Raw genomic sequence first — 53992 nt, 5'->3', positions numbered from 1 at the left:
CCTCAAGAGGATGGCGCAGGACGATGCGCGGGCGGAATGGGCGTGGTCTATCCTGCGCCGCTGGCTGATCGCCCTTGGCGCGGTGGCGGCCTTTGTCGTCGCCCTGAAAAACGACCTCCTCGAGCTCTATAAATGGATTTCCGCGCTCTTGTCGCGGTGATCACCTGGGCCTCGATCCGCGCCGCCTGGCTCGGGACGGGGCTGCGGGCGCCGCTCTGCGCAATCGCGTGGGAGCCGCGCGCCCTGCCCGGCTGGCGGGCCTGGGTCTGGTGCGCGGATCGCGCCCTCGCCTGGTTTGAAACCGACCATTGCCGGCGCTCGGCCGGCCGACATTTCCCACAGGAGTGACACATGGCAAATCTGCCCTGGAAGGGCGCGGCTCGGCCGCGCTCTGCACATGTCATGCGCGCGGCCGCCACGGCCCTGCGCTGCGAGGAGGCCGCGATCCGCGCGGTTTTCGAGGCCGAGGCGGCCGGCGCGGGCTTTCTGTCCGATGGTACGCTCAAGCGGCGGTTTGAACCGCATCACATGCCCGGCAGCGCGATGGGCTGGCGCGAGGCGTTCAAGATCAAGCCGGGCCGCCGCGAGGCGCTTTTCCTCGAGGCTTTCGACCGCGATCCCGAGGCCGCCCTGCGCGCGACCTCCTGGGGCCTGCCGCAGATCATGGGGTTCAACCACGCGGACGCGGGTTTTGGATCGGCGCGGGAAATGGTCAAGGCGATGGCGCAAGGCGAGGATTTCCAGATCAGCGCCTTTACCGCCCTTGTGATCGCCTGGGGCCTCGATAGCGCGATCCGCGCGCATGACTGGCACGAGTTTGAACGGCGCTACAACGGCGGCGGCCAGGGCGGCGCCTATGCCCGCAAGATGGAAAAGCTCTATCGCAAGCATTCCGGCCGGGCCTCGGCCGAGGTGCTGCGTCTCGGCAGCTCGGGCGCCAATGTCACCCGCTTGCAGGCGGCGCTCGGGATCGTGGCCGATGGCGATTTCGGCCCGGCCACCAAGGCCGCGGTCGAGGCTTTCCAAACCAAAGCGGACTTGCCGGCCGATGGCATCGTGGGTGCGCGCACCTGGGCCGCGCTCGAGGCCGCCGGGACCAAGCCCGCCAAGGTTCAGGCAACGCCCGGCGATGCGCTTCTCGACCGGGCCGAGGACGCGCTGCGCAAGGGCGGCCTCGGGGCCGGCGCGGGCTTCACCGGGCGCGATCTCCTCGACAGGGTGCCGCAGGGCGCCATAGAGGCCTTGACCTATGGCGCGGTGGCCCTCGCCCTCCTCTACGCGCTCACGCTCATCCTGCGGCGCCTGCGGAGGGCTGCGCGATGATCCGGGCCGGTGCCGCGCTTCTCGCGCTTGCCCTCCTCGCCGGCTGCGGTGCCCTGGGCAAGCTGCCCGGCCTCGGCGGCCCGAACGTGACCGCCAATGTCCAAGCCGGCGCAGAGCCGCGGCAGGCGGTGATCGCCGGGGGCGACACGCGCCTGACCGTCACCCGGCCGCAGGCGCGCGATATCGAGCTGATCGAGCGGGATCAGGGGGTGCGTACCGAGCGGGTGGAACGGCTCGAGATCAGGCACGATGCGCCGCTTTGGGTCTGGCTCCTGGTGGTGGTGCTCTGCGGTCTGGCGGCCGTGCAGGCGGGCATGTCGCTGGACGATTACCTCGACCGGCGCCGGGCGCGCCGGCGCCCTGGGGGCTGACGGTGCCGGGGCGGTGCTTTTTTCGGTCTATCGCGTGCCGGTAGCGTCCTGGGCAGGCGATAGAACAAGAGGAGGACGCAATGGCGAGCGTCAATCAAGTAACAATCGTGGGCAATCTCGGCCGCGATCCCGAAATGCGCACATTTCAGGACGGCGGGAAGGTGGCAAACCTGACCGTGGCAACCTCTGAAACCTGGAAGGACCGCAACACCGGGGAAAGGCGCGAGCGCAGCGAATGGCACCGCGTTGCGATCTTCGGCAACCTGGCCGAGATCGCGGATCGCTACCTGCGCAAGGGCTCAAAGGTGTTCCTGCAAGGCAAGCTGCAAACCCGCAAGTGGCAGGACCAGAGCGGACAGGACCGTTACACCACCGAGGTGGTGCTGCAAGGCTATGATGCCAAGATGGTGATGCTGGGCGATCCGCGCGGCCAGGATGGCGGATCGCGCGGCGGTTACGATCAAGGCGGCGCCGGCGGCAGCTCGGGCGCGAGCACGGGCCAGGGCGCGCCGGGCCGCGATATCGATGATGAAATCCCGTTCTGAGGTGGGCGCAATGGCGGATATTGATCTCCTGCCCGAGGCGCCCCGCGTGATCGGGATTTCCGGCAAGATTGGCGCCGGAAAGAGCGAGGTGGCGGGCACGCTCTCGGCCTGGGGGTTTGCCCGCCTCGAATTTGCCGGCCCGTTCAAGGCCGCCCTGATGGCTATTCTCCTCGCGGACGGCCACCCGCGCGGCGCGGCTCATGACCTGGTGTATGGCGCCCGAAAAAACGAGCCATGCGATACGTTTTGCGGCCAGACGATGCGCCACGCGCGCCAGTCTCTCGGGACCGGCTGGGGCCGGGATCAGATCGGCGCGGATTGCTGGGCGGGCATTGTCGAGCGCCGGATCGCGCGCGAGCTGGCCGCGGGCCGGCGGGTGGTGGTCGAGGACGTGCGATATCCAAACGAGGCCGCGGTGATCCGGGGCGCGCACCCTTCGGCCGAGATTTGGCAGATCACCGGCCGCGCCTCGGCCGCCGGCGTGGCGGCCGCGCATTGTTCCGAGGCGTTCGATCTGCCCGATCCCGATCTGATCCTGCACAATTCTGGCACGCTCGATGCGCTCGAGGCCCAGGTGCTCGAGTATATCCTCGGCTGATCTTCACACGATAAGCGTCAATGGTGGTCGGACGCTTACATCTGGCCGCCCTCGCGTGATGCGGGGGCGGCCTTTTTCGTGTTTCAAGGCCCTGAAAATCCGGTGCTTTCCGGCCGCTGGCATTGGGCGGATTTTGGGCGGGTTTTGGGCGCATGGGCCGATTTTGCGCATACATCCGACGCAATCAGCATCAATAAGCCTCAACGCGCGCAAATCAGCACCAATGCACAACGCGCCCAAAACCTGCCGATCGGGCCTATTAATCGTTTATTATCAAGGATTTATTGGCGACCCCGGCAGGATTCGAACCTGCAACCTGCCCCTTAGGAGGGGGCTGCTCTATCCAGTTGAGCCACGGGGCCGTCCGCGCCTCCTTACCCTGCCGCGCGGGGCTTGTCATCCCGGATGGTTGCAGAGCATACCGCTCTTGCGCAGCGCCCTGATTGCGGTAACGTATCCCCATCTCACGAAAAGGATTTGCCCTTGGCCGCCGACGACTCCCGCCCGCTTACCCTTCGCGATGTCTCAGAGGCGTCCGGCGTCTCGGAAATGACCGTCAGCCGCGTGTTGCGCAACCGCGGCGACGTCAGCCAGGCGACCCGGGAAAAGGTGCTCGAGGCGGCCAAGACGCTGGGCTATGTCCCCAACAAGATCGCAGGCGCCCTGGCCAGCCAGCGGGTGAACCTGGTGGCGGTCATCATCCCCAGCTTGCGCAACATGGTCTTCCCCGAGGTGCTCTCGGGCATTTCCAGCGTCCTGGAAGAGACCGAGCTGCAGCCCGTCGTCGGTGTCACCGACTACCTGCCCGAAAAGGAAGAGCGTGTTCTCTACGAAATGCTCTCGTGGCGGCCCTCCGGCGTGATCGTCGCGGGCCTCGAACATACAGAGGCCGCGCGCGCCATGCTCAAGGCCAGCGGCATCCCGGTGGTCGAGATCATGGACACCGACGGCAAGCCGATCGATTGTGCCGTGGGCATCAGCCACCGTCGCGCCGGGCGCGAAATGGCCCGCGCGATCCTGAAACAGGGCTATCGCAACATCGGTTTCATGGGCACCAAGATGCCGCTGGATCACCGCGCGCGAAAACGTTTCGAGGGTTTCACCGAGGCGCTGGCCAAGGAAGGCGTCGAGGTCATCGACCAGGAGTTCTATTCCGGCGGGTCGGCCCTGGCCAAGGGCCGTGAGATGACCAAGGCCATGCTGGAACGTGAGCCGGAGCTTGATTTCCTCTATTACTCCAACGACATGATCGCGGCGGGCGGGCTCTTGCACCTGTTGGACGCTGGGATCGAGATCCCCGGCCAGATCGGGCTTGCCGGGTTCAACGGGGTCGAGCTGCTGGACGGTCTGCCGCGCAAGCTGGCAACGATGGATGCCTGCCGGGCGGAAATCGGGCGCAAGGCGGCGCAGATCATCGCGGGCCGCGTCGACAACCCCGAGGCCGAGTTCGAGCCAATCATCGAACTGGCGCCCAAGCTGGATTACGGCGACACGCTGAAACGGCGCTGACCCCGTCCCGGACCCGATCCGGGACCCCGCGCCCTAGCCCGATGCGCCCGCCCGTTCCACGATGGCGATGGCCTCGGCCACAGCATCCGCGATGGCCATTTTCGACGTGTCCAGCGTCACCGCATCCTCGGCCGGTTTCAGCGGCGCATCGGCCCGGTTCATGTCGCGCGCATCGCGCGCCAGCACATCCGCCAGCACCTCGTCCTGCGTGACCTCGTGACCAGAGGCGACCAGCTCGCGCCAGCGCCGCTCGGCTCGCACCTCGGCGCCGGCGATGACGAACAGCTTGGCCTCCGCCTCGGGGCAGATCACCGTGCCGATGTCGCGCCCGTCCAGAACCGCGCCGCCCGACCGCCGGGCAAAGGCGCGCTGCACGTCGACCAGCGCCGCGCGCACCTCGGGCAAGGCCGCAACCTTCGAGGCCGCCTGCGCCACGTCCGGCCCGCGCAGCGCCTGCGCGTCCAGCCCGGTCACGTCCAGCCCCTGCGCCGCCTCCAGCGGCGGCACGCCCAGCAGCATCTGCCGCCCGACCGCCCGGTACAGCAACCCGGTGTCCAGATGCGCAAATCCGAAATGCGCCGCCAACTGGCGCGCGATGGTGCCCTTGCCGCTGGCGGCGGGGCCGTCGATGGCGATGGTAAAGCTCACGCGATCACCTGTGTCGTCATTGCGGGGTCGGCGCCTTCAGCGCAGGGAACCCCCACGCCGATGTCATTGTAATCCCCCTTGTCGGCGCAAAAGATATGCCCCGACAGGTGCAGCCCGGTCGGCCCGTCGACGGTTCCGGCAAAGATCGACAGATGCGTGCCCGGCCCGTCCCAGAACAGGTTGCTGCCGCAGGTCCCGCAAAAGCCAGGCCGCGCTGTCTGGGATGAACGGTACCAGGTGACCTCACCCGTCACCGAAACCGTCTCTCGCGGAGCCGATGTGGCCGCCACGTGATGCCCCGAGGTCTTGCGGCACTGGCTGCAATGGCAGGCGATCACCGGGCGCAGCGCGCCGCTCACGCGGTAGGTCACCGCCTTGCAGAGGCATCCCCCCGTCACTCCAGCCGCAGCCTGCATCGCACACTCCCTCTCGATCCCTCCCGAGGCCTAGCAAGAGCGCGCCCCGGGGGAAAGCCCCAGCCGCTCCGGCTCAGTCGCGGGTGATCTCCGCCCCGAGGGTGCCCATCAGGGTCTCGAAGATCGGGAAGGACGTGGCAATCGGCCCGCCGTCGTCCACGCGCATCGGCCTGGTCGAGGCAAAGCCCATGACGAGGAAGGACATGGCAATACGGTGGTCCAGGTGGCTTTCGACCGTCACGCCGCCCGCAACATTGCCATGCCCGCGGCCCTCGACCGTCCACCAGTCCTCGCCCTCCTCGACGTGGACACCCGCGGCGCGCAGCCCCGTCGCCATCGCGTCGATCCGGTCGCTTTCCTTGACCCGCAACTCCTTGACGCCCGGCATATGCGTGCGCCCCTGGGCAAAGCTCGCCACCACGGACAGCACCGGGTACTCGTCGATCATGCTGGCAGCACGTTCGGCAGGCACCTCGATCCCCTTGAGGTCAGGAGAGAAGCGCGCCCGCAGATCGGCCACCGGTTCGCCGCCTTCTTCGCGCATATTCTCGAAGGTCAGGTCGGCGCCCATCTCCTGCAAGGTAAAGAACAGCCCCGCCCGCGTCGGGTTCAGCCCGATGTTCGGCACCAGAACGTCCGACCCTTCGGTGATGATCGCCGCGCAGACCGGGAAGGCCGCAGAGGACGGATCGCGCGGCACGACGATAGTCTGCGGCTTCAGCTCGGGGCGGCCCTGCAGGGTGATGACCCGGCCCTCCTCCGTCACCTCGGTCGAGATCGGGGCGCCAAAGCCTGCCAGCATCCGTTCCGAATGGTCGCGCGTCGCCTCGCGCTCGATCACCACGGTATCGCCTGGCGCGTTCAGCCCGGCCAGCAGCACCGCGGATTTCACCTGCGCCGAGGGCACCGGCACCTCGTAGCGCACCGGCAGCGGTTCGGCGGCGCCGACGATGGTCATCGGCAGCCGCCCGCCCGACCGTCCGTAGGCCCGTGTCCCGAACAGCGCCAGCGGATCGGTCACCCGCGCCATCGGGCGCTTGTTCAGGCTGGCGTCACCGGTGAATGTCGCCACGATGGGCGAGGTCGCCATCGCCCCCATGATCAGCCGCACCCCCGTGCCCGAGTTGCCGCAATCGATGACGTTCTCCGGCTCGCCAAAACCGCCGACACCGACACCATGCACATGCCAGGTGTCGCCGATCTTCTCGACTTGAGCGCCAAAGGCCTGCATGGCTTTGGCGGTGTCCAGAACGTCCTGCCCTTCCAGCAGTCCGGTCACCTTGGTCTCGCCCACCGCCATCGCGCCCAGGATCAGCGAGCGGTGAGAAATCGACTTGTCACCGGGCACATGCGCCTCGCCCACCAGGGGGCCGGAGGCACGCGAAGTCATCGGGATCGGGGCGCCGTGGGCGGACATGGGGGCTCTCCTGCAAAATCGTCGCCGCCTGATAGCAAGCGGCACTGGCAAGGTCCATCGCGCTCGTGCAGCGCCGCGCCCCCTGCCCGCTCACCGCCTGTGGAAGGTTAGGTAGTGCGGCACGCGCCCCTCGCGCAGGGCCTTCTGCTCGTAGCGGGTCGAATACCAGTCGTCCCAGGGCTTCCGCCAGTCCTCTGGCCCTTCGGCGGCCCATGTGAACCCGGCCTTCGGCACCTCGACCAGTGTCTGCCGGACATAGTCGGGAATGTCGGTGGCCACGCGGAACTCTGCCCCCGGTTTCAGCACCCGGTGCAGCGGCTCCAGGTGCTCCTGCGTCACAAAGCGCCGCCGGTGGTGTTTCTTCTTCGGCCAGGGGTCCGGATACAGCAGAAAGGCCTTCGAGATCGACTCGTCCGGCAGCACGTCGAACAGGTTGCGCGCATCGCCGGGGTAGACCCGAAGGTTCCCGGCCCCCGCCTCCCGGATCTTGCCCAGGAGCATCGCCACGCCGTTTATGAAGGGCTCGGCCCCGATGATGCCCACGCCCGGATTCCCGACCGCCTGGTGCACCATGTGCTCGCCCCCGCCAAAGCCGATTTCCAGCCAGACCGGCGCGCCATCAAACAGCGCCTCCAGGTCCAGGGGCACCCGGTCCGGGTTCACCTCCCAGTCGACCGCACCGGGCGACAGCCGGTCCAGGTCCTCCTGCAGGTACTCTTCCTGTTTCGGCCGCAGGGTCTTGCCCTTCACGCGGCCGTAGAAATTGCGCCAGGGGGCGCCGGGGTGCTTGTTCGACGTGGTCATGGCCCGGGCGCTTAGCCTCCGGGAACGGATCGTGCAAGGCTCCTGCGGCCTCACGGGCGCTCAAGGGGCGATCAGGATGCTGCCCAGCACCTCCAGCCCGTCGCCATTGCGGCGCACAACCAGCACCTCGCCCGACCGCGTGCCGCGTCCTGTCAACGCGCTGATGTTGACCTGGTGCGTGACGACGATGGGCCGGCCACCCCGCGTCTCAAGCAGGTCCAGCGCCGCGACGGTCCGCGGGCCGCGCTGATCGAAATCGCGAAAGAAGGAATTGAACGCGGGTGCCGGCGTCACCTCGCCCAGATCCATCAGGGCGGCGGTCTCAAGGCAGCGGCACCACTGGCTGCTCAGCACCGCGTCAAAGCGCATCCCGCGGTCGCGAAAGGCGGCCCCGATGGCCCGCGCCTGCGCCTTGCCCCGCGCGTCGAGGGTGCGCTGCGTGGCGCAGTCATCCAGCACGAACCCCGAAGGATCCCCCGTGCCCGGCGCCAGCGCGTGGCGCATCAGGGCAAAGGCACCGGGCCGCTCCAGCGCATCCCAGTCATTGGCCAACAGAACCCCCGGCCACAACAGGCCGAGGGCAAGGATCAGGAACCGCATCACAGCCGGTCGTCGAGGAACCGCAGCAACCCCTCCCAGGCGCCCTGGTCGGCGGTCAGGTCGTAATCGTTCGACCCGTGGACGGTAAAGCTGTGCCGCGCGCCGCCAAAGACCTGCGCCCCATGTTCGACACCCGCGCCCTGCAACTGGTCCAGCAGCGCGGCCAGGTCGGCCATGCCGGACACCGGGTCGGCACTGCCATGAAACAGCATCACCGGCGCCGTGGTCGCGCTGTAATCCTGCCCGTCGGGCGTGCCCAGTCCGCCGTGAAAGCTGACGAAGCCTTCAAGCTCCGCCCCGGCCCGCGCTGCCTCCAGCACCGCCGCGCCGCCAAAGCAGTAACCCATGATGACGATGTCATCCGTCGCCCCGGCGATATTGGCCGCCTCCATGATCGAGCCCATCAGCCGCGCGCGGAATTCCTCGCGGTCGCCATACAGCGCCCCGGACAGCGCCCGGTTCTCGTCCACGGTCTTGGGGTCCTCGTCGGCGCCGTAGACGTCGATGGCAAAGGCGGTATAACCCAGAGCCGCCAGCATCTCGGCGCGGCGCTCCTCGTAGGCGGTCATCCCGTCCCAGTCGTGCACGATCAGGACCGTCCCCGTGGGCGTGATCGCGGTGTTGGTGGCGACATAGCCCTCGTAGGTGCGGTCGCCGACGGTGTATTGGTGATAGCCGGCCTGGATCTCGGCCTGGGCTGCGCCCGCCAGCATCACGGCGGCAGCGAAAACGGTGCGGATCATCACGGAACCTCCCTGTTCACATTCCACACCGCAAAGATAGCGGCCCCCAGCAAAAGGAAAGGCGCCCCCGCGACGGGAGCGCCTGTGGTTCTTCTTGGCCGAAATACCCCGGGGGGAGACGACCGCAGGGAGGCGGGGGCACAGCCCCCTCTCAGACCTCTTTCTTCAGCGCCTCGGCCAGGTCCGTCCGCTCCCAGGAAAAGCCGCCGTCCGCCTCGGGGGCGCGGCCGAAATGGCCATAGGCAGCTGTGCGGGAATAGATCGGCTTGTTCAAGTCCAGGTGGGTGCGGATGCCGCGCGGGGTCAGGTCGATCACCTTGGGGATCGCCGCCTCGATGGCGCGCGCCTCGATCTGGCCGGTCTGGTGCGTGTCGACGTAGATCGACAGCGGCTTGGCCACGCCGATGGCATAGGACAGCTGCACGGTGCAGCGTTCCGCCATGCCCGCGGCCACCACGTTCTTGGCCAGGTAACGCGCGACATAGGCCGCCGAGCGGTCCACCTTGGTCGGGTCCTTGCCGGAAAACGCGCCGCCGCCATGCGGTGCCGCGCCGCCGTAGGTGTCGACGATGATCTTGCGGCCCGTCAGGCCCGCGTCGCCGTCCGGCCCGCCGATGACGAACTTGCCGGTCGGGTTCACCCACCATTCGGTGTCATCGGAAATCCAGCCCTCGGGCAGGGTCTCGCGGATGTAGGGTTCCACCAGCGCGCGGACGTCTGCGCTGGTCATGGTCTCGTCCAGGTGCTGCGTCGACAGCACGATCGAGGTCACGCCCACCGGCTTGCCGCCCTCGTAGCGGACCGACAGCTGCGACTTGGCATCCGGGCCCAGCCTGGGCTCGGTGCCGTCCTTGCGCACCTCGGCGAGGCGGCGCAGGATCGCGTGGCTGAACTGGATCGGCGCCGGCATCAAAGCGTCGGTCTCGTCCGTGGCATAGCCGAACATGATGCCTTGGTCGCCGGCGCCCTCGTCGCCCTGCTGGCCGGTCACGCCCTGCGCGATATGGGCGGACTGTTCGTGCAGCAGGTTGGTGATCTCCACGGTCTCGTGGTGGAACTTGTCCTGCTCATAGCCGATGTCCTTGATGCAGGCACGGGCGATGTCGGGAATGCTGGCCATGTATTCGGCCAGCTTGTCCTGGTCGGTCAGGCCCACCTCGCCCCCGATGACCACGCGGTTGGTGGTGGCGAAGGTCTCGCAGGCGACGCGCGCGAGCGGGTCTTCGGCCAGGAATGCGTCCAGGATCGCGTCGGAAATCCGGTCGCAGACCTTGTCCGGGTGCCCCTCCGAGACGGACTCGGAGGTGAAAGTGTAGTTCTGTCGGGACATGATGGGGTGCTCCATTGATGACGCCGTCACGCCAGGAAGCCGTTGTGACGGGTTTTTGCTGTCCAAATGCGGGTACGCGGCGCAGCGCGCGGGGTCAATCGCTTTCTGGCGTCCTGCGACGGCGGGACCCCGCCCAAAGCGCCGCAATTGCCACGAACATGAGCAGTCCCGCGGGCAGATCCCCGGTGCGGCTGTAAGGCGTGTGACGCATCGGCGGCGGCAGCGGCGCATCGGCGAACCCGGCCTCGCCCAGCGGAATAGTGGCCAGGACCCGCCCGGCCCCGTCGATCACCGCCGAGACGCCGGTATTGGCCGCCCGCAGCATCGGCAGTCCCTGTTCGATGGCCCGGATTCGGGCCTGGGCCAGGTGTTGATACGGCCCCGACCAGGTGCCGAACCAGGCGTCATTGGTGATCTGGATCAGCATATCGGGCCGCAAGGGCGCGCCGTTCACATCCTGCGGAAAGACCGCCTCGTAGCAGATCAGCGGCAGCGCGCTGCCCAGCGGCCCCATGTCGATCACCTGCGGCCCCGGCCCGGGCGTGTATCCGCCCTCGGCCCGCGCCGCCAGCCCGGCGATGTTCCACCGCGCAAAGAGCGCGGCGGCCGGCATGTATTCCCCGAAGGGCACGAGGTGATGCTTGTCGTAAAGCGCCTGCACCCCGCCACCGGGCGCCAGCACGATCAGCGAGTTGTAATAGCCCGCCTGGTCTGCACGCTGGACCCCCAGCAGGACCGGCGTACCCCCCGCCGCCTCGGTGATCCGGTCCAGCGTCGGCCCCGCGCGGTGCAGCAGGTTGGGCACGCTGGTTTCCGGCCAGACGATCAGCGCGGGCGCCGCCCCGCCCTCGGCGGGCGCAGCGCGGGTGAACTCCAGCTTGCGCTGCATGAAGACGGGGATCTTTTGCGGGTCCCACTTCTCGTGCTGGGGGGCATTGGGCTGGACCAGCCGCACCACCGGACGCGCTGCAAGGTCCTGCGCGGCAGGGGTCAGGAGAACGCCGCCACCGAACAGCACCGCCAGCAGGGCAAGGCCCGCCAGACCTGCCCGCGCCCCGCCGGGGCGCAGCGCCAGCGCACACAGCGCCGCCGCCGCCAGCGTCAACAACGTCAGCCCATGTGGCCCGACCACGGAAACCCACTGGATCACCGGCACCGGCAGCCAGAAATAGGGCACCAGCGCCCAGGGAAAGCCGGTAAAGACATAGGCGCGCGCCAGTTCCGCCAGGCTCCACGCCAGGACCAGCCCGAGCACCGGGTAGCGCCCCTGCGAAGACAGCCGGAACGCCAGCCCCCAGAACAGCGCCAGACCGCCCGCAAGGCCGATCAGCGCAAAGGGCGCCATCCAGCCCGTCACCGCGGCATCGACGAAAAAGGGCTCGACGATCCAGCCCATCGAAAAGCCGAAATAGCCCAGCCCCACGGCCCAGCCCGTGCCCGCCGACCGCAAGCCGCCCGGCGTCACCAGGAACAGCCAGACCGCCGCGACATAGCCCGCAAAGCCCAGGTACCACAGGTCATAGGGCGGCTGGCCCAGGCCGATGACGACACCCGCCAGCACCGCCAGCGGCAGGCGCATCCAGCCCGGCACAGGGCCCGCGACCCTGCGGCCGTCACCGGCCACAAGCCTGTCAGGCATGGCCCGCGTCGGCCTTGACCGCCGGGGCTTCTGCCACCGGTGCAGGCGCCGTGGCGGCGGTTTCGGCACGCGCCGCGTTCGACGGGCGCACACGCAGCCGCTTGATCCGGCGCGGGTCCGCATCGACCACCTCGAAGTCCAGCCCCGCCGGATGCGGCACCACTTCGCCCCGCGCGGGCACGCGGCCCGCCAGCATGAAGACCAGCCCGCCCAGCGTGTCGATCTCTTCCTCGTCGATGTCGTCGTGGTCGGTCAGCGCAAGGCCCAGCTCCCCTTCGAAATCGCTCAGCGGGGTCTTGGCCTGCACCAGGTAACAGCCGGTCTTTTCGCGGGTCCAGTACTGGTCCTCGTCGGTGTCGTGCTCGTCCTCGATCTCGCCGATGACCTGTTCGATCAGGTCCTCGATCGTCACCAGCCCGTCGACCCCGCCGTATTCGTCGATCACCAGCGCCATGTGCCGGCGTTCGGTCTGCATCTTGGTCAGCAGCACGCCAATCGGCATCGACGGCGGCACGAAGAGCAGGGGCCGCAGCATCCGTTTCAGGTTGAACCGCCCGCCGGTGCCGTTGAACCCCTGCTGCAGCGCGAAATCCTTGAGATGGGCCATGCCCACGGGCGTGTCCAGCGTGCCCTCGTAGACCGGCAACCGCGTCATGCCGCTTTCGCGGAACACGGTGACCAGGTCCTCTTTGGTGATCGTGTTGGGCACGGCGATGATCTCGGCCTTGGGAATGGCCACGTCCTCGACCCGCATCCGGCGCAGGTTTATCATGCCGTGAACCGGCCGGTCCGGCGCCCGAGGCGCGCTCTCGGCCGCAGAGCCGCGCAGCGAGCTTCCCTCGCCGCCCCGACCGAACAACCGCTGCCAGCGCTGCCAGAAACTGCGCCGCGGCCCGTGTCCGTTCATTTTTCCCGTCAGTGGCGCGCTTTGCGCTGCCTTAGACGAGTCGTCGCTATCGCCCATCTTTCCTGTTCCAGTCATGCCCCATCGGGGCCATCATCCTCACCATATGGGTTCGGCAGACCGAGATTGCCAAGTATCTCTGCCTCCAGCCGTTCCATCAGCGTGGCGTCCGCGTCACGCATATGGTCATACCCCAATAGATGTAACACGCCATGAACAATCAGATGTGTGACATGTTGCTCGAAAGCGATACCCTGCTCGGCGGCTTCCCGCCCGCAGGTTTCCCAGGCCAGCGCGATGTCGCCCAAGTGGTGGGGCTCGTCGTCCTCGGGCTCGGGCGGCCAGGGCGTCCCGCCCGGTGCCTCGGCGGCAAGGTCCTCGGAGGGCCAGCTCAGCACGTTGGTGGCGGTGGGCTTGTCGCGGAAATCACCGTTCAGCGTGGCGATGCGGGCATCATCGCAGCCCAGCACGGCGATCTCGTACTCTGCGGGCTCCAGGCCCAGGTGCGCCAGCGCCGCCACCGCGCCGCGTTCGGACAGGACCGCCAGCCCGGCGGCCTGCCAACGGTCGTCCTCGAAAATCGTATCGGTCAGCATGTGGTCCAGTGCCGGGGGCTCTGCCCCCGGACCCCCGAGGTATTTTTCAAACCAAAGAAGCAGGAGGCGGGGTCTCAGCCCTCCGCGTCCGCCTCATACGCCTCGATGATGGCCGCGACAAGCGGATGGCGCACCACGTCCTTGCCGGTGAAATAGTTGAACGAGATGCCGGGGACATGGTTCAGCAGGCGTTCCGCGTCGGCCAGCCCCGATGGCACGCCGCGCGGCAGGTCGATCTGCGTCCGGTCCCCGGTGATCACCATGCGCGAACCTTCGCCCAGGCGGGTCAGGAACATCTTCATCTGCATGGTGGTCGCGTTCTGCGCCTCGTCCAGCACGACAAAGGCATTCGACAGCGTGCGCCCGCGCATGAAGGCCAGCGGCGCGATCTCGACCGACTTTTCCTCGCGCATTTTGGCAAGCTGCTTGCCCGGCAGAAAATCGTTCAGCGCATCCATCAAGGGCTGCATGTAGGGGTCGACCTTTTCCTCCTGCGTCCCGGGCAGAAAGCCAAGCCGTTCGCCCGCCTCGACGGCCGGGCGGCATAGGATGATCTTGTCGACCTCGCCGGTGATCAGCATGTTCACGCCCACCGCCACCGCCAGGTAGGTCTTGCCGGTGCCCGCCGGACCGATGCCAAAGGCCATTTCATTGGCGTAAAGCGACTGCACGTAGGCTTTTTGTGCGTCGGTGCGCGGTTCGATCAGCTTCTTGCGGGTCTTGATCTCGACCTTGCCGCCGCTGAACATCTCCAGCTGTTCGTCAGGCTCGTCGTCTTCCATGCGAAAGGCGCGGTCGATGTCGCCGCGGTCCACCTCGCGGCCCTGTTCCAGCCGTTCGTAGAGCAGGCGCAGAACCTCGGCCGCCTCGGGCACCGCGTCCTCGGGGCCGTGAATGGCCAGCTGGTTGCCGCGGCGCAGGATCTGCACCCCGGTGCGGGCCTCGATGTCGGTCAGGTTGCGATCGAACTCTCCACAAAGATCGATCAGCAGTCGATTGTCTGGAAATTCAACGATGGCTTCGGTCAAGGTGCCCGCTGTCAAACCCGTCTCCTGCACAGGGCCGTCCGAATCCGGACGCATGTTTCTGCTAGATATGGTGCACCCGGCGGCGCGATGGCGCAAGTCTCGGTCGCGGCCTTGGGCGGAATGTCATTCAAGTGCCACAAAAACAGACCGCGCGGCAGATGCCGCGCGGCCCATTGTTACCCTGCGTGCCTGTCAGGGTCGAGATTACAGCGGGTCGCCGATGACCGAGGTCGAGCCACCCTTGAAGTCGCCCGTGGCGATGGTCGGAGGCGCGATGCCCGAGCAGACCGGCTTGCCGTACTTGTCCAGGCGCTGCGAGAGATAGCCCTCGACGCCGTCGTCGATGATCCAGTGGTCGCAACCGTTCGGATCGACCCAGATGCCGGCCTTCATGCCGGTCAGGTCGTCACGGTCGATGGACTGGCGGTCGCGGCTCTTGTCCGGGCCGACCGGGTCGCAGGCGGCGAGGCCGACGGCAGCGACAACCAGAAGGATCGGTTTCACGAAGTTCATAATCCTGGTCCCCTCTGGATTACCGGAAGCAGAGAATTTCGACACGGCGGTTCTTGGCCATGCCCTGTGCGGTCTTGTTGGAGGCCACGGGCATGCGTTCGCCATAGCCGCGCACGTCGGTGATGTTGGCCCCGACGGAGCGGGCAACCTTGGCCACGGCCAGCGCGCGGTTGTAGCTCAACTTGATGTTGTACTCATCCGAGGCGCGGCTGTCGGTGTGGCCGGCGATCACGTAGCCCACGGCAGAGGCGCTGCGGAAGAATTCCGCGATGCGGGCCTGCCCGTGCTTGGAGATCCTGTAGCTGTCGGTGGCAAAGAACTGGTCGGTGTTCATCACGCCGCAGGTGTTGGCACGGCGGCAGACCGGGATGCCCTTGCGGGTGACGTGGGGGCTCATGTAGCCTTCGACGCCGTCGTCCATCACCCAGTGTTCGCAACCGTCCGGATCGACCCAGATGCCCGGGATGTACTGTTCACCCTTGATGGTGCGGGTGTTCTGCGTGGAAATGAAAGGTGTCTTCTCTGCGTCCTCGGCGACTGCCGGCGCGGCGGCCGACAGACCAGCGAGAGCCGCAAGCGCCATCGCGCCGATGGCCTTGGTAATGCGATACGCCACAGCCTGGTCCCTTGGTTATAGTTTCCCCTGATGCCTGCGCTCGGTTTGGCAGCGCGCGCAGGCAAATTTACTATAATCAACACATTAGCAAAGTTGCCTTCCCTGTGAAGAGAAAAGCTATGCATACTGTCCCAAAATCGGAAACAGTTCCCGCAACCACCTTATTTTACTGTGGATAATCCGAACCTTTTTTTTGAAACAACGGGTTCGGAGGCAGCTCTAGAGCGGATTCATCACCCCTTTGAGGGAATTGGGGCCGCTGGATTCGATTCGGATTCGCGCCAGGTCGCCCGGCACGATGCCGCTGGTCTCGACATGGACCGCGTGCAGGTATTCCGACTTGCCGACCATCTGGCCGGGCAGCCGTCCGGGCTTTTCGAACAGCACATGCACGTCCCGGCCGACCATCGCGTCCTGCAGGCTGCGCTGCTGTTTGGTCAGCAGGGCCTGCAGCCGCTGCAACCGGTCGTCCTTTTCGTCCTCGGGCACCTGGGGCCGTTCCGCGGCCGGGGTGCCGGGCCGTTCGGAGTACTTGAAGGAAAACGCGCTGCCGTATTCCACCGCTTCGATCAGGTCCAGCGTGGCCTGGAAATCGGCCTCGGTCTCTTCGGGGAAGCCGACGATGAAATCGCCCGACAGGTGCAGGTCCGGCCGCGCCGCGCGCAGCCGTTCGATCAACCGCAGGTATTGCTCCGCCGTGTGCTGGCGGTTCATCCGCTTCAGGATCTTGTCGCTGCCCGCCTGCACCGGCAGGTGCAGGTAGGGCATCAGCTTGTCGCAGGTGCCATGCGCCTCGATCAGCGCCTCGTCCATGTCGTTCGGGTGCGAGGTGGTGAAGCGGATACGCTCCAGCCCGTCGACCTCGGCCAGGGCATGGATCAGCCCGGCCAGCCCGCCGTCATGGCCATGGTAGGCATTCACGTTCTGGCCCAGCAGGGTGATCTCGCGCACGCCGCGCTCCACCAGGTCGCGCGCCTCGGTCAGCACGCGCTCCGCCGGGCGCGACACCTCGGCCCCTCGGGTATAGGGCACCACGCAAAAGGCACAGAACTTGTCACAGCCCTCCTGCACGGTCAGGAACGCCGTCGGCCCGCGTTTCGCCTTGGGCCGCCCCTTGAGGTGGTCGAACTTGTCCTCCTCGGGGAAATCCGTGTCCAGCGCCTTGCCGCCGGAGCGCACCTTGGCCTCCATCTCGGGCAGGCGGTGATAGCTTTGCGGTCCCACAACCAGGTCCACCATCGGCTGGCGGCGCATGATCTCTTCGCCCTCGGCCTGGGCGACGCAGCCCGCCACGCCGATCTTCAGGTCCGGGCGCGCGGCCTTCAGCCCCTTGTAGCGGCCCAGTTCGCTGTAAACCTTCTCCGCCGCCTTCTCGCGGATGTGGCAGGTGTTCAGCAGGATCATGTCCGCGTCTTCGGGGCGTTCGGTGGTCTCATAGCCCTCGCCGCCCATCGCCTCGGCCATGCGCTCGCTGTCATAGACATTCATCTGGCAGCCGTAGGTCTTGATATAAAGCTTCTTCGGGGCCATCGCGCGCGCTCCTGCTCTCGGGTACGAGGGCTGCGGATACCGCAGAATCCCCCCATCTTGCAATGCACCAGATTTTCACCGAGTCTGCCGCAAAAGCCCCGCCAGAGGCCGAGCATGTTTTACACGGACATAGATCACTTCCTGTCCCGCGGCACCGAGGCGCTGCAACGCGGGCCGATCGCGCTGATCTTTGCCGAGGACGGGACCGAGCTGAACACCACCCTGCGCCATCACCGGCATTGCGGTTTCCGCAGCGTGGTCCTCTTCGGCGAGGCCGAGCTTGCCGTGCCCGATGATCTGCGCGGCAAGGTCCATCACGTCGCCCATGACATGCGCAGGGACGGCGCCCTGCAGACGGCGGTCAACCGCCTGATGCCCCGGGCCGCGGGCCAATGGCTCTATTACTGCTACAATGCCGAATACCTGTTCTTTCCCTTCTCGGAAAACCGCACGGTCGGTGAGATGCTGGCCTTCCACGCCGAGGAACGGCGCGACGCCATGCTGACCTATGTCGTCGATCTCTACGCCGGTGATCTCAATCGGCACCCGGATGCAGTGTCGCTGGATGACGCCTGGCTGGACCGCTCGGGCTATTACGCGCTGGCCCGGCCCGATCCGCAACACCACAACCACCCCAAGGAACGGCAACTGGATTTCTTCGGGGGGCTGCGCTGGCGGTTCGAGGAACACGTCCCCGAAACCCGGCGCAAGATCGACCGCATCGGCATCTTCCGCGCCAAGCCGGGACTGACCCTGCGCGACGATCACACCTTTTCCGACGAGGAATACAACACCTACGCCTGCCCCTGGCACAACAACCTGACTGCCGCCATCGTCAGTTTCCGCACCGCCAAGGCGCTGAAACGCAACCCCGGCTCCACCTTCGACATCCGCAGCTTCCGCTGGCACAATTCCACCCCGTTCGAGTGGCACTCGCGGCAATTGCTGGATCTCGGCCTGATGGAGCCGGGGCAATGGTTCTGACGACCCCTGCGTAGGGCGGGGGTCACCGCGCCGGCGGCACGCGGATCAGCCGAAGTCCTCGGTCACGATCCGGTCTTCGGGAACGCCGATCTTCTTCAACGCTTCCGGCATCGCCTCAACCATCGGGTCGGGCCCGCAGACATAGCAGACGTCCCGGTCCGGATCGACAAAGTCGTCCAGCATCCCGGCGTCGATCATGCCGCGCGCCAACGGGCTGCCCTTTTCCTCCGTCACGGTCCAGTGACAGCGCAGGCCCGGCATGGCCTCGAAGGTGTTGCGCATCACGATGTCCCGCTCGCACTGGTTGGAAAACAGCAGCGTGTTGCCCTCCAGCGTGCCCTTCTCGGCCAGCTTCTTGCGCAGGATAGAGATAAAGGGCGTCACGCCCGCGCCCCCGGCGATAAAGACGCCGTCACCCTTGTCCTCGATCGCGCCCCAGGGGTCTCCGATCAGCACGTTTTCCCCCGGCTGCAGATCGGCGATCTGCTCGGTCACGCCGTCATGTTCCGGGTAGGACTTGATGACAAATTCCAGCCGCTCCTCGTCGGGCAGGCTGGTAAAGGTGAAGGGCCGCTGTTCCTCGCGCCAGCCGTCACGGTCGAGCGCGAAATCCGTGGCCTGTCCGGGCGCATAGTCGTAGCCCGCGGGCTTTTCAAAGGTCAGGCGACGCACGTCATGGGTCAGCCGGTCAACGCTTTGCAGTTCGATCTTGTAAGTCATGGAAACCTCCAATCTCTTGGAGGGTCAACGCCCGATCCGGCGCCGGGTTCCGGGGATTACAGCGCGGCGCCGTAGGTGCAGATCGCGCCGTGCCCGTCCGTCGCGCGCACCAGCCGGTCATTTCGATAGACCGCGTGGACGTAGCGCGCACCGCCGTCATAGGCGTAGCTGATGCAGGCCTCGTCCCAGTTCGCCGGGTTGCGCTCGTATCCCGCATCGAGACCAAAGACACCCTCGGCCTGTGCAGGGGTCATACCGCTGGACAGCTTGCGCGCCTCGGGGCCCTGCCCGCCGCCCGTGCTGCCGCCGACGGCCGTCGCGCCTTCCATGCAGCCACCCAAGGCTAGCAGCGTCCCAAGGATCAAGACCAAACGCAACATCATCGCCCCTTACAGGTTCTCCAGCTGCGGCATGCCGATCGTGTGATAGCCGCCGTCCACCATGATGACCTCGCCCGTGGTAAAGGCGCCCGCGTCCGAGATCAGCCAGACCGCCGTGCCGCCCACCGCCTCCAGCGTCGCGTTCGACCGCAGGGGGGCGTTCATGCCCGTGTGCTTGTAGGTCCGCCGCGCGCCGCCGATGGCCGCGCCCGCCAGCGTCTTCATCGGTCCGGGGGAAATCGCGTTCACCCGGATGCCCTCGGGGCCCAAGTCATTGGCCAAGTAGCGCGTGGTCGATTCCAACGCCGCCTTGGCCACGCCCATGACGTTGTAATTCGGCACGACGCGCTGGCTGCCCAGGTAGGTCAGCGTCAGCATCGTCCCGCCCTCCGTCATCAGCGGATGCACCCGCCGCGCCACCTCGATGAAGGAATAGACGGAAATATCCATCGAATTCTTGAAGTTGGCGCGCGAGGTGTTCAGGAACCGCCCGGCCAGTTCCGTCTTGTCCGAATAGGCAATCGCGTGGACAAGGAAATCCACCCGGTCCCAGCGCTGCCCCAGCGCATCAAAGGCCGCGTCCAGCGAGGCATCGTCGGTCACGTCCACGTCGACCATGAAATCCGACCCGACGCTCTGCGCCAGCGGTTCCAGCCGCTTGCCGAACGCCTCTCCCTGATAGGTAAAGGCCAGTTCCGCCCCCGCCTCGGCACAGGCCTTGGCAATTCCCCAGGCGATGGAACGATCGTTCGCAACGCCCATGACAAGCCCGCGCTTGCCTTCGAGACTAATGGTCATCCCACTCTATCCGCGCATATCAGTCATTAAATCGCGACAGCACCATCGAACCGTTGGTGCCGCCAAAGCCAAAGGAATTCGTCATCACCGAGTCGAGCCCCGCGTTCTCCACCAGCCCCGTGGCGATCTCGGCGGGTTTCAACGCCGGGTCCAGCGTCTCGACGTTGATGGACGGAATGATGAAATCATGTTGCAGCGCCAGCAGGCAGTAGATCGCCTCCTGCGCACCGGTCGCGCCCTGGCTGTGGCCGGTCATCGATTTGGTCGACGACACCGGCGGGGTCGTCCCTTCGCCAAAGACGCGCCGCACCGCCTCGATCTCGCCCACGTCGCCCACGGGGGTCGAGGTGCCATGCGCGTTGATGTAGCTGACCTTACGGCCCTCCGGCAGGGTGGACAGCGCGATCCGCATCGCCCGCTCGCCGCCTTCGCCCGAGGGGGCCACCATGTCCGCCCCGTCGCTCGTCGCGCCGTAGCCGGTGACTTCCGCGTAGATCTTGGCGCCCCGGGCCTTGGCGTGCTCCAGCTCCTCCAGCACGAGGATGCCGCCACCGCCCGAGATCACGAACCCGTCGCGGTCCTTGTCGAAGGCCCGGCTCGCCTTCTCCGGCGTGTCGTTGAACTTCGACGACATGGCACCCATCGCGTCGAAGAGGCAGCTCAGCGTCCAGTCCAGCTCCTCGCCGCCGCCCGCGAACATCACGTCCTGCTTGCCCAGCATGATCTGCTCTGCCGCGTTGCCGATACAATGCAAGCTTGTCGAGCAGGCCGAGGTGATCGAATAGTTGATGCCCTTGATCTTGTAGGCGGTCGAGAGGTTCGCGCTCACCGTCGAGCACATGCATTTCGGCACCGCGAAAGGCCCGACCCGCTTGGTCGCGCCGGTTTTCAGCACCGTCTCATGCGCCGTCAGCATCGCGCTGGTCGACGGCCCGCCGCTGCCCGCCACGAGGCCGGTGCGCGGGTTGACGATATCGCTTTCCTCAAGGCCCGCATCCGCGATCGCCTGCCCCATCGCGATATGGGCATAGGCCGCCCCCGGCCCCATAAAGCGCAGCGTCCGCTTGTCGATATGCTGGGAAACGTCCAGGTCGATGGCCCCGGCGATCTGGCTGCGGAACCCGTGTTCCTTCATCTGCTCGTTGGCAGTGATGCCCGAACGGCCCGCCTTGAGCGAGGCAAGGACCTCTTCGGCAGTGTTGCCGATGCTCGAGACGATCCCGAGCCCGGTGACGACGACGCGGCGCATGGAGCCTCCTCCTGATGTGTCAGGGTCTTAGTAGGTCAGATGCGGGGGGAGGCGCAAGGAGGGAGGGGGCTGTACGTTGGCCCGTTTGGCGAAAGCGAAAGTGCAGGATCGCTACGACAAGAGTGAACGTCAGCGACCCGCAGAAAGCAGAGCTTGCATAGTCAGGCCCACTATTCAAAGGCGCAACACCGCACCGGTCATTAAAGCCCACCCCAACGATCCAATACTATTGAAATGTCACTTTCTTAGGATACAATGCCTCAATGAGCTCATTTGTTGTAGAAAACCCTTCAATCGGCCACCAAATATGTTCTGAGTTCGGAACAATCGTCAAGAAGAAAGGCTCGACTAAAGTTGTTCTGTCAAAGTAGTTCAATGCGCCGAAACAGAGAACCTGCTCATGCATTGGGTCAAATGCAAGCACCTGCGGAGTAAACTCGATTTGAAGCGCGCTTTCAGGAGAGACGATTCTGGCAGAAGTAGACCAAAATTCCACCTCAACACCCTCGTTGTTTTTTGAATGGCCCATCGCATCTTTCAAGCCGAAAGTACATCGAAGGTTTGAGCCAAAGTTTGCAGGCTTTTCTCCAAAATTATAAATATTCAATGTGATTACTCGGCTCTCAGAATCGAAATACCCCGAAATGTGAACCTCCAGATTCGGGTAATATTCATCATGCAACGCTAACAGCTTCTCACCAATCAGTGCCACAACAGATAGCAATGCGATTAGTAGGGCGACTGTCGTATTTGAAATACCGACCCAGCCCCTCCAACCCTGCCAAGAGTTACAATTTAAACAAACTCTCTGATGCTTTTTCAGGGGCGAAAGGCACGCCCAGCAATTTTCTTCCGCCACTGTTCCGCTCCAAGTTTTTCTCATGTAACGTCGTCATAAATAGCGCTACCTACAATTTTTTGCCAAATACGAAGGTTACAATAAACGCTATCCGTAATCGTAGTGCGTCATTCCCTTCCTCAACGCGGCGATTTTCAAGATACGATCAATAGTCAAGTCTTCTGCATGGCTTGCTTGAAGCATCGGCTCCATGCTCCCTCCTTCGACAAGCGCCAGTGCATCAAACCTTGATTGAGCGCAACGGTATGCTTCCCAAGCACTTTGAGACTCATCCAAAGCAACCAAGGCATTTTCCGACAAGCCAGCTTTTCTCTTGAGACGCTCGATTGCCTTCGCGAGGTTCGTATCCGCCTCCTGAAGTCGATCAAATGCGTTTTGGTTCATTTCTGCTTGCGTCGCAGCCTCGGACAGAACACGATCTGTTTGAAGCTCTACTAGTGCCTCGCGTTGAGCTTCCTGACGCTGATCCAGTCTCCGCCAAAATTCCTCTGCATCCTCTTCGACGTAGCGCGCCAAAGCCGGATCATGCCCCAGCTTCTCAAGCTTTTCTCGGACTTCAAGTCTCAGAAGGTTCCGTTCAACGTTACGCGCCCTACGCTTGAAAGGTACAACCCTTTCGAGCCATTCTTCCGTTTGAGGAATAAGCACCTTCCGCGCAATGTCAGCGGCAACGCCACCAAAGAATGTTAAGATATACGTAATTTCCATATGAAAGCCTTCAATGTGTCCGTACGTGAAGCTTAGGGGTTTCCTTGATCGAGGCACCATCAATGTGGAGCCAAGCACCTACGGCTTCCCGTGTCGACCTTCTTCAGACATAGTCACCATAAACCAAGGGGCTCCTCGCATCGGATCGCCATACGGCGGTCCGTCAATGCCGCGGCTTGCGCTCTGACCCAACGACACGGCCCTGGGACGGGCGTAATATCGGCACACTCGTAGGGCGGAGTTCCCACCGCCGCCGCTCCCAAGCAAGCACCCCACACCGGTCGCTCAAACCCACCCGCAAGACACACCGGACCAGGGGTCTTAACAAACCCCTACCCCTTTGTACAAAATGCTGGAATCGACGTACGTTTTGTACAAAACGTACAGACTGAACGGTTCACTTTTGCCCCTCGGGAGGGGGCTTCCCCCCACCCGGTGGGAGTGCAAAGAGTCCCCGAAATCAGCTCTCGGACAGGGCCACTTTCATGTCCTTGACCTCGTAGATGACCTCTCCATCGGCCTCCACGATCCCGTCAGCAACGCCCATCGTCAGCCGACGGGTCTGCACTGCCTTGGTGAAATCCACCTTGTAGGTCAACATTTTGCGGTCCGGGCGCACCATGCCCTTCAGCTTGACCTCACCCACGCCCAGCGCATAGCCGCGCCCGGTCCAGCCGCGCCAGCCCAGGTTGAAACCGGTCAGCTGCCACAGCCCGTCCAGCCCCAGGCAGCCCGGCATGATCGGGTTGCCCGGAAAATGGCACTCGAAGAACCACAGGTTGGGGTCGATGTCGAACTCGGCCACAACATGTCCCTTCCCGTGCAGGCCCGCGTCCCCGGAAATATCCGTGATCCGGTCCATCATCAGCATCGGCGGTTCCGGCAGCTGGGCATTGCCCGGCCCGAACAATTCGCCCCGGGCGCATTTCAGAAGGTCTTCCTTGCCGAAGCTGGTGGGATAATCGGCCATGCAGGCGGGCCCTCTCTTTGTTGCACAGTCAAAACCTTGCCCCGTCTAGCACCGCGTTTGCAAGCCATGCAAGGGCGCCACCGCCGCAGGCGCCGCGCCCGACGGCAGGAAACCCATTGAATTTCCCCACCATGCGGCTTTATATATGCCCTGCAATGCAACGCCCACAGCGAGAGATGATGTCCGAGGCGATCGAGCGCGGCAAGACATGGTTGGGACGCAGCGACCTGCGCCCCACACGACAGCGCGTCGCGCTGGCGGCTTTGCTTGTCGGCGACGGAAACAACCGTCACGTCACCGCCGAAAGCCTTTTCGCCGCCGCCAAGGACAGCGGCGAGCAGGTTTCGCTGGCCACCGTCTACAACACGCTCAAGGCCTTCTGCGACGCGGGCCTGATGCAGGAAGTCACGGTGGACGGGTCACGCAGCTACTTCGACACCAACACCCACGATCACCCGCATTTCTTCTGGGAAGATCGTGGCGCGCTGACCGATGCACCGGCGGACCAGCTGGAAATCACCCGCCTGCCAGAAGCGCCCGAGGGCTCGGAAATCGCCTCTGTCGAGGTGGTCATCCGCCTGCGCCGCAAGACCACGGACTGATCTCCCCCTAGACGCTCGGCATTCCCTTGCCCCGCATCAGGCGTTTCTGTGCCGCGATCCGGAAGGGGGCATTGGGCGCGCCATAGCCGGCGTAACCATCGCGCCGTTCCAGGATCTCGATGAACATGCCCCCCGCGAAGGGGCGCGAGTACAGCTGGAAGAAGGCGCCATTCTCGTCGCGGTCGTAGAGGATGTTGAACCGGCGCAGCGCCTCCAGCATCCCCTCGTCGATGTCAAAGCGGGACATGAGGTCGGCGTAGTAATTCTCCGTCATCGGCAAGGGGCCGAAGCCGCGCGCAGCCAGCGCTTCGGCCGTGGCGAAGATATCCGTGCTTTCCAGTGCAAGGTGCTGCACCGGGGCGCCGAAACTCTCTGCCAGGAAAGCCCCGGCAAAGGTGCGGTGCGTTTCCGCCCCGTTCAACGTGATGCGCAGCCCGCCCGCCTGCAATGCCTGGCTGCGCACCAACCCGTCCGGGTCGGTCACGTCAACCATCGGCGCCTTGGCCATCTCGAAGAGCGATGTATAGAAGAGCGACCAGCTGAGCATCTCGTCATAGGTCATGGTCTGGGCAATGTGGTCGACACGCCGCAGGCCCGCACCTTCGCCCGCCGCGGCCAGGGTTTCGAACTCCGCCGACCAGACATCGGCCTGCCCGCTGTCAAGGAAATGCAGCAGGCTGCCGCCCAGACCGCGGATCGCGGGAATGTCCAGCTGTCCGGGGCTGGCCGGTTGCGCGAAAGGCTCGCCCCCCAGCGCGCTTGCCCGCGCAACCGTATCCCTGCCTGACCCCACGCGCAGCCCGATATCGCAGACGCTGGTGCCGCGCGCATTGTAGACCGACCCGGCAAAATCGCCCGGCTCCTCGTTGATCAGCACGCGGATTTCGCCCTGCTGCCAGAGCGTCAGCGCCTTGGACAGGTGCCGCCCGACGCGCGTGAACCCCAGCGCCGCCAGCAGCGCGCCGAGGTCCTCGGCCTCTTTCCCGCGTGAGGCGAACTCGACAAAGCTGACCCCGTCGACCGTCACACGCGCCGGAAACTCCGGCAGGTCCACGCCAGTCGAAGGTTCGGCCCGGCGCACGTCATCCATCAGCGCCACCAGCGAACGAAAGCCGTCCCGCGCCACGCTGCCCGGCAAGCCGCCCCGGAACTGGTCGTTGAAGATTTCCAGGCTGACCGGCCCCGCGTAGCCCGCCGCCATGACCGCCCGCATGAAGCCTGTCATGTCCAGGTCGCCCTCGCCCGGCATGTTGCGGAAATGGCGTGACCAGTACAGCAGGTCCATGTCGATCCGCGGCGCATCCGCCAGTTGGACAAAGAAGATCCGGTCACCGGGAATACGCCGGATCGTCTCCGGGTCGATGCCCCTCGCCAGGGTGTGAAAACTGTCCAGGATCAGGCCGATGTTGGGATGATCGGCACGGCGCACGATCTCCCAGGCGTCGCGGTGGTCGTTGACGTGCCGCCCCCAGGCCAAGGCCTCGTAGCCGACGCGAATGCCACGATCGGCCGCGATCTCTCCCAGCTCGGCAAAGTCCCCTGCCGCGCGGTCGATACCGCCCAGGGCCTCGGGGTGGACCGAGGAACAGAACAGCACGAGGTCTGCGCCCAGCTCTTGCATCAGGTCGAACTTGCGCCGCGCCCGGTCAAAGGCCTTGTCCCGCAGCGGGCCCTGCGGCAACCCCTCGAAATCGCGGAACGGCTGGAACAGGGTGATCTCCAGCCCGTGATCGCGGATCAGGGCGCCCACCTCGCGCGGGCTGCCCGCATCTGCGATGAAATCCTGTTCGAAGATCTCGACCCCGTCGAAACCGGCGGCGGCGATGGCCTCCAGCTTTTCGCGCAGGTTGCCAGAGACAGAGACAGTTGCAATCGAGGTCTTCATTCCGCGTCCTCGGCCTGCAGCGCCGCGCGCAGCGCAGGTTCGTCCAGCGGCAGACCGGCGAAATGCGCCCAGGCATGCACGCCCTGGTAAAAGAACAGCTTCCAGCCCGAAATGATGTCCAGCCCCTCGGCGCCAGCATCGGTCAGGAACTGGGTGTCCACGGGCGTATAGACCGCGTCGAAGGCCCAGACCGCCCCCGCCATCGCAGCGCGGGGCAGCGGCGTACCCTCGTACCCCACCATGCCGACCGGGGTGCAGTTGACCAGCCCCCCCGCGCCTGCAGCCAGGGCCGCGACGTCCGTGCCCGTCACCACCTTCATCTCGGGGGCGGCCTCGCGCAGGGCCTCTGCCAGCGCCTCGGCCTTGGCCAGGTCACGGTCCACCAGTCGCAGTTCGGGCGCGCCAAGCCGCGCCAGCCCAAACGCCACGGCCCGGCCAACACCTCCGGTGCCGATCATCAGCACCGGCCCTGTGGGTGCCTTGCCCCGCACCCATTCATAGGCCGCGATGAAGCCCGAGAAATCGGTGTTGAATCCGCGCGGCCCGTCCGGCTCGAAGATCACCGTGTTGCAGGCGCCCATCGCCTGCACCAGCGGGTCATCCACCCGCAGCCGCGCTGTGACGCGCTCCTTGTAGGGGTAGGTCACGTTGATGCCGCGGTATCCACCCGCGGCACATCGGTCGAAGACCTGCTCGAAATCCTCGCCCAAATCCCTGGGAACCAGCCTGTCGTATTGCACCGCAATCCCGTTCTGGGCACCTGCCAGCCGGTGCAGCACCGGAGCCCGCGACCGGGCGATATTGTCACCGATCAGCCCCAGAAGCAGCGTTTCACTATCGGTCATGGCAGGCCCTTTCCCGTCTGCGCGTGGCGTGATCATGGCACGGCAGCCCCTCCGCTCCAAGCGGCACGCATACCTCTGCCCCTGCCGGAAGATCCGACTGGTACCCGCGGCCGGACTCGAACCGGCACGGCATAAAGCCTGGGGATTTTAAGTCCCCTGTGTCTACCATTCCACCACGCGGGCCAGTGGCGCGAACATAGCCGCCCTGCGGGCCGTGTAAACCGGAACCAGTCCCGGCAGAGGCATCGCTTGTCCGCTCTGGCCCTGACGATATGCTGGCACTGCCAAACCAGCAAAGGGCACTCCATGCGCCATCCGTTTCTCCTGTGTCGCTTTCTTGCAATCCTCGCACTTTGGCTGGCTGGCGGCGCGACCCTGGCTGCGGATTTCAGCAGGGGCGGCAACAGCGTCATGGGGTGCGACGTTACGCTGAGCGGCCAGATCACCAGCGGGGATGCCGCCAGGCTGGACAGCTACCTCGACACGATCGACCTCCCCTCTGGCTATGTCCGCACGTCGGTGCTCTGCCTGGACAGCCCTGGTGGCGGATATTCCGAGGGCATCAAGCTGGCCGAGATCATCAGCCGTCGCGGCCTGGCGACAGCCGTCGGACCCGGCCAACGCTGCGAAAGCGCCTGCGCGCTGGCCTTCATGGCCGGGCGCATCCTGGCAGGGGATGGCTACTCCGAAGCGAAACGCCGTTTGCATCCCGCGGGTCAGCTTGGGTTTCACGCGCCGGGCCTGACCGTCGACAACGGCACCTACACAGAGCAATCCGTGGCCCGGGCCTACGAGGTCGCGGTGCTCAGCGTGCGTGAATTGATCGAGTTCCGGAAGCGCGCCAGCCTCAATTTCCCCGAAACCCTGCTGCTCGAGATGTTGGGCACTCCACCCAGCCGGATGCGGCGGATCGAAACTGTGGGGGATGCCGCCCTCTGGAAGGTCGAGATCTTTCCCGTGGGCAATCCCCGGTCCGGCGCCGCCGAGATGGTCTGGAACGCCTGCTCGAACCTGCAAGGTTATGTCCAGGGGTCCCGACCACGCAACGAACCTGTGCCCGCCGACACCATCGGCGACATCCGCAGACAAGGGACCACCATCACGATCCGGTCGGGCATCGGCTTCCTGGGCGAAGGTCAGCCCCGATGCCAGATCACCCTGGGCGGCACGGGCTACGTCGACAAAGACGCCATCGGCTATATCGACTTTCCCGAAGCCGGCATCCCCGGGTCCTTTACCGCGCTCTACAAGACCATGCTCTTTGCGCCCGACACCCGCATCGCCGACCTGCCCGCACCGCAGCAACGCGACAGGGAAAACTTGCTGGCCCGGTTTACCACACCGCGCCAATCCCGGGGCGGCGCATCCTGCGGGCTGACCGGGCAGCGGGCGCGCGTGACCAACGTCCGGGAATACGTGAACATGCGTCAAATGCCGGACTTCGACGCGCCGGTCATGCGTCGGCTGCCACTCGGGGCAACCGTACAGGTTTTCGGCAATCCGATCATCACCAACCTGGGCGGAATGCGCGCCGCCTGTGGCGACGCCTGCCGACCGGCCGGGACCGGCAATCTGCAGATGATCCGGCGCTGTATCGACAGCAACAGTATCTGGATCAACATCATGGACAGCCGCGGCGTCCGCGGCTTTGTCAGCCGGCAGTTCCTGGACTAGCAGGCGGCGTCACAGGTCTTCCCCCGGCAGCGGCTTCAGCAGGGCGCGTTCCGCGAGCCAGGGATTGATCGCCAGCGCCGCACGCAGGGCGACCTGCGCCTCTTCCTCGCGGCCCAGGGCAAACAGCGTCACTGCCTTGCCCGACAGGGCGCCGATGTGCCGCGGGTTCAGTTCCAGTGCGCGATCCAGATCGGGCAGCGCCGCCGCGAAATCCTCACGCAGGAAATTGACAAAGGCGCGCTGGTTGTACCCCTCGGCGTAGAAGGGGCAGTAGCCCACTAGCGTGTCCAGCCGGTCCAGCGCGCGCAGGAAATCATAGCGCGCGCGGGCGCGCATCGCCTCGTCCAGCATGGCCTGGCTGGCCTCGTCCGGGGCGTTGTCCCAGTACCCCCACATCCGGTTGGTGATGAGCCGCGCGGTGGTTTCGTCGGGCGCGGCCAGCAACGCCTCGTAAAGGGGATCCATCTCTTCGCTGTGATCCGGCGCGGTCGGGCAGCCATCCGCCAGGACAGGCGCGGCCAGACAGGTCAGGGCAAGGGCGAGTCTCATGTGCAAAGGGTGGCACGGGTTGCCCAAGGGTCAAGTCACATCCGCGACACCCTCTTCCTTGACCGCTTCCATTGCCACGAAGGTCGAGGTCGAGGCCACTCCTGGCAGGGTCGAGACCTTTTCCGCCAGCACCCGGCGATAGCTGGGCATGTCCTGCGTCCGCACCTTCAACAGGTAGTCGAAGTTGCCCGCGATCAGATGCGCCTGTTCGATCTCCGGGATCGTGGTGATCGCCGCGTTGAACCGGGCCAGCGTGCCCTCGCGCGTATCGACCATGCGCACCTCGACAAAGGCGACATGATCCAGCCCGAGCCGGATCGGATCCAGCACCGCGCGATAGCCCCGGATGTACCCGGCCTCTTCCAGCCGCTTCAGGCGCGTCTGCGTGGGCGATTTCGACAGGCCGATGCGCCGCGCCAGTTCAGTCACCGAAATGCGCGCCTCGCCCGCCAGTTCCGCCAGGATCGCCCGATCAAAGCGGTCAAGATCCGAGATTCCCGATTCCATCGCATTTCCCCGAAAACTTGGGCCAAACGTCAAGTCGACCCAGCAAAAACAGTCAAACGTCCCGCGACTCTCCGGGTATCTTACACCAAAGTTCGGTGTGCTGGTATCCATTCCGCACCCCGCCCCACTTATCTTACCCGAAATCCAGAAAGGCACGAGCATGCCGAAGGACCAGATGACAGACCTGCGCGCGCGCATCGACGCGCTGACCTATGCCGGTGAGGCCAAAACCCTGGCCCGGCTGAAAGACGATGCCGCGCTGGACAGCTCTGCCCGCGCCGCGATCTCGGGCAGCGCGGCGCAGCTCGTGCGGGACATCCGCGGCGCCACCCGCCCCGGTCTGATGGAGGTCTTCCTGGCCGAATACGGGCTGTCGACCGAAGAGGGCGTCGCGCTGATGTGCCTGGCAGAGGCGCTGCTGCGCGTGCCCGACAGCGCCACCATCGACGCACTGATCGAGGACAAGATCGCGCCGTCGGACTGGTCGCGTCACCTGGGCCATTCTACCTCGCCGCTGGTCAATGCCTCGACCTGGGCGCTGATGCTGACAGGCAAGGTGCTGGAGGACCAGCAGCCCGGCCCCGTCGGCCACCTGCGCGGCGCCATCAAGCGGCTGGGTGAACCGGTGATCCGGACCGCCGTCGGCCGCGCCATGCGCGAGATGGGCGCGCAGTTCGTCCTGGGCGAAAGCATCGAGGCCGCGATGAAACGCGGCAAGGCGCAAGAGGCCAAGGGCTATACCTACTCCTACGACATGCTGGGCGAAGCGGCCCGGACAGAGGCCGACGCCCAGCGTTATTTCGACGCCTATGCCCAGGCAATCCGCGCCATCGCCAACAATGCCCCGCACGAGGCGACCCGCGACAACCCCGGTATCTCGGTCAAGCTTTCGGCCCTGCATCCGCGCTATGACGAGTTGCAGGCCGAAACCGCCCGCGCCGCGCTGATCCCGCGGCTGCGTGCCCTGGCCCTGCAGGCACGCAACGCCAAGATCGGGCTGAACATCGACGCGGAAGAGGCCGACCGCCTCTCGCTCTCGCTGGACGTGATCGAGGAGGTCCTTTCCGATCCGGGCCTTGCCGGCTGGGAAGGGTTCGGCGTGGTCGTGCAGGCCTACGGCCAGCGCGCGGGCGCGGTGATCGACTGGCTCTACGCGCTGTCGGAAAAGCTCGATCGCCGGATCATGGTCCGGCTTGTCAAAGGCGCCTATTGGGACACCGAGATCAAGCGCGCCCAGGTCGCCGGCCTGCCCGCGTTCCCGGTCTTCACCTCGAAACCCGCCACCGATGTCTCCTACATCGCCAATGCGCGCAAGCTGCTGTCGATGACGGACCGCATCTACCCGCAGTTCGCCACGCACAACGCACATACGGTGTCGGCGATCCTGCACATGGCGCAGGACAAAAACGCATTTGAATTCCAGCGCCTGCACGGCATGGGAGAGACCCTGCACCGGCTGGTCATGGACCAGAACAAGACCCGCTGCCGGATCTATGCGCCTGTCGGCGCGCACCGCGACCTGCTGGCCTATCTCGTCCGTCGCCTCCTCGAAAACGGCGCCAACTCCAGCTTCGTCAACCAGATCGTGGACGAGGACGTGGCCCCTGAAACCGTTGCCGCCGACCCGTTCGAGGCACCCGCAGGCCGTGCCCTGACCACCGGCCCCGACCTCTTCCAGCCCGAGCGCCGCAACTCCGAGGGGCTGGACCTGCGCCACCGACCCAGCTTTGCCGCGCTCGACAATGGGCGCGCAGCCTTCCGCAATGCGCAATGGCAGGCCGCCCCCCTGACCGTGGCCGAGGCCGCGCCCGGCGACACCGAGGAAGTCCTGAACCCCGCCAACCTCGACGACGTTCTGGGACAGATCACCTGGGCCAGTCCCGAGCAGGCCCGCGCCGCCGCCGCCGCCGCGCAGCCCTGGCAGGCCAGCCCGGCAGAGCGTGCGCGCATCCTGAATGCCGCTGCCGACCTCTACGAGGCCAACCAGGCCGAGATCTTTGCCATCCTTCACCGCGAGGCGGGCAAGTCGCTGATGGATGCCCTGGCCGAACTGCGCGAGGCTGTGGATTTCCTGCGCTACTACGCCGCCCGCTGCCAGGAGGGTGCAGACAGCCCGCTGGGCACCTTCGCCTGCATCTCGCCCTGGAACTTCCCGCTGGCGATCTTCACCGGCCAGCTCTCCGCCGCACTGGCCGCGGGCAACGCGGTTCTGGCGAAACCGGCGGAACAGACACCGCTGATCGCCCATTTCGCCACCCGCCTGCTGCACGAGGCCGGGGTGCCACAGGCCGCCCTGCAACTGCTGCCCGGCGCCGGGGACGTCGGCGCGGTGCTGACCTCCTGCCCGGACGTGGACGGCGTCGCCTTTACCGGCGGCACCGAGACCGCCCAGATCATCCACCGCAGCATGGCCCAGCACCTTGCCCCCGGCGCGCCCTTCATCGCGGAAACCGGCGGGCTGAACGCGATGATCGTCGACAGCACCGCCCTGCCTGAACAGGCCGTGCAGGCGATCATCGAATCCGCCTTCCAATCCGCCGGGCAACGCTGTTCCGCTCTGCGCTGCCTCTATGTCCAAGAGGACGTGGCCGAAGGTTTCCTCGAAATGCTCAAGGGCGCCATGCAAAGCCTCACCGTCGGCGATCCCTGGGAGGCGGCCACAGATGTCGGCCCGGTGATCGACGCCGAGGCGCAGGACGGCATCCTCGACCACGTCGCCCAGGCCTCTCGCGAGGGACGGGTGCTGCAACAGGTCAGCGTGCCCGCGTCCGGGCATTTCGTGCCGCCAACGCTAATCCGCATCGGCGGGATCGAGGATCTGGAGCGTGAGATCTTCGGCCCCGTGCTGCATGTCGCCACCTACAAGGCGCGCAACCTGACCCGCGTCATCGAGGCGATCAACGGCACAGGCTACGGGCTGACCTTCGGCTTGATGACGCGGATCGACGAGCGCGTGCAGCAGATCACCGAAAGCATCGAGGCGGGCAATATCTACGTCAACCGTAACCAGATCGGCGCCATCGTCGGCAGCCAGCCCTTCGGCGGCGAGGGCCTCTCGGGCACCGGCCCCAAGGCGGGCGGCCCGCTCTACCTTGATCGGTTCCGCGCCCATCCCGCGCCGGACAGCACCGGCGACGAAACCGGCGCACCTGTCCCGGACCTGGGCAAGCGGCTGGCGGAGGCCACCCAGAGCGATCCCGCGCCCAGCCGCATGGAACTGCCCGGCCCGACGGGCGAGGCCAACGTGCTGCACCAGCACGCCCGCCCGCCGCTGCTCTGCCTCGGACCGGGGCAGGACACGGCCGAGGCGCAGGCACAGGCCATCCACGCCCTGGGCGGGCGCGCGGCTGTGGCCCCCGGCCTGTCGCCAGAGACCCTGCGGGACACGCAGGGCATCGCCGGAGCGCTCTGGTGGGGGGATGCGGACCGCGCCCGCGCCTACCGGCAGGCGCTGGCCGCACGCCCTGGCCCGATCCTGACGCTGATCACCGGCAGCCCGGATGCGGGTCACGCCCGCGCCGAACGGCATGTCTGTATCGACACCACCGCCGCAGGCGGCAACGCCGCCCTGCTGGCCGGGCAGGAGGGCTGAGCCCCTACTGGGTGTATTGCATCAGCTCGGCAATCCGGGCGCGGCCCAGTTCGACCCGGCAAGAGCGCACCGCGATTCCGGTGCCCGAGCCGCCGCCATAGATCGACCCCACGAATTCGCAGTGGGCATCGCGGTAGGCCGCCCATGCGGCCTGCCCGCTTTCCAGCGCGGGCAGCGACACCTCGCGCCCCGTGATCTCGTCCAGATCCTTGGCTGCATCGCTGGCAAAGCGCAGCGCGATGCCAAGCGCCTCATCCACCGCCGTCTCGGCCTGGGCGACGCATTCGGCGATTTCCACCTGGCTACCGGCAGACACGCTGCATTCCAGCGACGGATCGGCGCTGGCGGCAAGGGGCAGAAAACCCAACATCGCCACGGTCAAGGATCTCTTGAGGGTCACTGTCCCGTCTCCCACTGTGTCATCGGAGCGGAATGTTCGGCCAAGGCCGCGCTCAAGGCAAGCCCGGACAGCCGCGACCCACCCGGCCTCCACCGGGCCCAAGGCACCTTGACCTCCCCCCCTGGCATGCCAATCTCCACCCCATGTTTCCGATCCGCGATCACAACCCGTCTGGGCGTACCCCCTTCGTCACTTACACCCTGGTCGCGATCAACATCGTCGTGTTCCTGGCCTCGCTGCAATACGAGGGCTCACCCCGCGCGATGATGGCCTTTTACGCCGATTACGCGCTGATCCCCCGCTTTCTGTCCGAAGGCTACGGATTCTCCGGGCTCTTCACCTCGATGTTCCTGCACGGGGGGTGGATGCATATCGCGGGCAACATGCTGTTCCTCTACATCTTCGGCGACAACCTCGAAGACGAGATGGGACATGTCGGCTACCTGCTGTTCTACCTGGCCGCAGGGCTGGGCGCGGGGCTGATCCACTGGCTGTCGGCGCCCCTGTCCACCGTGCCCACCGTGGGCGCCTCGGGCGCCATTGCCGGGGTCATGGGGGGCTACCTGCTGCTGTTCCCCAAGGCGCGGGTCGACATCCTGATCATCCTGATCGTCATCTTCCGCGTTATCCCGGTCCCCGCCTGGCTCATGCTGGCGCTCTGGTTCGCGATGCAGCTTTTCGGCGGGTGGAGCGCCCCCGCCGACCAGGGCGGCGTTGCCTACTGGGCGCATGTGGGCGGCTTCGTGATCGGGCTGGTTCTGACGGTGCCGGTCTGGCTGCGGCGCGGTGGCGCCCGCTTCTGGAACCGCACCGACGGGCATCCGCCCCACCCGGAAACCGAATACGCCTTTGAACGCAGCCGCGTGCCCCGCGTCCAGAGCCGCAAACACCACACACAAGTTCCAAGGATTCGCAGAAAATGACAGAGATCCACACCGCCACCTGCCATTGTGGCGCCGTAGAACTGCGCGTGCGCCTGTCAGACGGGACTGCCACGGCCCGGCGCTGCGACTGTTCTTACTGCCGCCGCCGCAGCGCCGCGGTCGTCAGTGCGCCGCTGGACGGGATCGAGGTGGTCAAGGGGGCGGAAAACCTGGCGCTCTACAGCTTTGGCACGCACACGGCGCAGCACCATTTCTGCAAGACCTGCGGCATCTACATGTACCATCGCCGCCGGTCGAACCCGAACGAATACGGGGTCAACCTCTATTGCATCGAGGGGATGGAACCCAAGGATTTCGAACCGCTGGGCTGGAACGACGGCGTCAATCACCCCTCGGACCGCTGAACACCCTCACTCGGCGCGCAGGATCCGGGTGAAGCCGCTGAAGATCTCGTTGTTGGCGCAAATGATGCTGCCGCTTTCCAGGGGGTCCTGCCCCTCGCGGACGCCATCGACCAGCGCCCCGGCCTCCTTGGCGATCAGGTAGCCCGCGGCCATGTCCCAGAGGTTCAGCTCGCGCTCCCAGTAACCCTCGAAGCGGCCCGCGGCCACATAGGCCATGTCCAGCGAGGACGAGCCGAGGTGGCGCACACCGGCGCATTCCGGCATCACGCGGGCAAGATCCTTGAGCGTCGCGGGCAAGGTGCGTTTCGCGGCAAAGGGGATGCCGGTGGCAAAGACCGCCTCGACCATGCGGCGCCGACCGGACACGCGCAGACGCTTGGAATCGTTCAGCCAGGCACCCGCACCGCGTTCGGCATAGAACATCTCGTCCTTGGCGGCGTCGAAGACCACCGCCGACACGATCTGCCCCTTGTGTTCCAGAGCGATGGAAATTGCCCAATGCGGCAGCGCGTGCAGGAAGTTGGTGCCGCCGTCCAGCGGATCGACGATCCAGCGCCGGGTCGGGTCGGTGCCCGCCTCCTCGCCGCCTTCCTCGCCCAGCCAGCCATAGTTCGGCCGCGCGCCCATCAGCTCTTCCTTGAGGATGCGCTCGGCCTCGATGTCTGCCTTCGACACGAAGTCGCCCGCCCCCTTCATGGAGACCTGGAGGTTCTCGACCTCGCGGAAGTCCTTGACCAGCGAGCGGCCCGCCTTGCGCGCCGCCTTCATCATGATGTTCAGATTCGCGCTGCCCTGCATGGCCCGGCCTTTCCCGCGTGGTCACAAATGAAATCAGGCCGCGCGTATACGCGGCCTGACAGGCAATGCCAAGGGGCGCGGCGCCTCAGCGGTAGACGGCGCCCTTTTCGCCCGGCACGAACTTCGGCGAATAGGACCTGGTGTGGCCCGGATGGTTGTAATAGGCACCTGCGTTCGGTTTGCCGCAGCAGACGACACCGCCCGCCAGAACCGGCTGCAACCCCTGCGGGCAATAGTTCGGCGCATTGTAGGTGTGGACAAGGAAATTCGAATTCGGATCGTTGGTCGCGTCGCCCATGTACATGTCGCCCCAGGCAAAGGCCGAGGTCGCGCTGAGAGCGAGCGCCGTGGCAGCGGCGGTCAAAGTCAGTTTCATAATGTCCCCCAAAAAGACGGTGCAATTGTCCACAAGCTACCAGCACGGCAGCGCGAGTCAATTTTTTCGTGTCATTTCCGGAAGATTCTCCCGCTTCAGGCAGGATCTCCGCGCCCCAGATCCTGCCAGTGTTCGCCCATCGCGACGATGCAGGACTGACCGGAAGCGTAGCTGATGATCATGGTCCAGTCGCCCTGATCATCGGTCCAGATCTCGACCACTTCCTCGGGGCTGCGCAGCCCGGTGGCGCGACGCGCGGTGCCGAACTGTTCCACCAGCTTGCGTGTCATCTGTTCGGAAGGGGCGCATATGACTTCGGCAATCGGGCTGCCGACGGCCGGTCCGATCGGCAACCCGAGGCATAGCAAGATTGGGAGGACTGATCTTGTCATGCATCGAATGTAACAGGTTTATGACGACCGGGCGAGAAATTTTGCCGGCACACGCCTCGTCACGTCCCCGTGTCGGGGGCTTTTGCCCGCCCGCCGGTCGTCCCATCCTGAAGACACCCTCCACACCCACCGGAGACCGCCATGACGAACCTGACACGCCGCGCCACGTTTGGCCTTGCCCTTGCCGCCCCCGCCCTGCTGTTCACCACGCGCCGCGCCCTGGCCGCCGAACCAGAGATCTACGCCGAAAACGGGATCGCCATCGACGGGTCCGACCCGGTGGCCTATTTCGCCGGAAACGGACCGGTGGCCGGCGGTGCCGCCGCGCTCAGCTGGAAAGGCGCCTCATGGCAATTCTCCGACGCCGGGAACGCCGCCGCCTTCGAGGCCGACCCTCAGGCCTATGCGCCGCAATTCGGGGGCTATTGCGCCTATGCCGCCTCGCGCGGCTACCTCGCGCCGACCATCCCCGAGGCCTGGACGATCCACGATGGCCAGCTTTTCCTCAACGCCAGCTTGCGCGCTCGCACGCTGTGGCTGCGAGACATAGAGGGAAACATCGCCAAGGGCCGTGCCAACTGGCCGGGCATCCTGGGATAATCGCCTTGCGCGGCCTGCTCAGCCCTGCCGGGCGAGCAGCGCCCGCACGTCATCCGGAGACAGGGGAAACAGGGGCCGGCCAAGATCGAACGGCCCACCTGTATCGCGTTGCATCAGTGTCGTCTGGTTCTGTGGCATGGATCGAACATAGGGCCCAAGCCCCAAGGAATGAAGAGGTCGCCCGCTGCATTCGTTAACTTCGGCAACGACCTGCCCGATTTACAGGCAAATCGCCACCTCGATGCCCAACAAGAGGGCGTGTCAGCCCTTCATCACCCGGTCCGCCTTCTTGCGGACCAGGACGCTGCGCAGGTCATGCATCGCCAAAAGCAGCGCATCCGTCACCTCTTCGAGCTGTTCCGGCGTCGCGCGGGCCTGCGCCCATTGCGCGGTCAGGTTCAGGTGGTCGATGGCCCGATGGATGTCGTCCATCTCGCGCAGCGCCAGCAGCCGCTGGCGGTCTTCCATCCAGGCGCGGATCTCTTCCAGTTCGCCCGGCGTCAGCTCACGGTCGCCATGCGGCTTGATCTCACCCTTGTTGACGTTGACCACGGCGATCTGGTCCATCTCTATCCGCCGCTGCCGGTTCTCGGTGTCGACGCGATAGACCAAGGCGCCGTTTTCGCGCACCCGGAAATAGAACTCGGGCAGGTCTGCGGTCATGTCAGCCCCGCGCAGAACCGTTCGATCCTGTCGCAGGCGCCGGCCAGTTGCGCGTCCGAGGCGGCATAGCTGACACGGAAATGCGGGCTGAGGCCGAAGGCCACGCCAAAGACCACCGCAACCCCCTCTTCTTCCAGCAGGGCGGTGCAGAAATCCTCGTCCGTGTCGATCCGGCGCCCGCCTTTCGACGTCTTGCCAAGGCAGCCCGCCACGGACGGATAAACATAGAATGCCCCCTCGGGCGTGGCGCAGGTGATCCCGGCGCAGGCATTCAGCCGTGCGACCACCATGTCGCGCCGCCTGGCGAAGACCGCCGCACGCTCTGCCAGGAATTCCTGCGGCCCGTTCAGCGCCTCGACCGCGGCCCACTGGCTGATCGAACAGGGGTTCGTGGTGGACTGGCCCTGCACCTTGCGCATCGCACCGATCAGTTCCTCCGGGCCGCCGGCGTAGCCGATCCGCCAACCGGTCATCGCGTAGGCCTTGCTGACGCCATTGACGGTCAGCGTGCGGTCATACAGCCCCGGTTCGACCTGCGCCGGGCTGACGAATGCGAACCCGTCATAGGCCAGGTGTTCGTACATGTCGTCCGACATGACCCAGACATGCGGGTGGCGCATCAGCACATCGGTCAACGCCTTCAGCGCCGCGCGGTCGTAGCCGGCGCCCGTCGGGTTGGACGGCGAGTTGAAGATGAACCACTTGGTCCTTGGCGTGATCGCCGCCTCAAGTTGTTCGGGCGTAATCCGGAAGCCCTCGGCCTCGGCGCCTTCGACGATCACCGGCTCACCGCCGCCCAGGCGCACCATGTCCGGGTAGCTGACCCAGTAGGGCGCCGGAATGATGACCTCGTCACCCGGGTTCAGCGTCGCCATCAGCGCGTTGTACAGCACCTGCTTGCCACCGGTGCTGACGCTGATCTGGGCAGGCGTGTAGGTCAGCCCGTTTTCGCGGGCGAACTTATCACAGACCGCCTGCTTGAGTTCGGGGATTCCGTCCGGCGCAGTGTATTTCGTTTTCCCCGCTTCGATTGCCGCAATTGCCGCAGCCTTGATATTGTCCGGTGTGTCAAAGTCCGGCTCGCCGGCGCCGAGTCCGATGATATCGCGCCCTGCGGCCGCCAATTCGCGCGCAAGTTGCGTGACGGCGACCGTCGGGGAGGGTTTCACGCGGGACAGCGTCTGCGACAGAAAGGGCATAAGGGGGCTCGTCGTTTGAAAATTGGCCAGCCCTGTCATAGTTTGCGCCCAAACGGCGTTCAAGCGGCTTCACCGGAAAGGTAAGATCATGGACAACTCGAAAGACTGGTACGGGCCCGAATCCGCCACCTTCGGCGACCGGCTCGCTGCTGCCCGCGAGGCAGCCAACATGACCCAGGAGGTCCTGGCCAAGCGCCTGGGCGTCAAGCTCAAGACCCTGCAGGCCTGGGAAGACGACATCAACGAACCCCGCGCCAACCGCCTGTCCACGCTGGCCGGTGTGCTGAACGTGTCGATCGTCTGGCTGATCACCGGCGAAGGCGATGGCGTGCCGGATCCCGACCAGGACGATACCCTCGCGCCCGACGTCAACGCCATCCTGATCGAGATCCGCGCGCTCCGCGGCCAGTTCAAGGCCAAGGCGGACAAGCTGGGACGGCTGGAAAAGCGCCTGCGCTCCCTGCTGACCGAGGCACAGTGACATGACCACCGGCCCCGGCGAATCCCGCGAAACCCGTCTCCGCCGCCTGCGCATGCGTTCCATGCGCCGCGGCACCAAGGAGATGGACATCCTGCTGATCCGCTTCGCCGAGGCCCGCCTGGACGCCCTGGATGCCGCCGAACTGGATGCCTACGAGGCCTTGTTGGCGGAAAACGACCAGGATCTCTACCAGTGGATCTCGGGCCAGCGCCCCGCGCCCGAGACCCACGCCCCGATGATCTCGGAAATCACGCGCGTCGCCGCAAACGGTTGATCGCACGGCAGGAATCCGCCCCGCGGCCGCCGCCGGGCGGATCCGTGCGTTTTGCGCCTTGGTAAGCTTGGTTAACCAACCCTCGGAAATCACTAGAATTTTCCGGGTCTTCTACTCGGTTTAACCCGATATTTGCGTTTATACCCGAAAGCTCCGTTGCAAGAAAAACAGGCGGAGACTGAAATGAGCATTCATTCGTCACTGAATCAGGGGCCGGCACAGGGCTTCATAACGAGTTACCTGGATGCGTTGAGCCTGGTGGAACGACTCCACCGCCTCCTGCTCGACGTGATCAAGGACGAATTCGAGCGGTTGGGCATCATCGACGTGAACGCGGTGCAAGCCTTGCTGCTCTTCAACATCGGCGACAACGAGGTGACGGCCGGTGAACTGAAAAGCCGTGGCTACTACCAGGGCTCGAACGTCAGCTACAATCTCAAGAAACTGGTCGAGATGGGCTACATGCACCACCAGCGGTGCGAAATCGACCGACGCTCGGTCCGCGTGCGCCTGACCCAGCGGGGGCGGGAAATCCGCGACATCGTCGGTGATCTCTTTTCCCGCCACGCGGACGGTCTGCAGGGCAAGGGCGTGCTTTCGGTCGATGGCATCGACGAGATTACCACCGCCCTGCGCCGCGTCGAACGCTACTGGACCGACCAGATCCGCTACATCTACTGAGGTGCCGGGCCGGGCGATACAGCCCGGACGGCGCCCTGGTGGGACGGCGGGCGGGGCGATCTGCGCCTGCGGCGCAGGAGCGGCGCCCAGACGTCCCGGCCTCTATCTGGACGACACGGCCAGCACCTGCAATTCGCGCTTCAGCTTGCGCACCATCGCCGCCTCGAAGGCCTCGAAACCCAGCGCGGTTTCGACAAAGGCATCCGGCCCGGCGATGACATAGGCGCGATAGTACGAGGCCAGCGCACCGATCCCGTTCGCATCGCCTGAGGCCCCGATCACCAGCCCGTTGATCGTGATCCCGCCCGGGCGGCTGTCCTGCGGTCTTGGCCCGGTGTTCGACTTGCCGTCGCCCGACAGGTCCAGCACTTGGCGCCAGCAAACCTCCTGTTCGGCCAACAGCGCCGCACCAAACCTCTTGGCTGCCCCTATCGCGGTGGACTGACCCAGCTGCCCCCGCTGCGTCCCCCGCAACAGCGCCGCCAGATCGGCCACATCCGCCGGCCCTTCGATCCGCCGCCAGGGCGCCACCAAACGCTGAGATCCCGGCCCGCTCCATTCGAAAACGGCCAAGGCCACTGGCGCCTCGGGCATCGCCAGCAAGGCGCCCATGACCTCCGGGTCCTCCAGAGCGCCGGCCAGCCCGTCCAATTGCAGCCGGTATTCCTCCGCGTCGACCGATCCCGACACGTCCAGCCCCAGGGCCAGCGCCTGGCGGCAGGCCGCCTCGGCGCCAGCGCCCCAAATCAGTAGCGCCGCAAGGCCAAGCAGCCGGGTCATCCCGGTCCAGGCCCGACATAGGGCAAACCGCCGACGATCCGGTTCTGGACCTCGCGATACAGCTTGCGGATCATCGCCCGTTCGAACCCCTCGTAGCCCTCTGCCGTCTCGATGAAGGCCCCCGGCCCGTGCAGCACCTCGAACTCGTAGTGATCCACCACAGAGGGGTCGGCCCCCAGCACCGCCAGCGCATTGACCGTGATCCGCTCGAAGGGGAAATGCTTGTAGGCCAGTCCGGGCCAGAACCCGTCATTGGTGATCCCGTCGCCGGACACGTCGATCACCTGCCGCTCGCAGGCGGGCGCCTCCTGCATCAGCGTGGCGCCAAAGCCCAGCGCATAGCCCAGCGCCGTCGGGAACCGCCGGTAAGACCGCTGCACGGTCCGCAGCCGCGCGGCCACCGCCGCGATATCGCCCGCGCTTTGCAGCAGCACCCAGTCCTGCACCACCACCGATTGCCGCCGCCCGCTCCACTCGTAGACGGCCAGCGCAACGCTGCCGCCCTGCTGCAGGATCGCGCCCTGCACATCCGGGCTGGTCAGCGCCGCGGCCAGGCCGTCACGCTGCAGCCGGTATTCCGCCTCGTCCACGGAAGAGGAGACATCCAGCGCCAGCAGCAGCGCCAGCCGGCAGGCGGCCTCGGCCCCCGCCGGCACCAGCGCCGCCAGCGCAGCAGCGATCATGCCGCCAAGGCGGCTCACCAGTGACCCGTGTTGCCCATGCTGGCCCAGGGTTCCTGCGCGGCCAGCGCCTCGCCTTCCTGCAACAGTTCGATCGAGATGTTGTCGGGCGAACGGACAAAGGCCATGTGCCCGTCGCGCGGCGGCCGGTTGATCGTCACGCCCGCGTCCATCAGCGACTGGCACATCTCGTAGATGTTGGGCACCGTGTAGGCGAGGTGGCCGAAATGACGACCGTCCGAGGGCAGACCGTCATCTCCGTCCCAGTTATAGGTCAGTTCCAGATCCGCGTGGCCATCCGCCTGGTCGGGCGGGCACAGGAAGACCAGCGTGAACCGGCCCTTCTCGTTCTCGCTCCGGCGGCGCTCGACCAGCCCCAGCATCTTGTAAAAGGCGATCGACGCGTCGAGGTCCTTCACCCGGACCATCGTGTGCAGATACTTGATTCCCATTTTGTCCCTTCCGGCCCGCCCGCGCGGACCGTCTTTCAGAATACCGATTTCAGACCCAGCCGCAGATCCGTGCCGCGGGTCTCGTAGATGGTATAATTGGAACTCCGGTCGCGGAAGGAAACCCCGATTTCCGGGGCAAAGCCGTAGAGATCGTAGTTCGGCAACAGCAGGTCCAGTGAAACGGTCAGTTCCTCGTCCCGCCGCGGCTCGATCCAGAAGGTGGTCGGCCCCATGTCGAAATCCGTCACTTCCCAGGCCAGGGTCAGCCGTGGCAACACGCCCTTGACCGGCTTGCCCAGGCGATAGCTCAGCGCCGCGCGCGCGCTTTCCCGCGCCACCAGCCGAGAGTCCGAGGCCGTGTCGGACACCAGCAGGTCCAGCCCCAGCGTCGACCGGCCATAGGCCCGTGTCAGCGTCAGGCCCAGTTCGCGGGTCTGTGCATCCCGCACCGCCGCATCGTGCCGCTCCTCGACCTCGTAGCCATAGCGCAGCGCCCCGATCAACCCCGGCGCAATCGTCTGGCCATAGCTCAGGTCCAGTCGCGCGGCATCGGCGAAAAGCTGTCCGCCCAGCCAGTGCCGCGTCACCGACAGCTGCGATTTTCCCAGCCAGCTGCCATCCTGCCCGCGCGCCTCGTAACCCAGGCTCAGCGCCAGCGCATCCTGCCGGTAATCCGCGTCCCTGATCCCCGGCACCTTGTCGCGCGCCTCCTGGGAAAACCGCACGCGCTGGAACTCTGTCGAAAGGCCAAGGTTCAGCCGCCGGGTCTCGCTCAGCGGGACACGGCGGACATAGTCGGCGCCCAGGACATAGCGTTCCCCGGACAGCGGCACCGCCGAAGGATTGACGAAAGGCAGCCCGGCAAAGGTAAATCGGTTGGTCCTGGGGGCGCCGTTGAGGTTGTCTGACGGTTCGACCGACAGATCCAGCGACAGCCGCCAGGGCGTCAGCCGCCGCAACTGGCGGAAATCGCGCACCGCCACGGCCTTCAGCTGATCATCCGGAGCCATCTGCGCGGCACGGCGCAGCCAGAGCTGCGCGACACCGGGCCGCCCGCCAGAGGCGCGGGCCTGCGCCATAAGCATCGCGGAAAAGAACCGCTCGCGCTCGTCATTCGTGCCGCCAAAGACGAGGCGCGCAGCCTCCGCCGCCTCGGCGCTACGGCCAAGCTGCGACAGGGCGCGGGATTTCATCATCAGCGCGTCGGTATCGCCGGGCGCGCCCAGCAGCACGCCTTCGGCCAGCACCAGCGCCAGTTCCGCCTGTCCGGCCATCAGGGCACGCGCCGCGGCGCCGCGCGCCTCGTCCACGCTCATCCGGACCGCCTCGGCCCCGGCCGGGGCTGACATCAAGGCCATCGCGCCGGCCAGGATGGCCGGTCGCAAGGCACGCATCAGGTGGGCCACCAGGCGCATGGGTCAGGGGCGCGTTGCGATGAAACCGCCGGTCTCGCGGACATCCTCGGTGAGGAACTCGCCCGTCGCCGGGTCGATGCCCACCGGGCCCTGTCCTTCGATCACCACGATGCCGACGACCTCCTCGCCGTCAGGCCCCGCGAAAAGCCCCGACCAGGTGCCCGTCTGGGTCACTTCGCCGTCCGAGCGTATGGCGCTGGCATCGGAAGAGTTGATCGTCCAGGTGTCGAAGTTGATCTCGGCCGTGGCCAGCGACAGGAAATCCGCACCGCTCAGCGCGGCAATGTTCACGCCGTTGGCATCAAAGAACTCCCGGCTGACGATAACGCCCTCGACGGCGCCGGAGATGTCCGGATCCTCGACGTCGACCTCGATCCGCGCCAGGCCGGACACGTACTGGATTTCCGTATCCGGTGAGCCATCGACGACAACGGTGCGGACAGCGGCATATTCGCCTGTGAAGACATAGGAATCCGTCCCCTTCGGCAGTGCGCCGCTGCCTTCAAGGCGCTGCGCCGCAGCCCCGCCAAAGCCGAACGACAGGTAGCGGTCCGTGCCGACGGCGCCCACCTGGCTAAAGCCGCTGGGCGAGCGGCGGAACACCGCGAAATACTGCGACGTGCCCGAAGGCCCTGCCGTGTTGCGGTAGGCGTCGAACCCGGTGCCGCCGGGATTGAGAATGGCGCTGAGGCCCGTGTCCTTGGCGTAGACGTTCGCACCGGCCACGGCCTTGTCGCTGTCGAAGGGCAGCTCGTTGAAGACCAGCTCGCCGGTGTCCGGGTCGAATGTCATCTCGTCGACGCGCAGATCTTCCGAGGCGTCTTCCAGCTCGCTCGTGTACAGGTTGTCGGGATCGGGATCCGCGTCGGGATCGGTGCCACCGCCGGTCCCGGGATCGGGTTCTGGCACCAGCGGCTGCGCCCCGGTTCCGATTCCCGACCCGCCGTCGCCGGTCAACGTCGCGCCGTCACACGCGGCAAGGACGCCCGCGAGAGCGAGCGCTGCAATAATGCGATACATGGGACTGCCTCAGGTCTTGCCTTTTATTTTGTCCACAGCGTGCGTGTCACGGTTGAAAAAGTCAATCTTGGCTTGGCGAAGCGGCTGGATGTGCGGCATAATCGCCCCACAGCGGGGATTTCTGGAATGGCTGACAGGCCCCACGCTCAGGGGCGATTGCCCGGGCCACCTGTCCGCGTGCTTTCAGATCGGCAACCGGAAAGGTATGCCCGTGCACGTCACCTGTCCGATGTATCGGGGCACGGCGCGCACGGTTCTTGCTGCGCCGCATGGCGCCAATGAATTTAAGACGCGAGGCAGCTAGGGCCATGACCGGCGAGACCACAGGCACGAGAACGGCAGGGCCGACCCTGATCGTCGAGGACAACGCCTTTCTCTCGACAGAGCTTTTCGAGGCACTGCAAGAGGCCGGGCTGAACCCGCTGCCGCCGGTCAGCCACTACACCGCCGCCCTGTCCAGCCTGTCGCAGGACACCCCGCGCCTCTGCGTGCTCGATCTCGACCTTGGCCGCCAGATGAGCTCGAACGTGGTCATCGGCGAAGAGGGACGGCGCCTGCTGGCCATCCTGCACGCGCGCGGCTGCCGGACCGCCGTCTACAGTGCCTATGTGTCGAACCCGCTGGGCCTGCGCGACATCGCCCCGGACGTCGAGGTGCTCAGCAAGAGCCAGCCGGTCGAGGAACTGGTCCGCGTGCTGCGCAACCTCTCCGGGCTCGAACCCGCGCCGGCCTGATCATCCCGCGCCCATCCGCGAGATCGTGACACACAGCCCCTCGGGGCGATAATCCATCACCACAGTGGCCTGCAACTGGCGGCCCAGGATCGTGCCCAGCAGGAAAGCGCCAAAGCCGGTCCGCTCGGGCGGCACCACCTCAGGGCCGCCGGTTTCGCGCCATGTCATCCGCGACAGCCCCTCGCCGCTGGTCACGACATCCAGCACCACCCGGCCATCCGGCACGCTCCATGCCCCGTATTTGACCGCATTCGTGCCCAGTTCGTGCAAGGCCAGGCCGATGGCCTGCGCCTCCTCGGGCGGCAGGGCCACATCCTCTCCCTGGTAGGTAAACCTCTCGTCGCTCAGATCCACAAAGGCGGCCAGGCTGGACTGCGCCAGCCCGCGCAGGCCCTGCCAGTCCCAGCCCCCGTCCGACAACAGCTCGAACGTCCGCCCCATCGAGGCCAGACGCTGCGACAGGCGGCTGGCCAGTTCGGTCTTGTCGCCCGACCGTTGCGCGGTGAACCGCGTCACCGCCCGCACCACCGCCAGCATGTTCTTGACCCGGTGCTGCAGCTCGGCGGTCAGCAGGTCCTTCTGCTCCTCCAGCGCCCGTTCCGAGGTCACGTCACGCACCGCGATGCCCGCCGCCGTCACCTCACCGTCGCGCAACACCGGAAAGATATCGCCGACCAGCCGCCGATTCTGCGCGGCCGTAATCTCGATCCCCTCCAGCGGCGCGGCGCCGTCCAGGACCGCCTCGATCCGCGCCGCGAAATCACCGATCTGCACCGGCACCGGGGTATCCCCCGGCGCAAGGCGCAGCGCGTCCGGGTCCAGCCCGAACAGCTCGGCCAGGAACCTGTTGCCGCGCAGCCAGCGCATGTCCTTGCCGATCATCCCCAGCCCGACGGGCACACCATCGTAGATCGCCTGCAACTCGGCATTCTGCTGTTCCAGCTGGGCAGAGGACTCCAGCAGTTCGCGGTTGAAGGCCTGCAGCTTGCTGTTGATCAGCTCCAGCTCCCCCCGGCTGATCCGCAGTTCCCGGTTCGAGGATTGCAGTTCCTCGTTCAGCGCCAGCAGTTCGCGGTTGGCGCTGCTCAGCGCCATCTCGGCGCTTTCGGTCCGCCATTGCAGCCGGTCCAGCCGCCGCTGCCAGGGCACGGTGCCCACCCGCTCCAGGACCGGCAGATCGCCGTCCTCGCCGTCGCACAGCACCACCAGATAGCGATCGGCCTGCTCCGCCGAAGCCGTCACGCGCACCTCTCCCTTGGCAGCCGCCCCTTCACCGGCACTGGTGCGTACCGCGATTTCGCGCCCCTCGTCGCGCACCTCCGCCAGGGCCTCCATCGCCGCGCGGGCGCGGGCCGGGTCGCGCAGATCCTGCAGCCCATAGGCCACGCCTGGCCGCACCGGCGAAAGAAAGGCCCGCATCGGCGCAGACACATGAATGAACCGCCCGGTATCATCGACCGAGGCAAAGACCGTCCCCAGCATCTGCAAAACGCCACGTTCGGCCAGCGCCGTTTCGGTCAGCCGCTCGCCGGGCCGGTGGCCGCGCATGGCAGAGACCCGCGCGCCGCCGTGGGTTTTCCGGCGCCGGAACAGCAGGCCGTCCTCGCCCAGCGGCTCGAATCCCTCCGGGTCCAGCAGCGGGGCCATTTGCGGCAAGACCGCAAGAAACCCGTCTGCCTGCAGGCCATAGTCGAACCGGGCCAGCGCCACCTCCGCCTTTTCGGGGCGGCCCAACAGGGCGGGCCGCAGGCAGACCACCAGGTCCAGCCAGCCAAAGGGCGCGTCCGCATAGAGATCGTGCTCTGCAAAGACGCAGAGTTCGCGCAGGGCGAGGTCGACCGTGTAGCCGCCGTCACCGCGCCGCAGGAAACGCGCCCGGCGGCCCGGATCCAGCGCCGCCGCCGCTTCGGCCCCATAGTCGCCCGACCGGGCCTTTCGCAGGGCCAGCGCGTCCGTGTCAGTGCCGAATATCTTCCAGGGGCGCCGGTCCTGCCGCTCTGTCGTCAGCTCGACGATCCTCATGGCAAGCTGGTAGACCAGGTCACCCTGCCCGCAGCCGGGCACCCAGACACGAAATCCCGCCTGTTTGCGCTGCAACAACGGGATCAGCACTTGGTCCCGCAGCCGGTCAATCACCACGGCGTCGGAAACCTCCTGCGCGGTGCCCTGCATGACGTCCCGCGCCAGGCGTTGCCGCTCTGCCGGATCGCGGCGCAACTGGGCCAGGTAGACCTCGGGCGCCAGCCCGCCCTCGATCGCCATGCGGCGCAACATCCGGGCTGCAAGCAGCGCGGGCCTCGGCCGGTCCGCAAAACCCAGCAACCGCGCGGCCCGGTCCAGCTGTTCGTTGCTTGGCCCGTCGCCGGCGGCCTGGGCAACCCGCGCCTGGTGGATCGCCGTCACGACCCCGGGCGCGTCCTCTGCCGTCACCTCCCGATCCGCCAGCGTGGCAGAGCCAACCGCCAGCACGACGCCCCCCGCCGCCTGCAGGGCCCGCGCGCCCAGGGTCGGCAGCGTCACGCCGCCGGGCAACAGCACCGCGATCCCCGCCGGTTCGCTCTCCGCCAGGCTCGACAGGCAGTCATCCAGCGGTGAGGCATCCTCCGGCACCAGCCGCAGGACACCGCCCGCCACCCGCGCGCCCTGCCCCCCCGGCACGACCAGCACCCGGTCCGCAACCGGCGCCAGCCCATCCTCGGCCATGTCCACGGGCACCCGGGCCACGACACGCAGCGCGTCCAGCAGCTCTGTGTCGGCGGGCGTCCGGCGCATCGGCAGCACCACCCAGCACAGGCCGCTGCCCGGGCGGATCGCCGCCACGCAGGCGACCAGCGCCTCGCGCGCATCCGGCGGCGCGCAAATCGCGGCGATCATCATCCCTGGCGGCCTCCGGTCTCTGCCTCGATACCCCGCTGGCAGCTTGGCACAGCCGCCCCGATCCCGCCAAGCGTCCCGCTTCCGCCGCCCCGCGAAATACCCTATGCCAAGGGGACCGCTTTCCCGGAGGGACACCATGCAGCAATACCTCGACGCACTCCGCACGGTCCTCGACCACGGCGAAGAGTCAACCGACCGCACCGGCACCGGCACCCGCAGCTATTTCGGCCTGCAATGCCGCTATCCCCTGGCACAGGGCTTTCCGCTGGTCACGACCAAGAAACTGCACCTGCGCTCGATCATCCACGAGCTGCTCTGGTTCCTCTCCGGCGACACCAACATCACCTACCTCAAGGACAACGGCGTCTCGATCTGGGACGAATGGGCGGATGAGAACGGCGACCTCGGCCCGGTCTACGGCCACCAGTGGCGCCACTGGCCCGGTTACAAGGGCGAGATCGACCAGATCCAGACCCTGCTGCACCAGATCCGCACCACCCCGGATTCCCGCCGCATGATCGTCTCGGCCTGGAACCCGGCGGATGTGCCCGAGATGGCGCTGCCGCCCTGCCACACGCTCTGGCAGGTCCGCATCATCGGGCGCAAGCTGCACCTGCAGCTCTACCAGCGCTCCGCCGACATGTTCCTGGGCGTGCCCTTCAACATCGCCTCCTACGCGCTGCTGCAGGCGATGCTGGCGCATGTCACCGGCTACGAGCCCGGCGATTTCGTCCATTCCATCGGCGACGCGCATATCTATTCCAATCACATGGACCAGGTGGCGGAACAGCTCTCGCGCACGCCACGCCCCCTGCCCCGGTTGGAGATCGCGCGCGAGGTGACGGACCTCTTCGATTTCCGGTACGAGGATTTCTCCTTCCCCGGCTACGACCCCCTGCCCGCCATCAAGGCCCCCGTGGCCGTCTGAGGTTTTCATGATCACGCTCATCGCCGCCCACGACCGCAACCGCGCCATCGGCAAGGACGGGGACATCCCCTGGCACCTCCCCGAGGACCTCGCCATGTTCAAGCGCGAGACCCTGGGCGGCGCCATCATCATGGGCCGCAAGACCTGGGAGAGTCTGCCGTTCAAGCCGCTGCCCAAGCGCCTGAACATCGTCGTCTCCCGCGATCCCTCGCTGCACGAGCACGTCGTGGGCTCCGTCGAAGAGGGGATCGCCCTGGCGCAGTCGCTTGGCTATTTCCGGGTCTACGGCATCGGCGGTCAAAAGATCTACGAGGCCATGCTGCCGCTGGCGCATCGGCTGTTGATCACGGAAGTGGATTTGGCTGTTGAAGGGGCGGATGCGTGGTTTCCGGAGATTGGGGAGGGGTGGCGGGAGGTAAGCAGATCAGCTTTGGCTGTTGGAAACACGTCAATTTCGTTCATTGAGCGCATCTTAAATTTATGAACAAACAGCTTGTCCAGGATACCAGCGGCACATCAAGCCGCCAACCCACGAATAGATTAGGTCGGCGCGTTTCTTGCAGAGGGGCATCATTGGCTCTGCTTCTTGCTCTGTCATTTTCAGCAAATGATGCCGCCGCTCTTGGTGAGAGCTTATACAAGCATGAGTTTTTCTTCTATGCGGCCAAGTTCATTTGCTCGTCCAAGGCCATTCCTGAACCTGAAAGCCGTTGCTCACTTGGCCAAGGCACCAAGCTGATCCGCCGAAACACGCTCTTCGGCTTCAGACCTGGAAAAGCAACATGCCGAAACTTTCTCCTCATCGACGATCAAGAATCTTTGGAAAGAAAGAACAGCCGCCAGATGCGCTACAATGACCGGTATGCATCAGATGTTTTCCGGACATATGTGCGCACCAGCTACTCTTTCTTCCAACTCAGGCGACCCCGACACTATGCGACCATTGCGCATATCGGAAATGACGTAGACTTAGATCAACTTGTAAATCGTGACACCAGATCTTTTCAAACAGATCTGTTGGAGTACGTGAAAGAATCAGACCGGCAAGCCGGCTGGGAAGCTCATACTGCAACACTCGGAGCAAAGCTATTTTCCCCGGGAAACGCGCTTGTGTTCGCCAGTTCGACAGACTGTGACGGTTTCACAATTCTTAACTTTCGGGTCAACGAGCAAAACACCAAAGCGAAAGCCGATAAGTGACAAGCGCCATCAATCCCCCAAGGCGCGGAACAAGGCCGAAGGCCGCCGCGCCAGCGTCATGCTAAAAGCATGCCTCCGGCATGACCCGCCCCGTCCCGCCAAAGGCGGGCCAATCATAGGCCACGCACCTTTGGTGCGACGGGCGGCGCTTTGTCGACGCAGTCGCAAACCTCCAAGGTCCTTCGGATGTGTCACGATAAACCGCACCCGCTCGACCGTCCGATGCGCCACCCCGCAGGTCGGCGCATCTGCGGCTCCGCACAAGGCTCGGACGGTCCCGCCTCACCAACCCCGTCCCGGGCTTGCCCCGGGACCTCGCCCCACAGGCGCCCCCCAAAACACCCCGATTAACCAAATCTCCCGCAACGTCATCCAAACCCCTCCCGCGTTTTGTACAAAATGCTGGAAACGACGTACGAAACGTACAAAACGTACAAACCAGACACCCCAGGGCCGCCACTCCGCATCCCGCATCACCGCAAGATATGGTAGGCTCCCCCCGTTGCCTCCCCCAAGGCACGGTGCCTTAACCCCATCGCGCGCCCCGTTTACCCGGGCGGGACGCTCTGCCATAATCGCCGCCAACCAATCAGAACAAACCGAGCACGCACATGGCCGACGATCTCCTCCATTCCGCCGCAGAACCCGAGTATGACGCCTCCTCCATCGAGGTGCTCGAGGGGCTGGAACCCGTGCGCAAACGCCCCGGGATGTATATCGGCGGCACTGACGACCGCGCCCTGCATCACCTCGTGGCCGAGGTTCTGGACAACTCGATGGACGAGGCGGTGGCTGGCCATGCCAACCGGATCGAGGTCACGCTGCATTCGGATTTCTCCATTGAAATCAGGGACAACGGCCGCGGCATCCCGATCGACCCGCACCCCAAGTTCCCCGGCAAATCCGCGCTCGAGGTGATCCTCTGCACCCTGCACGCGGGCGGCAAGTTCTCGGGCAAGGCCTATGAGACCTCTGGCGGTCTGCACGGTGTCGGCGCCTCTGTCGTCAACGCCCTGTCGGATTCGATGGTGGTCCAGGTCGCCCGCAACAAGGAGCTGTACGAACAGCGCTTCTCGCGCGGGATCCCCCTTGGCCCGGTTGCGAAAATCGGCCAGGCCCCGAACCGCCGCGGCACCACGGTGATCTTTCACGCGGACGAAGAAATCTTTGGTTCTCATAGGTTTAAGCCCTCCCGCCTGTTCAAGATGGTGCGCTCCAAGGCCTATCTGTTCAGCGGTGTCGAGATCCGCTGGAAGACCGAGATCGAGGACGGCGACACGCCCACCGAGGCCACCTTCCACTTCCCCGGCGGCCTGTCGGATTACCTGGTGGAAACGCTGGGCAGCGCCTCGACCTACGCCGACAAACCCTTTTCCGGCATCGTCGATTTCAAGGAGAAATTCGGCACGCCGGGCAAGGTCGAATGGGCGATCAACTGGACCCCCTCGCGCGACGGGTTCATCCAGAGCTACTGTAACACCGTCCCCACCCCCGAGGGCGGCACGCATGAGGCCGGGTTCTGGGCCGCGATCCTCAAGGGCATCCGCGCCTACGGCGAACTGGTGAACAACAAAAAAGCCAGCCAGATCAACAGGGACGACCTGATCACCGGCGGCTGCGCGCTGGTCTCCTGCTTTATCCGCGAGCCGGAATTCGTCGGCCAGACCAAGGACCGCCTCGCCACGACCGAGGCGCAGCGGCTGGTCGAAAACTCCGTCCGCGACCATTTTGACAACTGGCTCGCCTCCGATACGAAATCCGCCGGGGCGATCCTAGATTTCCTTGTCCTGCGGGCCGAGGAACGGCTGCGCCGCCGGCAGGAAAAGGAAACCGCCCGGAAAAGCGCGACCAAGAAACTGCGCCTGCCGGGCAAGCTGACCGACTGCACCAACAAGAACCGCGAAGGGACCGAGATCTTCATCGTCGAAGGCGATTCGGCCGGAGGCTCTGCCAAGGGCGCCCGTTTCCGCGAGACGCAGGCGCTCTTGCCGCTCAAAGGCAAGATCCTGAACGTGCTCGGCGCGGCCTCGAACAAGCTGTCCTCCAACGCCGAGATCCGTGATCTCTGCGAGGCGCTTGGCGTCGGATTGGGCCCCAAATTCAACGTCGACGACCTTCGCTATGACAAGATCATCATCATGACCGACGCGGACGTCGACGGCGCCCATATCGCGGCGCTCCTGATGACCTTTTTCTACACCCAGATGCGCCCGCTGATCGACCAGGGACACCTATATCTCGCCTGCCCGCCGCTCTACCGGCTGACGCAGGGGGCGAAACGGCTATACGTGGCCGACGATGCCGCCAAGGAGGCGGCGCTGGCCAAGGGGCTGGGCGGAAAGGGAAAGATCGACGTCCAGCGTTTCAAGGGCCTGGGCGAGATGGACGCCAAGGACCTGAAAGAGACGACGATGGACCCGGCGACCCGCACCCTGATCCGCGTAACCATCGACGAGGACGAACCGGGCGAAACCGGCGATCTGGTGGAACGCCTGATGGGCAAGAAGCCGGAGCTGCGCTTCCAGTATATTCAGGAGAATGCGCGGTTTGTGGAAGAGTTGGATGTTTGAGTGGCCCTGCCGATTGATGGGACTATACTGGAGACAAACTCTGACGGCGCAACCTTCGAGGCATGGAGATAAGCTGGATACACAACCCAATGAAGAAGAACGAAGCCGAGTTTGTAGACAACGAAAAAAGCAAGAATCGTACGATCAAGCGTGATGCGAAGACCGGACGCTTCATAGCTGTAACCGCAGCAAGGTCGACTACGAAAGGCGTCCTGAAGGAAAGTGCGTCGCGTAACAGCGCTGCGTTTACACGGCTGGCCAATCGGTAGGCACCACTACATTGTGACGGTGTCGGACGCTTTTGAAGCCCATAGTACGGCGCTATCCTATGGCGGCGGGCGGGATGGTGTTAGCAATTTGACATCGCTCCTCGGCTCCCTAGGGTCAGGACCCATTGATTTGGTCTGACTGGCATGATTCACGGTTCGAAAACGAGCGGTGATCATGTCTGATCTTTTCTGGTTGAGCGACGCACAGATGGCGCGTCTGGAGCCTTACTTTCCGAAGTCGCACGGCAAGCCCCGCGTCGACGACCGGCGTGTCTTGAGCGGGATTATCTTCATCAATCGCAACGGTTTGCGGTGGCGCGACGCCCCAAGGGAGTACGGCCCCCACAAGACACTCTACAACCGGTGGAAGCGGTGGAGCGATCGGGGCGTCTTCGCCCGGATCATGGCGGGTCTGGCGGCCGAGCACGGTGAGGAAACGACCGTTATGATCGACGCCACGCAT

59 protein-coding genes, 2 tRNA genes and 1 riboswitch (1 of these 62 cut by a window edge) are annotated in these 53992 nt (G+C 65.6%); of the genes, 22 read left to right on the top strand and 39 right to left on the bottom strand.

From position 1 onward, the window contains the following. The 5 genes from BLQ71_RS23665 to BLQ71_RS23640 form a co-directional block, all read left to right on the top strand. Positions 1-160: the 3' portion of a hypothetical protein gene (locus BLQ71_RS23665; protein ID WP_074623488.1), read on the top strand. The gene continues 95 nt to the left of window position 1, outside the view; 160 of the gene's 255 nt are visible here — the last part of the coding sequence; the start codon falls outside the window, past its left edge; its stop codon occupies positions 158-160. Positions 161-351: 191 nt separating this feature from the next. Next, entirely contained in the window at positions 352-1323 is a 972-nt protein-coding gene (locus tag BLQ71_RS23655; RefSeq protein ID WP_052244736.1) for an N-acetylmuramidase domain-containing protein, read from the top strand. Continuing rightward, positions 1320-1694 (top strand): bacteriophage spanin2 family protein, encoded by a 375-nt coding sequence (locus tag BLQ71_RS23650; protein WP_074623486.1) that lies wholly within the window; start codon positions 1320-1322, stop codon positions 1692-1694. The genes BLQ71_RS23655 and BLQ71_RS23650 overlap by 4 nt, the downstream gene beginning before the upstream one ends. Positions 1695-1774: 80 nt before the next feature. Continuing rightward, positions 1775-2239 carry a single-stranded DNA-binding protein gene (gene ssb, locus BLQ71_RS23645; protein ID WP_074623485.1) on the top strand — a complete coding sequence of 155 codons (465 nt, stop codon included), beginning with the start codon at positions 1775-1777 and terminating at the stop codon, positions 2237-2239. A 10-nt stretch (positions 2240-2249) separates the two neighbouring features. Continuing rightward, complete coding sequence (locus BLQ71_RS23640) at positions 2250-2837, top strand: hypothetical protein (protein WP_074623484.1); 588 nt, start codon at positions 2250-2252, stop codon at positions 2835-2837. 285 nt (positions 2838-3122) lie between these two features. On the opposite strand, the gene BLQ71_RS23635 is transcribed toward BLQ71_RS23640, so the two are convergent. Further along, positions 3123-3199, bottom strand: a tRNA-Arg gene (locus BLQ71_RS23635). Between the two features lie 121 nt (positions 3200-3320). On the opposite strand from BLQ71_RS23635, the gene BLQ71_RS23630 reads away from it, so the two are divergent. Then, a complete protein-coding gene (locus BLQ71_RS23630; RefSeq protein ID WP_043144986.1) occupies positions 3321-4346 on the top strand; it encodes a LacI family DNA-binding transcriptional regulator in 1026 nt (341 codons plus the stop codon). A 33-nt stretch (positions 4347-4379) separates the two neighbouring features. Here BLQ71_RS23630 and BLQ71_RS23625 read toward each other — a convergent pair whose 3' ends face one another. The 14 genes from BLQ71_RS23625 to miaB all read right to left on the bottom strand — a co-directional run bounded on the left by BLQ71_RS23625 (position 4380) and on the right by miaB (position 17130). Further along, the gene (locus BLQ71_RS23625) at positions 4380-4994 is read right to left on the bottom strand and encodes a (d)CMP kinase (RefSeq protein WP_074623483.1); all 615 of its coding nucleotides are present in this window, start codon (positions 4992-4994) and stop codon (positions 4380-4382) included. Next, positions 4991-5410: a GFA family protein gene (locus tag BLQ71_RS23620; protein ID WP_074623482.1), complete on the bottom strand. Its 420-nt coding sequence runs from the start codon at positions 5408-5410 to the stop codon at positions 4991-4993. The genes BLQ71_RS23625 and BLQ71_RS23620 overlap by 4 nt, the downstream gene beginning before the upstream one ends. Positions 5411-5483: 73 nt before the next feature. Continuing rightward, a complete protein-coding gene (aroA, locus tag BLQ71_RS23615) occupies positions 5484-6827 on the bottom strand; it encodes a 3-phosphoshikimate 1-carboxyvinyltransferase (RefSeq protein WP_074623481.1) in 1344 nt (447 codons plus the stop codon). Between the two features lie 90 nt (positions 6828-6917). Beyond that, on the bottom strand, positions 6918-7631 hold the full coding sequence (gene trmB, locus BLQ71_RS23610) for a tRNA (guanine(46)-N(7))-methyltransferase TrmB (protein WP_074623480.1): 714 nt from the start codon (positions 7629-7631) through the stop codon (positions 6918-6920). Between the two features lie 60 nt (positions 7632-7691). Continuing rightward, on the bottom strand, positions 7692-8231 hold the full coding sequence (locus BLQ71_RS23605; protein ID WP_074623479.1) for a histidine phosphatase family protein: 540 nt from the start codon (positions 8229-8231) through the stop codon (positions 7692-7694). Then, on the bottom strand, positions 8231-8974 hold the full coding sequence (locus BLQ71_RS23600; RefSeq protein WP_074623478.1) for a dienelactone hydrolase family protein: 744 nt from the start codon (positions 8972-8974) through the stop codon (positions 8231-8233). The genes BLQ71_RS23605 and BLQ71_RS23600 overlap by 1 nt, the downstream gene beginning before the upstream one ends. Before the next feature lie 151 nt (positions 8975-9125). Further along, positions 9126-10304 carry a methionine adenosyltransferase gene (gene metK / locus BLQ71_RS23595; protein WP_043145042.1) on the bottom strand — a complete coding sequence of 393 codons (1179 nt, stop codon included), beginning with the start codon at positions 10302-10304 and terminating at the stop codon, positions 9126-9128. A 7-nt stretch (positions 10305-10311) separates the two neighbouring features. Further along, positions 10312-10358, bottom strand: a riboswitch (SAM-SAH riboswitch). A gap of 40 nt (positions 10359-10398) precedes the next feature. Then, complete coding sequence (gene lnt, locus BLQ71_RS23590; protein ID WP_074623477.1) at positions 10399-11943, bottom strand: apolipoprotein N-acyltransferase; 1545 nt, start codon at positions 11941-11943, stop codon at positions 10399-10401. Beyond that, complete coding sequence (locus BLQ71_RS23585; RefSeq protein WP_074623476.1) at positions 11936-12907, bottom strand: hemolysin family protein; 972 nt, start codon at positions 12905-12907, stop codon at positions 11936-11938. Before BLQ71_RS23585 ends, lnt begins: the two co-directional genes overlap by 8 nt. Positions 12908-12921: 14 nt before the next feature. Next, positions 12922-13443, bottom strand: a complete 522-nt coding sequence (gene ybeY, locus BLQ71_RS23580) for an rRNA maturation RNase YbeY (RefSeq protein ID WP_074623475.1) — start codon at positions 13441-13443, stop codon at positions 12922-12924. Positions 13444-13517: 74 nt separating this feature from the next. Then, on the bottom strand, positions 13518-14486 hold the full coding sequence (locus BLQ71_RS23575) for a PhoH family protein (protein WP_043145040.1): 969 nt from the start codon (positions 14484-14486) through the stop codon (positions 13518-13520). Positions 14487-14675: 189 nt separating this feature from the next. Then, positions 14676-14984, bottom strand: a complete 309-nt coding sequence (locus BLQ71_RS23570) for a hypothetical protein (RefSeq protein ID WP_043144967.1) — start codon at positions 14982-14984, stop codon at positions 14676-14678. 19 nt (positions 14985-15003) lie between these two features. Further along, on the bottom strand, positions 15004-15600 hold the full coding sequence (locus BLQ71_RS23565) for an OmpA family protein (protein ID WP_229754958.1): 597 nt from the start codon (positions 15598-15600) through the stop codon (positions 15004-15006). Positions 15601-15819: 219 nt separating this feature from the next. Beyond that, a complete protein-coding gene (gene miaB / locus BLQ71_RS23560; protein ID WP_074623474.1) occupies positions 15820-17130 on the bottom strand; it encodes a tRNA (N6-isopentenyl adenosine(37)-C2)-methylthiotransferase MiaB in 1311 nt (436 codons plus the stop codon). A 114-nt stretch (positions 17131-17244) separates the two neighbouring features. On the opposite strand from miaB, the gene BLQ71_RS23555 reads away from it, so the two are divergent. Further along, positions 17245-18114, top strand: a complete 870-nt coding sequence (locus BLQ71_RS23555) for a hypothetical protein (protein ID WP_074623473.1) — start codon at positions 17245-17247, stop codon at positions 18112-18114. Positions 18115-18159: 45 nt separating this feature from the next. Here the strand turns inward: BLQ71_RS23555 and BLQ71_RS23550 are convergent, their stop codons facing one another. The 7 genes from BLQ71_RS23550 to fabA form a co-directional block, all read right to left on the bottom strand. Beyond that, positions 18160-18834 (bottom strand): FAD-binding oxidoreductase, encoded by a 675-nt coding sequence (locus tag BLQ71_RS23550; RefSeq protein WP_074623472.1) that lies wholly within the window; start codon positions 18832-18834, stop codon positions 18160-18162. A gap of 56 nt (positions 18835-18890) precedes the next feature. Next, the gene (locus tag BLQ71_RS23545; protein WP_074623471.1) at positions 18891-19217 is read right to left on the bottom strand and encodes a hypothetical protein; all 327 of its coding nucleotides are present in this window, start codon (positions 19215-19217) and stop codon (positions 18891-18893) included. A gap of 6 nt (positions 19218-19223) precedes the next feature. Next, positions 19224-20012: an enoyl-ACP reductase FabI gene (locus BLQ71_RS23540; RefSeq protein ID WP_043144960.1), complete on the bottom strand. Its 789-nt coding sequence runs from the start codon at positions 20010-20012 to the stop codon at positions 19224-19226. Between the two features lie 19 nt (positions 20013-20031). Further along, on the bottom strand, positions 20032-21261 hold the full coding sequence (fabB, locus tag BLQ71_RS23535; RefSeq protein WP_043144959.1) for a beta-ketoacyl-ACP synthase I: 1230 nt from the start codon (positions 21259-21261) through the stop codon (positions 20032-20034). Between the two features lie 226 nt (positions 21262-21487). Then, entirely contained in the window at positions 21488-22144 is a 657-nt protein-coding gene (locus BLQ71_RS26160) for a hypothetical protein (RefSeq protein WP_133066195.1), read from the bottom strand. Positions 22145-22207: 63 nt separating this feature from the next. Continuing rightward, positions 22208-22828, bottom strand: coding sequence for a lysozyme inhibitor LprI family protein (locus BLQ71_RS23530; protein ID WP_069210333.1), 621 nt, complete (start codon positions 22826-22828; stop codon positions 22208-22210). Positions 22829-23288: 460 nt separating this feature from the next. Further along, positions 23289-23798, bottom strand: coding sequence for a bifunctional 3-hydroxydecanoyl-ACP dehydratase/trans-2-decenoyl-ACP isomerase (gene fabA / locus BLQ71_RS23525; RefSeq protein ID WP_074623470.1), 510 nt, complete (start codon positions 23796-23798; stop codon positions 23289-23291). 176 nt (positions 23799-23974) lie between these two features. Here fabA and irrA point away from each other — a divergent pair, with 176 nt between their 5' ends. Continuing rightward, complete coding sequence (gene irrA, locus BLQ71_RS23520; RefSeq protein ID WP_043144954.1) at positions 23975-24400, top strand: iron response transcriptional regulator IrrA; 426 nt, start codon at positions 23975-23977, stop codon at positions 24398-24400. Positions 24401-24407: 7 nt separating this feature from the next. On the opposite strand, the gene BLQ71_RS23515 is transcribed toward irrA, so the two are convergent. From BLQ71_RS23515 to BLQ71_RS23505, 3 genes are all read right to left on the bottom strand, one after another. Continuing rightward, a complete protein-coding gene (locus tag BLQ71_RS23515) occupies positions 24408-26285 on the bottom strand; it encodes a bifunctional sugar phosphate isomerase/epimerase/4-hydroxyphenylpyruvate dioxygenase family protein (protein ID WP_074623469.1) in 1878 nt (625 codons plus the stop codon). Then, positions 26282-27130 (bottom strand): shikimate dehydrogenase family protein, encoded by an 849-nt coding sequence (locus BLQ71_RS23510; RefSeq protein WP_074623468.1) that lies wholly within the window; start codon positions 27128-27130, stop codon positions 26282-26284. Before BLQ71_RS23510 ends, BLQ71_RS23515 begins: the two co-directional genes overlap by 4 nt. A 98-nt stretch (positions 27131-27228) precedes the next feature. Then, positions 27229-27313, bottom strand: a tRNA-Leu gene (locus BLQ71_RS23505). Between the two features lie 123 nt (positions 27314-27436). Here BLQ71_RS23505 and BLQ71_RS23500 point away from each other — a divergent pair. Further along, a complete protein-coding gene (locus BLQ71_RS23500) occupies positions 27437-28804 on the top strand; it encodes a COG3904 family protein (RefSeq protein ID WP_074623467.1) in 1368 nt (455 codons plus the stop codon). A gap of 9 nt (positions 28805-28813) precedes the next feature. Here the strand turns inward: BLQ71_RS23500 and BLQ71_RS23495 are convergent, their stop codons facing one another. Together BLQ71_RS23495 and BLQ71_RS23490 are read right to left on the bottom strand one after the other, a co-directional pair. Then, the gene (locus tag BLQ71_RS23495) at positions 28814-29353 is read right to left on the bottom strand and encodes a tetratricopeptide repeat protein (RefSeq protein ID WP_074623466.1); all 540 of its coding nucleotides are present in this window, start codon (positions 29351-29353) and stop codon (positions 28814-28816) included. Between the two features lie 30 nt (positions 29354-29383). Then, complete coding sequence (locus BLQ71_RS23490; RefSeq protein ID WP_069210339.1) at positions 29384-29860, bottom strand: Lrp/AsnC family transcriptional regulator; 477 nt, start codon at positions 29858-29860, stop codon at positions 29384-29386. 160 nt (positions 29861-30020) lie between these two features. Between BLQ71_RS23490 and putA the strand changes: the two genes are divergently transcribed. After that, entirely contained in the window at positions 30021-33452 is a 3432-nt protein-coding gene (gene putA, locus BLQ71_RS23485; protein ID WP_074623465.1) for a bifunctional proline dehydrogenase/L-glutamate gamma-semialdehyde dehydrogenase PutA, read from the top strand. Between the two features lie 4 nt (positions 33453-33456). Here putA and BLQ71_RS23480 read toward each other — a convergent pair whose 3' ends face one another. Further along, positions 33457-33852 carry a lysozyme inhibitor LprI family protein gene (locus BLQ71_RS23480; RefSeq protein WP_229754960.1) on the bottom strand — a complete coding sequence of 132 codons (396 nt, stop codon included), beginning with the start codon at positions 33850-33852 and terminating at the stop codon, positions 33457-33459. 143 nt (positions 33853-33995) lie between these two features. On the opposite strand from BLQ71_RS23480, the gene BLQ71_RS23475 reads away from it, so the two are divergent. Continuing rightward, the gene (locus BLQ71_RS23475; RefSeq protein ID WP_074623463.1) at positions 33996-34775 is read left to right on the top strand and encodes a rhomboid family intramembrane serine protease; all 780 of its coding nucleotides are present in this window, start codon (positions 33996-33998) and stop codon (positions 34773-34775) included. Then, entirely contained in the window at positions 34772-35140 is a 369-nt protein-coding gene (locus tag BLQ71_RS23470; protein ID WP_074623462.1) for a GFA family protein, read from the top strand. The genes BLQ71_RS23475 and BLQ71_RS23470 overlap by 4 nt, the downstream gene beginning before the upstream one ends. A 6-nt stretch (positions 35141-35146) precedes the next feature. Here BLQ71_RS23470 and BLQ71_RS23465 read toward each other — a convergent pair whose 3' ends face one another. From BLQ71_RS23465 to BLQ71_RS23455, 3 genes are all read right to left on the bottom strand, one after another. Further along, positions 35147-35938 carry an inositol monophosphatase family protein gene (locus tag BLQ71_RS23465; protein WP_074623461.1) on the bottom strand — a complete coding sequence of 264 codons (792 nt, stop codon included), beginning with the start codon at positions 35936-35938 and terminating at the stop codon, positions 35147-35149. An 85-nt stretch (positions 35939-36023) separates the two neighbouring features. Further along, positions 36024-36314, bottom strand: coding sequence for a hypothetical protein (locus BLQ71_RS23460; protein ID WP_043144944.1), 291 nt, complete (start codon positions 36312-36314; stop codon positions 36024-36026). A 95-nt stretch (positions 36315-36409) separates the two neighbouring features. Further along, complete coding sequence (locus BLQ71_RS23455) at positions 36410-36604, bottom strand: hypothetical protein (RefSeq protein ID WP_223306275.1); 195 nt, start codon at positions 36602-36604, stop codon at positions 36410-36412. 243 nt (positions 36605-36847) lie between these two features. Here BLQ71_RS23455 and BLQ71_RS23450 point away from each other — a divergent pair, with 243 nt between their 5' ends. Then, entirely contained in the window at positions 36848-37306 is a 459-nt protein-coding gene (locus BLQ71_RS23450) for a YHS domain-containing (seleno)protein (RefSeq protein ID WP_043144941.1), read from the top strand. A gap of 261 nt (positions 37307-37567) precedes the next feature. Here the strand turns inward: BLQ71_RS23450 and BLQ71_RS23445 are convergent, their stop codons facing one another. Together BLQ71_RS23445 and BLQ71_RS23440 are read right to left on the bottom strand one after the other, a co-directional pair. After that, positions 37568-37969 (bottom strand): hypothetical protein, encoded by a 402-nt coding sequence (locus BLQ71_RS23445; protein WP_069210344.1) that lies wholly within the window; start codon positions 37967-37969, stop codon positions 37568-37570. Further along, a complete protein-coding gene (locus BLQ71_RS23440) occupies positions 37966-39168 on the bottom strand; it encodes a pyridoxal phosphate-dependent aminotransferase (protein WP_074623460.1) in 1203 nt (400 codons plus the stop codon). Before BLQ71_RS23440 ends, BLQ71_RS23445 begins: the two co-directional genes overlap by 4 nt. A gap of 88 nt (positions 39169-39256) precedes the next feature. On the opposite strand from BLQ71_RS23440, the gene BLQ71_RS23435 reads away from it, so the two are divergent. The 3 genes from BLQ71_RS23435 to BLQ71_RS23425 all read left to right on the top strand — a co-directional run bounded on the left by BLQ71_RS23435 (position 39257) and on the right by BLQ71_RS23425 (position 40604). Further along, on the top strand, positions 39257-39649 hold the full coding sequence (locus BLQ71_RS23435; RefSeq protein ID WP_043144936.1) for a helix-turn-helix domain-containing protein: 393 nt from the start codon (positions 39257-39259) through the stop codon (positions 39647-39649). Position 39650: 1 nt separating this feature from the next. Beyond that, a complete protein-coding gene (locus BLQ71_RS23430; protein ID WP_043144934.1) occupies positions 39651-39923 on the top strand; it encodes an FAD assembly factor SdhE in 273 nt (90 codons plus the stop codon). A gap of 183 nt (positions 39924-40106) precedes the next feature. Continuing rightward, positions 40107-40604, top strand: coding sequence for a MarR family winged helix-turn-helix transcriptional regulator (locus tag BLQ71_RS23425; protein ID WP_043144932.1), 498 nt, complete (start codon positions 40107-40109; stop codon positions 40602-40604). A 102-nt stretch (positions 40605-40706) separates the two neighbouring features. Here the strand turns inward: BLQ71_RS23425 and BLQ71_RS23420 are convergent, their stop codons facing one another. Genes BLQ71_RS23420 through BLQ71_RS23400 form a run of 5 tightly spaced genes read right to left on the bottom strand, consistent with a single transcriptional unit; the run spans position 40707 to position 44951 of the window. Then, the gene (locus BLQ71_RS23420) at positions 40707-41384 is read right to left on the bottom strand and encodes a DUF1194 domain-containing protein (RefSeq protein WP_043144931.1); all 678 of its coding nucleotides are present in this window, start codon (positions 41382-41384) and stop codon (positions 40707-40709) included. After that, the gene (locus tag BLQ71_RS23415) at positions 41381-42067 is read right to left on the bottom strand and encodes a DUF1194 domain-containing protein (RefSeq protein WP_069210353.1); all 687 of its coding nucleotides are present in this window, start codon (positions 42065-42067) and stop codon (positions 41381-41383) included. Before BLQ71_RS23415 ends, BLQ71_RS23420 begins: the two co-directional genes overlap by 4 nt. A gap of 14 nt (positions 42068-42081) precedes the next feature. Then, the gene (locus tag BLQ71_RS23410; protein ID WP_074623459.1) at positions 42082-42516 is read right to left on the bottom strand and encodes a VOC family protein; all 435 of its coding nucleotides are present in this window, start codon (positions 42514-42516) and stop codon (positions 42082-42084) included. Between the two features lie 35 nt (positions 42517-42551). Beyond that, positions 42552-43910: a surface lipoprotein assembly modifier gene (locus tag BLQ71_RS23405; RefSeq protein WP_175459260.1), complete on the bottom strand. Its 1359-nt coding sequence runs from the start codon at positions 43908-43910 to the stop codon at positions 42552-42554. Positions 43911-43934: 24 nt separating this feature from the next. Beyond that, positions 43935-44951, bottom strand: a complete 1017-nt coding sequence (locus tag BLQ71_RS23400) for a hypothetical protein (protein ID WP_069210348.1) — start codon at positions 44949-44951, stop codon at positions 43935-43937. Positions 44952-45259: 308 nt separating this feature from the next. Here BLQ71_RS23400 and BLQ71_RS23395 point away from each other — a divergent pair, with 308 nt between their 5' ends. Then, positions 45260-45685, top strand: a complete 426-nt coding sequence (locus BLQ71_RS23395; RefSeq protein ID WP_069210349.1) for a DNA-binding transcriptional response regulator — start codon at positions 45260-45262, stop codon at positions 45683-45685. Here BLQ71_RS23395 and BLQ71_RS23390 read toward each other — a convergent pair whose 3' ends face one another. Next, positions 45686-48562, bottom strand: coding sequence for a CheR family methyltransferase (locus BLQ71_RS23390; protein WP_074623457.1), 2877 nt, complete (start codon positions 48560-48562; stop codon positions 45686-45688). Between the two features lie 136 nt (positions 48563-48698). On the opposite strand from BLQ71_RS23390, the gene BLQ71_RS23385 reads away from it, so the two are divergent. The 5 genes from BLQ71_RS23385 to BLQ71_RS23370 form a co-directional block, all read left to right on the top strand. Then, positions 48699-49490 carry a thymidylate synthase gene (locus BLQ71_RS23385; protein ID WP_074623456.1) on the top strand — a complete coding sequence of 264 codons (792 nt, stop codon included), beginning with the start codon at positions 48699-48701 and terminating at the stop codon, positions 49488-49490. 7 nt (positions 49491-49497) lie between these two features. Further along, positions 49498-49974 carry a dihydrofolate reductase gene (locus tag BLQ71_RS23380; RefSeq protein ID WP_074623455.1) on the top strand — a complete coding sequence of 159 codons (477 nt, stop codon included), beginning with the start codon at positions 49498-49500 and terminating at the stop codon, positions 49972-49974. Positions 49975-50063: 89 nt separating this feature from the next. Next, positions 50064-50690 (top strand): hypothetical protein, encoded by a 627-nt coding sequence (locus tag BLQ71_RS26155; RefSeq protein ID WP_133066193.1) that lies wholly within the window; start codon positions 50064-50066, stop codon positions 50688-50690. A 611-nt stretch (positions 50691-51301) separates the two neighbouring features. Continuing rightward, positions 51302-53260, top strand: coding sequence for a DNA topoisomerase IV subunit B (parE, locus tag BLQ71_RS23375; protein WP_043144921.1), 1959 nt, complete (start codon positions 51302-51304; stop codon positions 53258-53260). Between the two features lie 444 nt (positions 53261-53704). After that, positions 53705-53992 (top strand): IS5/IS1182 family transposase (locus tag BLQ71_RS23370; RefSeq protein ID WP_074622255.1); only part of this gene is annotated, 288 nt, incomplete at its 3' end.

The organism is Antarctobacter albus, assembly GCF_900101505.1.
In the GTDB taxonomy this organism is placed as follows: Bacteria; Pseudomonadota; Alphaproteobacteria; order Rhodobacterales; family Rhodobacteraceae; genus Antarctobacter; species Antarctobacter albus.
The sequence above is the reverse complement of the archived record's forward strand: the minus strand, read 5'-3'. Positions and strand labels throughout refer to the sequence as shown.

Excerpts from the sequence above, each read along its gene's own strand:
- BLQ71_RS23555 (WP_074623473.1), top strand. The coding sequence starts at position 17,245 with ATGTTTTACACGGACATAGATCACTTCCTGTCCCGCGGCACCGAGGCG.
- parE (WP_043144921.1), top strand. The coding sequence starts at position 51,302 with ATGGCCGACGATCTCCTCCATTCCGCCGCAGAACCCGAGTATGACGCC.
- BLQ71_RS23465 (WP_074623461.1), bottom strand. The coding sequence starts at position 35,938 with ATGCAGGGCAGCGCGAATCTGAACATCATGATGAAGGCGGCGCGCAAG.
- trmB (WP_074623480.1), bottom strand. The coding sequence starts at position 7,631 with ATGACCACGTCGAACAAGCACCCCGGCGCCCCCTGGCGCAATTTCTAC.
- irrA (WP_043144954.1), top strand. The coding sequence starts at position 23,975 with ATGATGTCCGAGGCGATCGAGCGCGGCAAGACATGGTTGGGACGCAGC.
- BLQ71_RS23460 (WP_043144944.1), bottom strand. The coding sequence starts at position 36,314 with ATGAAACTGACTTTGACCGCCGCTGCCACGGCGCTCGCTCTCAGCGCG.
- BLQ71_RS23600 (WP_074623478.1), bottom strand. The coding sequence starts at position 8,974 with ATGATCCGCACCGTTTTCGCTGCCGCCGTGATGCTGGCGGGCGCAGCC.
- miaB (WP_074623474.1), bottom strand. The coding sequence starts at position 17,130 with ATGGCCCCGAAGAAGCTTTATATCAAGACCTACGGCTGCCAGATGAAT.
- BLQ71_RS23570 (WP_043144967.1), bottom strand. The coding sequence starts at position 14,984 with ATGAACTTCGTGAAACCGATCCTTCTGGTTGTCGCTGCCGTCGGCCTC.
- BLQ71_RS23650 (WP_074623486.1), top strand. The coding sequence starts at position 1,320 with ATGATCCGGGCCGGTGCCGCGCTTCTCGCGCTTGCCCTCCTCGCCGGC.
- BLQ71_RS23445 (WP_069210344.1), bottom strand. The coding sequence starts at position 37,969 with ATGACCGCAGACCTGCCCGAGTTCTATTTCCGGGTGCGCGAAAACGGC.
- BLQ71_RS23420 (WP_043144931.1), bottom strand. The coding sequence starts at position 41,384 with ATGACCCGGCTGCTTGGCCTTGCGGCGCTACTGATTTGGGGCGCTGGC.
- BLQ71_RS23390 (WP_074623457.1), bottom strand. The coding sequence starts at position 48,562 with ATGATGATCGCCGCGATTTGCGCGCCGCCGGATGCGCGCGAGGCGCTG.
- BLQ71_RS26160 (WP_133066195.1), bottom strand. The coding sequence starts at position 22,144 with ATGAGAAAAACTTGGAGCGGAACAGTGGCGGAAGAAAATTGCTGGGCG.
- BLQ71_RS23415 (WP_069210353.1), bottom strand. The coding sequence starts at position 42,067 with ATGATCGCTGCTGCGCTGGCGGCGCTGGTGCCGGCGGGGGCCGAGGCC.
- BLQ71_RS23475 (WP_074623463.1), top strand. The coding sequence starts at position 33,996 with ATGTTTCCGATCCGCGATCACAACCCGTCTGGGCGTACCCCCTTCGTC.
- BLQ71_RS23430 (WP_043144934.1), top strand. The coding sequence starts at position 39,651 with ATGACCACCGGCCCCGGCGAATCCCGCGAAACCCGTCTCCGCCGCCTG.
- BLQ71_RS23450 (WP_043144941.1), top strand. The coding sequence starts at position 36,848 with ATGACGAACCTGACACGCCGCGCCACGTTTGGCCTTGCCCTTGCCGCC.
- BLQ71_RS23470 (WP_074623462.1), top strand. The coding sequence starts at position 34,772 with ATGACAGAGATCCACACCGCCACCTGCCATTGTGGCGCCGTAGAACTG.
- BLQ71_RS23585 (WP_074623476.1), bottom strand. The coding sequence starts at position 12,907 with ATGGGCGATAGCGACGACTCGTCTAAGGCAGCGCAAAGCGCGCCACTG.
- aroA (WP_074623481.1), bottom strand. The coding sequence starts at position 6,827 with ATGTCCGCCCACGGCGCCCCGATCCCGATGACTTCGCGTGCCTCCGGC.
- BLQ71_RS23655 (WP_052244736.1), top strand. The coding sequence starts at position 352 with ATGGCAAATCTGCCCTGGAAGGGCGCGGCTCGGCCGCGCTCTGCACAT.
- BLQ71_RS23495 (WP_074623466.1), bottom strand. The coding sequence starts at position 29,353 with ATGAGACTCGCCCTTGCCCTGACCTGTCTGGCCGCGCCTGTCCTGGCG.
- ssb (WP_074623485.1), top strand. The coding sequence starts at position 1,775 with ATGGCGAGCGTCAATCAAGTAACAATCGTGGGCAATCTCGGCCGCGAT.
- BLQ71_RS23540 (WP_043144960.1), bottom strand. The coding sequence starts at position 20,012 with ATGACCATTAGTCTCGAAGGCAAGCGCGGGCTTGTCATGGGCGTTGCG.
- putA (WP_074623465.1), top strand. The coding sequence starts at position 30,021 with ATGCCGAAGGACCAGATGACAGACCTGCGCGCGCGCATCGACGCGCTG.
- BLQ71_RS23380 (WP_074623455.1), top strand. The coding sequence starts at position 49,498 with ATGATCACGCTCATCGCCGCCCACGACCGCAACCGCGCCATCGGCAAG.
- BLQ71_RS23440 (WP_074623460.1), bottom strand. The coding sequence starts at position 39,168 with ATGCCCTTTCTGTCGCAGACGCTGTCCCGCGTGAAACCCTCCCCGACG.
- BLQ71_RS23400 (WP_069210348.1), bottom strand. The coding sequence starts at position 44,951 with ATGTATCGCATTATTGCAGCGCTCGCTCTCGCGGGCGTCCTTGCCGCG.
- metK (WP_043145042.1), bottom strand. The coding sequence starts at position 10,304 with ATGTCCCGACAGAACTACACTTTCACCTCCGAGTCCGTCTCGGAGGGG.
- BLQ71_RS23455 (WP_223306275.1), bottom strand. The coding sequence starts at position 36,604 with ATGACACGCAAGCTGGTGGAACAGTTCGGCACCGCGCGTCGCGCCACC.
- BLQ71_RS23605 (WP_074623479.1), bottom strand. The coding sequence starts at position 8,231 with ATGCGGTTCCTGATCCTTGCCCTCGGCCTGTTGTGGCCGGGGGTTCTG.
- BLQ71_RS23500 (WP_074623467.1), top strand. The coding sequence starts at position 27,437 with ATGCGCCATCCGTTTCTCCTGTGTCGCTTTCTTGCAATCCTCGCACTT.
- lnt (WP_074623477.1), bottom strand. The coding sequence starts at position 11,943 with ATGCCTGACAGGCTTGTGGCCGGTGACGGCCGCAGGGTCGCGGGCCCT.
- BLQ71_RS23640 (WP_074623484.1), top strand. The coding sequence starts at position 2,250 with ATGGCGGATATTGATCTCCTGCCCGAGGCGCCCCGCGTGATCGGGATT.
- ybeY (WP_074623475.1), bottom strand. The coding sequence starts at position 13,443 with ATGCTGACCGATACGATTTTCGAGGACGACCGTTGGCAGGCCGCCGGG.
- fabB (WP_043144959.1), bottom strand. The coding sequence starts at position 21,261 with ATGCGCCGCGTCGTCGTCACCGGGCTCGGGATCGTCTCGAGCATCGGC.
- BLQ71_RS23385 (WP_074623456.1), top strand. The coding sequence starts at position 48,699 with ATGCAGCAATACCTCGACGCACTCCGCACGGTCCTCGACCACGGCGAA.
- BLQ71_RS23395 (WP_069210349.1), top strand. The coding sequence starts at position 45,260 with ATGACCGGCGAGACCACAGGCACGAGAACGGCAGGGCCGACCCTGATC.
- BLQ71_RS23515 (WP_074623469.1), bottom strand. The coding sequence starts at position 26,285 with ATGAAGACCTCGATTGCAACTGTCTCTGTCTCTGGCAACCTGCGCGAA.
- BLQ71_RS23545 (WP_074623471.1), bottom strand. The coding sequence starts at position 19,217 with ATGATGTTGCGTTTGGTCTTGATCCTTGGGACGCTGCTAGCCTTGGGT.
- BLQ71_RS23435 (WP_043144936.1), top strand. The coding sequence starts at position 39,257 with ATGGACAACTCGAAAGACTGGTACGGGCCCGAATCCGCCACCTTCGGC.
- BLQ71_RS23510 (WP_074623468.1), bottom strand. The coding sequence starts at position 27,130 with ATGACCGATAGTGAAACGCTGCTTCTGGGGCTGATCGGTGACAATATC.
- BLQ71_RS23410 (WP_074623459.1), bottom strand. The coding sequence starts at position 42,516 with ATGGGAATCAAGTATCTGCACACGATGGTCCGGGTGAAGGACCTCGAC.
- BLQ71_RS23530 (WP_069210333.1), bottom strand. The coding sequence starts at position 22,828 with ATGGAAATTACGTATATCTTAACATTCTTTGGTGGCGTTGCCGCTGAC.
- fabA (WP_074623470.1), bottom strand. The coding sequence starts at position 23,798 with ATGGCCGATTATCCCACCAGCTTCGGCAAGGAAGACCTTCTGAAATGC.
- BLQ71_RS23550 (WP_074623472.1), bottom strand. The coding sequence starts at position 18,834 with ATGACTTACAAGATCGAACTGCAAAGCGTTGACCGGCTGACCCATGAC.
- BLQ71_RS23620 (WP_074623482.1), bottom strand. The coding sequence starts at position 5,410 with ATGCAGGCTGCGGCTGGAGTGACGGGGGGATGCCTCTGCAAGGCGGTG.
- BLQ71_RS23425 (WP_043144932.1), top strand. The coding sequence starts at position 40,107 with ATGAGCATTCATTCGTCACTGAATCAGGGGCCGGCACAGGGCTTCATA.
- BLQ71_RS23405 (WP_175459260.1), bottom strand. The coding sequence starts at position 43,910 with ATGCGTGCCTTGCGACCGGCCATCCTGGCCGGCGCGATGGCCTTGATG.
- BLQ71_RS23490 (WP_069210339.1), bottom strand. The coding sequence starts at position 29,860 with ATGGAATCGGGAATCTCGGATCTTGACCGCTTTGATCGGGCGATCCTG.